The following is a 57,671-nucleotide window of genomic DNA, read 5'->3' as shown; positions in this document are numbered from 1 at the left end:
GTCGTCTGGTTAAACGCGGTGTTCTTGCGTTCTTCGCGAGCAAGCTCGCTCCTGCAGTGGAAGGTGGCGTTGGTGAGAAAGTTGACCATCTTCGCTTTCATTTGCTGGTCTTCGCGCAGTCCGATCATTGCCCTTGCTCCACCTTGCGTTTACCCACCCCATACCAATCCAGCTTGCGTGTCAGCACCATCACGGTGCCCAACAGGCCAAACAGCAACAGCGAGCCCATCAACAGCGCGTAATCCTCGGCACTGAGCAACCCGTACAGCAAGCCATACAACGCTGCCAGCCCGGCCGAAAACCCCAGGCCGTGGGCAACGCTGCGCAGCACATGGCACACGTAGAAGCCAATCAACAGCACACAGGCGCTGGCGGATATCAGGTAGGCCACGGCAAAGCCCAGATGCTCGGACAACGACAACAACAGCAGATAGAAGAACGCCAGGGCGACGCCCACCAAGGCGTACTGGATCGGGTGCACCGCCAGACTCTTGAGCACCTCGAAGAGGAAGAAGCCGGCAAAGGTCAGGGCGATAAACAACAGCGCATATTTAATCGCCCGGTCGCTCTTGAGGTACTGGTCTACCGGGTCGATGAAGTTCACGCCAAAGCTGCGGTTGCTGAAGTTTTCACAGCCTTGCCCGTCCAGGCAGTTCTGCAGGGCTTGTTCGAGGTTGGTGGAGAAGAATGTCGTCTGCCAATTGGCGCTGAAACCCTGGTCGGTGACTTCACGTTGAGCCGGCAGGAAGTTGCCGATAAAGCTCGGGTGTGGCCAGTTGGACGCCAGTGACACCTGGCTGGTCTTGCCCACGGGCACCACTTGCAGTTGCTCGGTGCCTTGCAGGCGCAGGTCGAAGGCGAACTCCACCACGGCGGGTTTCTTGCTGTCTTGCTCGGGCAGCGTCACATGCACACCCTCGCCCAGCCAATCGACTTGGGAACCCGGAGAGAACTCCAGCCGCTGCTCACCCAGTTCCAGCTTCAGTGCGTTTTCAATGCCGCGAATATCACTGATGCCCACCGCCAGAAACGCCGGTTCAAAGCGGTAGTCTGCAAAGTCTTCGGTGATCCCCAACTGCGCAGGCAACTCGAAACGCCCGCTGATACGGTTGTCGGCATGGAACAACCGCGCCTGGTAGATCCCCCGCGAGCGCAGTTCGGTTTGCACCTTGCCGTCGAGCTCAAAACGGTCCGGCAGGAAATACAGACGGCCGCGTTCTTCACGGGTTTCTTCGTAGCGTTTGTTGAGCTTCTCATTGAGCTTCCACTCACGCACGGTCTTGCGATACGGCACCACCATCACCGGCCCGGTGAGGCGCTGGGCAAAGCTTGAGCTTCTGGCAATGTCCATCAATACGCCGTCGCGCAGTTGCTGGCGGTCGCTGATGATGCCGTTGATCATCAGCAATGGAATCAGCAACAGCAGGATCAGCAGCGCAATCGCGCCCAGTTTGAAAAGCAGGTTGCGGTTCATGGGTCTCTCCCTGTTTTGATGGGGAGAGTCTGCCCAGCCGATATGGGGGATTTATGTGGGCAATGTGGAGACTGTGTGGAGATGCAGCACCGCTTGCACGCCGCCCGGTACGTTGCCGATCTGCAACGAGCCGCCGTGCAGCTTCATCACCTCCTCGACAAAGTTGAGCCCCAGGCCCGTACTTTTGCGCCCGCTGGCCGGGCGCGGCAGCGAGTAGAAGCGCTCGCTCAGGCGCGGCAAGGCGTAATCGGGAATCGCCTGCGCCTGGTTGAACAGGCTGACCTGCACCTCGTGATGCCGCACCTGGGCACTGAACCTCAGCGTGCCGCCGGGCGGGGTGAAATCCAGGGCATTGTCCAGCAGGTTGCCCAAGGCCTGGCGCAGCAGGAAGGGTTCGCCAAACACCTTCACATCAGCGGCGATGGCCTGTTCGACGTGCAAGCCGGCGCCTTCGATCCGTGCACATTGAGCCTTGAGCACATCCTCAACCAGCGCTGCCAAAGGAATGCTCGACTGCTCTTCCAGACCCTGGCGCTGCTCCACCTGGGCCAGGTTCAACAGGCGTTCGATCAACTGTTGCAGGCGCGCGCTTTCGCTGTCGATATTGCCGACAAAACGCTGCTGCTGCTCGCGGCTCATGTCGCCCTGCAACAGCTCCGCCGCCCCGCGAATCGCCGCCAACGGGCTTTTCAATTCATGGGTCAGCGTGTGCACGTAGCGCTCTACGTAAGCCTTGCCTTCCAGCTGCGTGCGCATGTGTTCCACGGCGGTGGATAACTGCTTGAGCTCGCCGCCGCGATAATGCGGCAACTCGGCGCGGCGGCCCTCGCTCACGGCTTCGGCATAGGCGGTAAGGCGTCTGAGGGACGCCGTCAGCCACCACGACAATAGCGCGCCCAGCAGCAGCCCCAGGGTGACCAGCCCGGCGCCGTACCACAGCAGGCGCCGCTCAGTGCGATCCACGTAGGGCTGCAACGAGCTGTTGGGCTTGGCTACCGTGACCACGCCGATAATCTGGCCGTTATCGCGAATCGGCGCCCCCACGTGCATCACCGATGAGGTGGCGTCGTCCACGTCACTGCGGGTGGAGCGCGCACCGTATTCGCCACGCAGGGTCAGGTACACGTCGTTCCATTTCGAATAGTCCTGGCCCACCGCTTCACCGCTGGAGTCGAGCAATACCCTGCCCTTGGCGTCGGTCACGTAGATGCGATGGTTGACCTGGTTTTTCGGCAACCCCCAGATCACCGCACCCGGTTGACGGTTGCCATAGGCCTTGAGCAGCGCTGGCCAATGACTCTGGCCAAGGGTGCCGTTCTTCACGTCCTCGCGCAGGATCTCGGCCAACAGGTTCGCGGTGTCCACCAGGGTTTCTTCGGTGGACTGGCGCACGCCGGGGCGGATTTCCTTCATCACGGTGTTGAGCACGAAGTAGCCGGTCAGGCCGATAAACAGCGCATACACCAGGAAAATCCGCAGCCCCAGGCGCATCAGCTGTGGCTCGGGCTGTAGCTATAGCCAAGGCCACGATGGGTCTGGATCGGCTCGGCGTCCGCCGCCACACTCCGAAGCTTGCTGCGCAGGCTTTTGATATGGCTGTCGATATTGCGCTCGTAACCGGCATCAAAGGGTACGCCCACCGCGTCCAGCAGTTGCTCGCGGCTGAACACACGCTCGGGTTGTTCCAGCAGGCTTTGCAGCAGGCGGAACTCATGGCGCGTGAGGCTCAAGGGTTGGCCGCGATAGAGAATCTGCATGCGCTCCAGATCTACCTGGAACAGCGTCGGCGCCACACCCGGGCCGACCCGCTTGAGAATCGCCCTGACCCTCGCCGCCACTTCCCGCGGGCTGAAAGGTTTGACCACGTAATCATCGGCGCCGATCTCCAGCCCCACCACGCGGTCGATCTCCGCATCCCGGGCACTGAGGAACATCACCGGCACTTCGCTGAAGCGGCGCAATTGCTTGCAGGTTTCAAAGCCGGTGATGTCCGGCAGGCCGATGTCGAGGATGACCAGGTCGGCCGGGGTCTGGCGCTGATGCTCCAGCGCCGCCTGGCCGAGCGTCAGCCAGGTGGTGGTGAAGCCTTCGCCTTGCAGGGCAAAGATCAGCGTGTCGGCTATCGCCGCTTCGTCTTCGACAATCAGGATGTGCGGCATGGGCTCAATCAGCAGTCCGGTTTGTCGGCAGTGTAACGACGCGCCGGGTTTACCGCAGCACCAAACTCACGCAGGGCCTTGGCGCCAATCAGCAGTGGGTAGTTGAAACTGCTGCGGTCAGTAAGGTTGACCTCGACGGTGCGCTTGACGTCGCCCAGGCACATTTCCAGGTCGATCACCGGGCGCTTGGCCACGCTGGCTTCGTCCTTGTCATCATCTTCGTCGGCGCGGCTCTTGATCTTGCTGATGCGCGACACCTTATGCTCATACACCTTGTTACTGGCGTCCTCACCGCCGAGGCGGAAGCGCACCCAGTCATCGCCGTCGCGCTGAAAGGTTTCGATGTCACGCGCCGACAGCGAGGCGGTCAGTGCGCCGGTGTCCATCTTGGCCTTGAAGGTCTGGCCGATCTCCGGCAACTGGATGTATTCGTAGCGACCGTAAAGGGTCGGCTCGGCCGCCATGACAGGCACAGCAACCAGGGCGAACGCGGCAAGGAGTAATTTCACGGCAGGATTTCCTCGAAAGAAGTGGGCGGAGTCTAGACCGCAAACACAGCACTTAGTTGGATGACCGAGCATATCGCGCACAGTGTGAAACATTCGTCGGGCATTTTGCGATTTGGCCTCTAGACTCACCTTGCTTATCATGGCCCGCCCACAGAATTCCAAGAGTTGCTTATGCGCCGCCTGCTCACCGGCTGTCTGGTTACACTGCTGCTGTTACTCAACACGCTGATCCTGATCGGCCCCTTGATGGTCTTCGCCCTGCTCAAGCTGGTGGCGCCAGGGCGCTCGCGTGACTATGCCTCATGGGCGGTGATGTGGATCGCCGAGACCTGGGCCGAGATCGACAAGCTGATCTTCGCCGCGTGCATCCCCACCCAATGGGATATTCGCGGTGGCGAGGACCTGCGCGGCGATACCTCTTACCTGGTGATCAGCAACCACCAATCCTGGGTCGACATTCCCGCACTGATCCAGGCATTGAACCGGCGCACACCGTTCTTCAAGTTCTTCCTGAAAAAAGAACTGATCTGGGTGCCCTTTCTCGGCCTGGCCTGGTGGGCGTTGGATTACCCCTTCATGAAGCGCTACACCAAGGCGTTCCTGGCCAAGCACCCGGAGCTGGCGGGGCAGGATTTGAAGATCACCAAGCAAGCGTGCGAGCTGTTCAAGCGCCAGCCGGTCACCGTGGTCAATTACCTGGAGGGCACGCGGTTCAACGAGGCCAAACGCACGCAACAGGCTTCACCGTATAACCGGTTGCTCAAGCCCAAGGCGGGCGGTGTGGCCTTTGTGCTGGCGGCGATGGGCGAACAGTTGGACGCGATCCTCGACGTGACCGTGGTGTACCCGCAGCAAAAGATTCCGGGGTTCTGGGACTTGATCAGCGGCGCGGTGCCGACGGTGATCGTGGATATCCGCACCCGCGAGCTGGACCCGGCGTTGTGGCAAGGGGATTACGAGAATGATCCGGCGTTTCGCCAGACCGTCCAGAACTGGGTCAACCAGCTCTGGATGGAAAAGGATGCGCGCATCGAACAACTGCGCGAGGAGCCTCTTTAGCTGCCGGTGCCCCACGCCTGAGCCAATTTGCCCAGCACGGAGTTGCTGGCACCCGCGCCGCCCAGGTATTGCAAAATCACCGGGGCAAACTGGCCGACCATGCCGCTGTCCATGCCCAGAGCGCTGAAGGCGGTGTTCAAGTCATTGGTGCTTTTCACATTGCCCAGCAGGCCGTCCAGGCCGCTGGTTTTGCTGCCGCCGGTTTGGCCGAGCATCCCGCTCAAGGCACCGAGGCTGCCCAACGCGTTATTACCCGACAGCTGCTCGAGGCCCGGCACACTGCTACTCAACTGCGAGAAGTCGTTGCCGCTGAGTTTGTTCTTGGCCAGACCCAGCATGGCACCCGTGCCGCCCACCGCTTGCTCGGGGGTGATGTTCAATTGCGAGGTCAGGGCCTTCAGCAGGCCGCCCGTTTCCGACGTAGGCGCGGCGGCAGCGGCCTTGTTGTTGCCACCCTGCATGCCGGAAATGGCGTTGGCTGCATCGCCAAGGCTGAAACCTGCGGCGAACACCGGGCCGGCGGCCACGGTCAACAGGCAGGACAGGGCAAAACCGCGTGAAATCTTCATCGAAACAACCTCTGGGTATAGGGGTAAACGCAGGCGTTGGACTGGGTAACCCGTCGGTTGTTCCGGAGCCCCTCAGGAACCCATCGAGGATAAGCGGGTCCATGAACTGACTACAAAATTTGTCGAGAAGAGACTTATGACTGCGATCCAACCCCCAGTGATTGAGCACAAGCCTGCGTTCTGGAGCCGCCCTCGCCTGTTCATCGGCGCCTGCGTGGTGGTGGTTGCCGGTATCGGCGGCGCGCTCTACACCCAGGACAGCGTCAAATCCGCGGCAACGTTGGTGACCACGACCCAGCAGCCAGCCGCACAGATCATGGCCCACAAGGATTACCTGGAAGTAGAACCGATTGCCTCCACGGCGCCAGCACCGGACCAAAGCCTTGAACTCTGGGCGATTCCCAAAGACGGCACACCGGTGTCCCTTGGCCTGTTGCCCGAGGATGGCAAAGGTATCATTGGCCTGAATCCGCGCCAGCAGGAAACCATCAAACAACCCGTGGAGTTGATGGTAAGTTCTGAAACCAAAGGTGGCTCAGTGAGTAAGCAGCCAACCGGCCCTACGGTGTATCAAGGGGCACTGGCAATTCGCTAATCCTCGGCTACGCAAACTCGGATCAAACTGTCGGAGCGGGCTTGCCCGCTCCAACGTCACCTGTAAATCGCCCACCACACGATCAGACATCTTGAATACTTATTCAAATTGATTATAGACCGCATAAAAAATGAATCTAAAAACCTGTCAACATTCACAGTAGCTCATATCAAATTAAATATTGATGATGGAGACTCCTTCAAGCACTGGAGCAAACAAGGACGAACCCTTCAACATTCAAAAAACAGCCTTCTCTGAGCCTCTTCTGCCTGTCAGGTTTTATATCGCTGGCTGCGTTACTTGGAACCACTTACGCGTCGGCGGAAAGCTGTCCAGATCTAAGTCAGGTCAATGGCTCCCTGGACAACGGAACCTACAAATACCAGTTTGGTAATTGGAAAGGCTCCAATCAGCCCGGCGCACCCGACGCAGATAAGTCTTACCTGAATGCAGGGCTACACTTTGACAGGGTCACACTGGCGCAACGGGTAATTTCAAGCACAGAGGGATCGGAGGATCCCAATGAAACAGAAAGTCCGGGCACAACTGTCGCCTACATCAGATGTGATTATGTTGGCGCGGGAGATGACGCTCGAATCCGACTGGTCAAACGTGTCGGCGAGCTACCTAAACCGGATGCTGGCACTTGGGAAAATGAAACCACCACTAATACAGCCGGCACGATCAACAAGTACTGCACCCATACAAGTTGCTCTTTTAAATAAATACGACTGCCAGACCTCTAAGCATGGGTTGTTGCGTGGAGAATTCAAAGCCGCTAAACGCGCGCTACCTCACTAAGAAAGTTCTAGCTTTCAAATAATGCAGCAGGGCGGCCGTTGGCCGCCCTTTTTATCTTGAACTCAAGCTGCACTAAACAAACTATGCGGATCAATCACAAACTTCTTCGGCACACCCGCATCGAACTCGCCATACCCGCGTGGCGCGTCATCCAGGCTGATCACCTGCACGCCGACGATCTCGGCAATGTTGATACGGTCCCACATGATCGCCTGCATCAGTTGGCGGTTGTATTTCATCACCGGCGTCTGCCCGGTGTGGAAGCTGTGGGATTTGGCCCAGCCCAGGCCAAAGCGAATGCTCAGGCTACCCATTTTCGCGGCGGCATCGACAGCACCTGGGTCCTCGGTCACATACAGGCCTGGGATACCGATCTTGCCCGCCACGCGCACCACGCCCATCAGCGAGTTGAGCACCGTGGCCGGGGCTTCGGCCTTGACGCCATCGTGGCCGTGGCCGCGTGCTTCAAAGCCCACGCAGTCAACGGCGCAGTCCACTTCGGGCTCGCCCAATAGCGCGGCTATTTGTTCGTGCAGGGGGGTGTCGGTGGACAGGTCGACCACTTCAAAACCCTGGGCCTTGGCGTGGGCCAGGCGGATTGAGTTGACGTCACCGATGATCACCACCGCTGCACCCAGCAAACGAGCGGAGGCGGCAGCGGCCAGGCCGACCGGGCCGGCGCCAGCGATGTACACGGTGCTGCCTGGGCCAACACCGGCCGTAACGGCGCCGTGATAGCCGGTGGGCAGGATGTCGGAGAGGCAGGTCAGGTCACGGATTTTCTCCATGGCCTTGTCGCGGTCCGGCAGTTTCAGCAGGTTGAAGTCGGCATACGGCACCAGCACGTACTCGGCCTGGCCGCCGGTCCAGTCGCCCATGTCCACGTAGCCGTAGGCACCACCGGCACGGGCCGGGTTGACGGTCAGGCAGACGCCGGTGTGTTGTTCCTTGCAGGAGCGGCAGCGACCGCACGCCACGTTGAAGGGCACAGACACCAGGTCACCGATTTTCAGGTTCTCGACGTCGCTGCCCTTCTCGATCACTTCACCGGTGATTTCATGCCCCAGCACCAGGCCGGTCTGGGCCGTGGTGCGGCCGCGCACCATGTGTTGGTCGGAGCCGCAGATGTTGGTGGAGACCACGCGCAGGATGACGCCGTGCTCAATCTTCCTGCCACGGGGGTCCTGCATTTTGGGATAGTCGATTTTCTGTACTTCGACCTTGCCGTTGCCGAGATACACGACACCACGATTACCAGACATGCTTTCACCTCGCTGTTGTTTTTATGGAACTGCGTTGCCCTTGGGGCAGCGCGTTAAGTGCTCGGGTACAGATGCTGTTTCTTGTGTTGCTTGTAAGGGCCTCATCGCAGGCAAGCCAGCTCCCACCGTGGATCGGGTTCACACATCCAGGAATGTGGGAGCTGGCTTGCCTGCGATAGCGATCTAGAGAACGACGGTGCGATTGGCATTCAAAAACACCCGCCGCTCGATGTGATACCCCACCGCCCGCGCCAATGTGAGCCCTTCGATATCGCGCCCCTTGGCAATCAAGTCTTCGGGATAGTGGCTGTGATCCACCACTTCCACGCCTTGGGCGATGATCGGCCCTTCATCCAGATCGTTGTTGATGTAATGCGCCGTGGCGCCCACCAGTTTCACGCCCTTGTTGTACGCCTGGTGATACGGCTTGGCGCCCTTGAAGCCCGGCAGCAACGAGTGATGAATATTGATGGCCTTGCCGTCCAGCTTGCGGCACAGCTCCGGTGACAGCACTTGCATGTAGCGCGCAAGGATCACCAATTCGGCGCCGGTGTCTTCAATCACCTGCCACACCTGACGCTCCTGGGACGGTTTGTCGTTGGGGTCCAGGGGGAAATGGTAGTAGGGAATCTGGTGCCAGTCGGCCAACGGCTTCAGATCAGGGTGGTTGGACACCACCGCGACCACATCCATCGACAACTGGCCGATGCGCTGGCGATACAGCAGGTCGTTGAGGCAGTGATCGGCCTTGGAGACCATGATCACCACTTTGGGCCGGTAGTTCGGCGCCGTCAGTTCGAAGATCATGCCAAACGCTTCGCCACGGCTCGCCAGGCCTGCGCGAAAGGCTTGCTCGTCGAAGCCATCGGGCTGGCGAAACTCCACACGAATGAAAAACCGGCCCGAAAGGCGGTCATCGAACGAATGGTGCTCGGTGACGTAGCAGCCCTGTTCGAACAGATAGCGGGTGACCGCGTCCACCGTGCCGAGCACGCTGGGGCAGTCGGCGGTCAAAATCCATGTATCAGGGGCGCGGCTCATTACGAATAACTCCTCAAACAACGCTATCGACTGTAGGAGCGAGCTTGCTCGCGAAGAACGCCAACGATGATGCGTGCATGCTGAATGAACGCGGCGTCTTTGAGTTTTTCGCGAGCAAGCTCGCTCCTACAGTGAAGGGGTGAGACAGCGTGAGCGCCATGTCAGGCTTGGACGCTCAGGCCGAATTCGGCCGAGGCATCCTGCAGCCACAACCACCAGTAATCCGAGAAGCTGCGACGGATCAGCAGCTCCCAGGTGTCGTCGCTGGTATGACGGATCACCAGTTGCGACTTGGCAAACACCGTACCCACGGCCTTGCCGACCGGGAAGTTGTTGGGGTGCACGTCGTAGCTGGTGGACTTCATCAGCACGTCGCGCACATTCGGGCCGCTCAGTTCAAGAATCTGCTGGCCGCCGCTGACGTTGACGATCTGGATATGCAGGTCGCCCAGGGCAGCGCGCAGATTTTGCTCGGCGGCAAACTCTTCACCGCTCGGCACGATCAACAGCCACTCATCCGGGCCGAGCCACTGCAGGCTGGTTTCACCGTTGACGACCACGCTCAAGGGGCCGGGCAGTTCGATGCCAACCGCCTTGTGTACGCCAGCGGCGAAGGCGGCGTCGTGGCCATCGCCACGGATAGTCAGGTGGCCGAGGAGTTTCTTTTCACGCACGGTCACGCCGGCGTTCTTGCGGCCCTTGCCCACCAGGCTGGCGAGGTCGGCATGGTGCAGCGACGACTCGGCCTTGGCACCGGTGGTGGGGCGTTGTTGGTAAACATTGGCTGCTGTCATAAAGCACCTGTTCTGAATTCTGTGGTGACTGTTCTGGCCTCATCGCGGGCAAGCCCGGTTCCCACAGGACAATACATTCCAAATGTGGGAGCCGGCTTGCCTGCGATGCAGGCGACTCGGTCGATCAGATGTTCTGGCGATCGCCTTTCGGGTCAAAGAACACCGATGAAACAATCTCGGCCTCGATCACGCTGCCATCCGCTTGCGGCGAGAACACTCGCTCGCCGATGCGCTTCAAGCCGCCCTTCACCACACCCATGGCAAACGAATAGCCCAGGGAGTTATGCGCATAACTTGAGGTAACGTGCCCCACCATCTTCATCGGGATCGTCTGCTTCGGATCGAACACCAACTGCGCGCCTTCCGGCAGCCACACATTCGGATCGATCGGCTTGAGCCCCACCAACTGCTTGCGCTCTTCGCGCACGCAGTCTTCACGGTTCATCCCGCGCCAGCCAATCCACGAGAACGGTTTGGTACGGCCAACGCACCAGCCCATGTTCAGGTCGTCCGGGGTCATCGAGCCGTCGGTGTCTTGCCCGACGATGATGAAGCCCTTCTCGGCGCGCAGGACGTGCATGGTCTCGGTGCCGTACGGGGTCAGGTTGTACTTTTTGCCGGCCTCGACGATTTTTTCCAGCACGCCCATGGCGTAGTCGGCTTGCACGTTGACTTCATACGACAGCTCACCGGTAAACGAGATACGGAACACCCGCGCCGGCACGCCGCCCACCAGGCCTTCTTTCCAGGTCATGAACGGGAAGCCGTCCTTGTCCAGGTCGATGTCGGTGACTTCACTGAGCAGCTTGCGGCTGTTGGGGCCCGACAAGGTCATGGTTGCCCAATGGTCGGTGACCGAGGTGAAGTACACCTTGAGGTCCGGCCATTCGGTCTGCTGGTAGATTTCCAGCCACTGCAACACGCGGGCAGCACCGCCAGTGGTGGTGGTCATCAGGAAGTGGTTGTCGGCCAGACAGGCAGTCACGCCGTCGTCGAAGACCATGCCATCTTCCTTGCACATCAGGCCGTAGCGCGCCTTGCCCACGTCGAGCTTGGTCCAGGCGTTGGTGTAGATGCGGTTGAGGAACTCGCGGGCATCCGGGCCCTGAATGTCGATCTTGCCGAGGGTGGAGGCGTCCAGCAGGCCGACGCTGTCACGCACCGCCAGGCATTCGCGTTTCACCGCGGCGTGCAGGTCTTCACCGTTACGCGGGAAATACCACGGGCGTTTCCACTGGCCGACGTCTTCAAACTCGGCGCCGTTCTTGACGTGCCAGGCTTGCAGCGCGGTGTAGCGTACCGGCTCGAAGATATGCCCACAGTGACGGCCCGCCACGGCGCCGAACGTGACCGGCGTGTAGTTGGGACGGAACATGGTGGTGCCCATCTGCGGGATGGTCACGTTCAGCGAACGGGCCGCGATGGCCAGGCCGTTGACGTTACCCAGCTTGCCCTGGTCGGTGCCGAAGCCCAGCGCGGTGTAGCGTTTGACGTGCTCCACCGACTCGAAACCTTCGCGGGTGGCCAGTTCGATGGCGGCGGCGGTCACGTCATTCTGCAGGTCGACAAATTGCTTGGGCGCCCGTGCAGTGGCTTTTTCGTGGGGCACCTGGAACAGCGCCAGGGTTGGTTCTTCCAGACGGCTCAAGGCTTTTGGCAGCGTGCCTTCAACCGGGGCAAAACCGGCTTCGCTGGCCGCACGCACGCCGCCTTCAAAGCCATCGGCGAGGGAATCGCCAAGGCCGTAGACACCGTTGATGCCGCCCACGCACACGCGTTTTTGCGGTGCTTCGCCCGGTACAAACCCGAGAATATCTTCACGCCAGGTCGGCTTGCCGCCCAGGTGCGAGGCCAGGTGCACCACCGGGCTGTAACCGCCGGAGCTGGCGACCAGGTCGCAGTCCAGCCACTCGCCGGGGCTGGTGACTTTATGCGCCTTGACGTCGATGGCTGCCACGCGAGCGCCGGTCACGTGCTTACTGCCACGGGCCTCGATCACGGCACTGCCGGTGAGGATGCGAATGCCTTTGGCGCGGGCTTCTTCCACCAGTGCACCGCGTGGGTTGTGACGCGCATCGGCCACCGCGACAACGGTGAGGCCCGCATCGAACCAGTCCAGCGCTACGCGGTAGGCATGGTCGTTGTTGGTCGACAGCACCAGCTTTTTACCCGGTGCCACGCCATAACGACGCACGTAGGTTGACACCGCACCTGCGAGCATATTGCCCGGCACATCGTTGTTGCCGTACACCAGCGGACGCTCGCACGCACCAGTAGCCAGCACCACCCGCTTGGCACGTACGCGGTGGATACGCTGACGCACCACGCCAATCGGCGCACGGTCACCCAGGTGGTCGGTCAGGCGTTCGTGAATGGTCAGGAAGTTATGGTCGTGGTAGCCGTTGACGGTGGCGCGGGGCAGCAGCACCACGTCCGGCAGGGCTTTCAATTCGGCAATGACGCCGGCGACCCATTCAGTGGCGGGCTTGCCGTCGAGGCTTTCACGGGAATCAAGCAGTGAGCCACCAAATTCCTCTTGCTCGTCGGCGATGATCACGCGGGCACCGCTGCGCGCCGCCGCCAGTGCCGCTGCCAAGCCGGATGGGCCTGCACCGACCACCAGCACGTCGCAATGACGGTTGAAGTTGTCGTAGGTGTCCGGATCGTTCTCGGTGGGCGAACGGCCAAGGCCCGCCGCCTTGCGGATGTACTTCTCGTAGGTCATCCAGAACGATTGCGGGTACATGAAGGTTTTGTAGTAGAAGCCCGGCGGCATCAGCTTGCCGCCGACCTTGCCGAGAATGCCCATCATGTCGTTGTTCACGCTCGGCCAGCCGTTGGTGCTGGTAGCAACCAAGCCCTGGTACAGCGCCTGTTGGGTGGCGCGCACGTTGGGGATCTGCGTGGCTTCGGTGGCGCCGATCTGCAGCACCGCGTTCGGCTCTTCGGCGCCTGCGGCAAAGATGCCCCGTGGGCGCGAGTACTTGAAGCTGCGGCCAATGATGTCGACGCCGTTGGCCAGCAGGGCTGCGGCCAGGGTGTCGCCTTCAAAGCCTTTGTAGCTCTGACCGTTGAACGTAAACGTCAGGACTTTATTACGGTCGATGCGGCCACCGTTGGACAGGCGATTGATCTGGCTCATACCTTCTCTCCAGAGGCCTTGGCGGTGAACTGAGGCTTCTCACCGATCTTGTAGGTTTCAAGAATTTCGTAGGTGACGGTGTCGCGGGTGGCGTTGAAATACTGGCGGCAACCGGCGGCATGGATCCACAGTTCGTGGTGCAGGCCGCGCGGGTTATCGCGAAAGAACATGTAGTCGCCCCACTGCTCGTCGGTGCAAGCATTCGGGTCTAGCGGGCGCGGGATGTGCGCTTGGCCGGACGCGTGGAATTCCTCTTCGGAGCGCAGTTCGCCACAGTGAGGACAGAAGATATGCAACATAGGGAATTTCTCCTGTTAGTGGGCGACGGCCGCAGCGCCGTGTTCGTCGATCAACGCACCGTTGTGGAAACGGTCGATGGAAAAAGGTGCGGCCAGTGGGTGCATTTCACCCTTGGCCAGGCTGGCGGCAAACACGTTGCCTGAGCCTGGGGTGGCCTTGAAGCCGCCCGTACCCCAACCGCAGTTGAAGAACATGTTCGGTACCGGGGTTTTGGAGATGATCGGGCAGGCATCCGGCGTGGTGTCGACGATGCCGCCCCACTGGCGGTTCATGCGCACCCGTGACAGCACCGGGAACATCTCGACGATGGCCTGGATGGTGTGCTCGATCACCGGGTACGAACCGCGCTGGCCGTAACCGTTGTAGCCGTCGATACCGGCGCCGATCACCAGGTCGCCCTTGTCGGACTGGCTGATGTAACCGTGCACCGCGTTGGACATGATCACGCTGTCGATAATCGGCTTGATCGGCTCCGACACCAACGCTTGCAGCGGGTGGGATTCGATCGGCAGGCGAAAGCCCGCCAGCGAGGCCATGTGCCCGGAGTTACCGGCAGTGACCACACCCACGCGCTTGGCGCCGATAAAGCCCTTGTTGGTTTCCACACCGATGCACACGCCGTTTTCCTTGCGGAACCCGATCACTTCGGTCTGCTGGATCAGGTCCACGCCCAAGGCGTCGGCAGCGCGAGCAAAGCCCCAGGCCACGGCATCGTGACGGGCCACGCCGCCGCGACGTTGCACGGTGGCGCCGAGCACGGGGTAACGGGTGTTCTTGGAGCAATCCAGATACGGGATTTCGTCGGCCACTTGCTGGGCATTCAGCAGCTCGCCGTCCACACCGTTGAGGCGGTTGGCGCTCACGCGGCGTTCGGAGTCACGGATGTCCTGCAGGGTGTGGCACAGGTTGTACACGCCACGCTGGGAGAACATCACGTTGTAGTTCAGGTCCTGGGACAAACCTTCCCAGAGTTTCATGGCGTGTTCGTACAGGTGCGCCGACTCGTCCCACAGGTAGTTGGAACGCACGATGGTGGTGTTGCGCGCGGTGTTACCGCCGCCCAGCCAGCCTTTCTCGACCACCGCCACGTTGGTGATGCCGTGTTCCTTGGCCAGGTAGTAAGCGGTCGCCAGACCATGCCCGCCGCCGCCGACGATGACCACGTCGTAGACCTTTTTAGGGGTCGGCGTGCGCCACATCTTCTGCCAGTTTTCGTGATGGCTGAGGGAGTGCTTGAAGAGGCCGAAGCCTGAGTAGCGTTGCATAGTCATTACTCCAAAACCGCGCTCAGCGATAAACCGGGAAATCAGCGCACAGGGCAGACACGTGCTTGGCCACGTTGGCCTCGACGTCGGCGTCGCCGAGGTTGTCGAGGATGTCGCAGATCCAGCCGGCCAGCTCGACGCACTGCGGCACTTTGAAGCCACGGGTGGTCACCGCCGGGGTGCCGATGCGCAGGCCCGAGGTTACGAACGGCGACTGCGGGTCATTCGGCACCGCGTTCTTGTTGACGGTGATGTGGGCGCGACCCAAGGCGGCGTCCGCCTCTTTGCCGGTGAGGCCCTGGCGGATCAGGCTGACCAGGAACAGGTGGTTGTCGGTGCCGCCGGAGACCACATCATAGCCACGCTTGATGAACACTTCGGCCATGGCCTGGGCGTTATCGATCACTTGCTGCTGGTAAGCCTTGAAGCCGGGCTCCAGCGCTTCCTTGAAGCACACGGCCTTGCCAGCGATCACGTGCATCAGCGGGCCGCCCTGGGCGCCGGGGAATACCGCAGCGTTGAGTTTCTTTTCGATTTCTTCGTTGGCCTTGGCCAGGATCAAACCGCCCCGTGGACCGCGCAGGGTCTTGTGGGTGGTGGTGGTGACCACGTCGGCGTAAGGCAGCGGGTTCGGGTACAGGCCAGCGGCGACCAGGCCGGCGACGTGGGCCATGTCGACGAACAGCAGCGCGCCGACCTTGTCGGCGATCTGACGAAAGCGCGGGAAATCCAGGGTCTTGGAGTAGGCCGAGAAACCTGCCACGACCATCTTCGGCTTGTGCTCGACCGCCAGGCGCTCGACTTCGTCGTAGTCGATCAGGCCGGTGTCGGTGTTGATGCCGTACTGCACCGCGTTATACAGCTTGCCCGAGGACGACACTTTGGCGCCGTGGGTCAGGTGACCGCCGTGGGCCAGGCTCATGCCCAGAATGGTGTCGCCGGCATTGATCAGCGCCAGGTACACGGCGCTGTTGGCGGAGGAACCGGAGTGCGGTTGCACGTTGGCGTAATCGGCACCGAACAGCTGCTTGGCGCGTTCGATGGCCAGGGCTTCGACCTTGTCCACATGTTCGCAGCCGCCGTAGTAGCGCTTGCCCGGGTAGCCTTCGGCGTATTTGTTGGTAAGGCCACTGCCTTGAGCTTCCATCACGCGCTTGCTGGTGTAGTTCTCCGACGCGATCAGCTCGATATGATCTTCCTGGCGCTGCTCCTCGGCATTCATCGCCGCCAGCAGTGCGTCGTCATATCCCTGGATCTGGTCTTGTTTGCTGAACATCGCGTCTCTCCCAGCCTTTCGTATTGTTGAGGCCCTCGCAGGGCCCTTTGATGCGATGGTAGGGCTGGCGCGTGCGGGCCAAATGCCTGCGCACGCCACGCAAAGGTGCGTTTACGACATGGCCGAACGAATGATATTGGCAGGCCTGACAATTTGAAGGAGTGAGCTTGCTCGCGAAAAACTCATGGGCGCAGTGTTTATTCAGTAAGCACGCGTAATCGTTGACGTTTTTCGCGAGCACGCTCGCTCCTACAGGAGGGTTAGGCGATGAGCTTGCGAAGGAGCAGCAGCAGGAGGAAGTGAAGCGGATAAAGGGCATAGGCCCAGCGGCGCATTGCTGGTGGCGCAGCGCTCCGGGCGTGCCGTAGTAAGATCAACCCAGCCAGCGGCGCACTCAGACATGCAGCCAACCCCAACAACGCCACAGGCGTGCCGCTATTGAGCAGAATCTGCCACTGATTGGCGGCGACACAGACTAAACCCGGCAGCCCGCTGAAATACCAGGGCCGGCGAAACACCAGCAATATCGCCAGCGGCAGCAATACACCAAAGAAACCGAACATCAACTGGTGTGAGAACACGGCCGCCATTGTGACGGCGATCAGCGCCAATCCTCGATCAACCAACGCCTTTTGCTGCCAACCTCGGGCAACCATTAAGCCCAGCGCCAAGGTCGGCAACACGTTCAAGGTATCGGCATCTTCGATGAACATCCGATACGGCACCTCGCTGATCACGCTGAACAGCAGCAACCAACCCAAGTAGCGCCAATGGCCGGTCACCGGGGCGTAACGGACGCGATGCAAATTGGCCGCAATCGCCAGGCAAAACCACGGAAACGCCAGGCGCCCCGGCACGTATAGCCCATCCAGGCTCAGTCCCACATAGCGCAGATGATCGAGCACCATACTCAACAGCGCCAGCCACTTGAGCAGATCCAAAGCGCCATCTCGGACAGGTCCGACAGGCAGGGTTTGAGTACCGTGCATAATTCCCCAACGACTTTGCATTTACAGTGCGTGCGCGCCCCCGGCAATCTTGGGTAAAGTGCGCACCAACATCGACCACAGGAACGGGCCATGACCGACAAGAGCCAACAATTCGCCAGTGACAACTATTCCGGCATCTGCCCGGAAGCGTGGGCCGCCATGGAACAAGCCAACCAGGGCCATCAACGCGCCTACGGCGATGATGAATGGACCCACCGCGCCGCCGACGGTTTCCGCAATCTGTTCGAGACCGACTGCGAGGTGTTCTTCGCCTTCAACGGCACGGCCGCCAACTCCCTGGCGCTGTCCTCGTTGTGCCAGAGCTACCATAGCGTGATTTGCTCGGAAACCGCCCACGTCGAGACCGACGAATGCGGCGCGCCGGAGTTTTTCTCCAACGGCTCCAAACTGCTCGTCGCCCGCACCGAAAACGGCAAGCTGACCCCGGAGTCGATCCGTGAGATCGCCCTCAAGCGCCAGGATATCCACTACCCCAAACCCCGCGTAGTCACCCTGACCCAGGCCACCGAAGTCGGCAGCGTGTACACCCCCGAAGAAATCCGCGCCATCAGCGCCACCTGCAAGGAGCTGGGCCTGAACCTGCACATGGACGGCGCACGCTTCGCCAATGCCTGTGCATTCCTGGGTTGCTCACCGGCCGACCTGACCTGGAAAGCCGGCGTGGACGTGCTGTGCTTTGGCGGTACCAAAAACGGCATGGCGGTGGGTGAAGCCATCCTGTTCTTCAATCACAAACTGGCTGAAGACTTTGACTACCGCTGCAAACAGGCCGGTCAGTTGGCGTCGAAAATGCGCTTTCTCTCGGCGCCATGGGTGGGCCTGCTGGAAAACGACGCCTGGCTCAAGCATGCACGCCACGCCAACCATTGCGCGCAATTGCTGAGCAGCCTGGTGGCGGATATTCCCGGCGTGGAATTGATGTTCCCGGTACAGGCCAACGGCGTATTCCTGCAGCTCTCGGAACCCGCGATTGCAGCGCTGACCGCCAAGGGCTGGCGCTTCTACACCTTCATCGGCAAAGGCGGTGCGCGCTTCATGTGTGCGTGGGATACCGAGGAAGAGCGTGTAAGGGAATTGGCTGCCGATATTCGGGAAGTCATGAACGCTTAACGTACGAATTCGGCCAGTCCGTACTGGCCGATCGCCGAGACTGTTTTTTGATATTTCTGACAGCAATACAGCTCGTTTTTATTGTCTAGCCTCTTGTTACCCGCAAGGAAAACGCAGCGATATCTGCCCCCTTTCGGGTTGCACCGCCAGCCGAATAATCGGCGGCAAAGGTAAATCAATGGAGAGCTTGATCATGGAATATCAAAGCAACGTGAACACCGTGCTGAACAATGGTACTACCACCACCACTGTTATCGACTGGGATGAGTTCAGGAAAAGCGCCAAAGTCGGCGACACCATCCGCGAGCCATCCAGGACGCTCAGGATCTACGACAAAGTCTATGAACTGACAGCATCTGGCCAACACTTTGTGGTGCAGGTCTACGCTCAGTAATCATTAACTGAGGACCGCGTCGGAGCCTCATGACCTCCGGCGCGGTACCGAAGCAGCCCTCAGCTCGCTCCTACAATGCCTTTGGCTGAAGCGCCACCCATTCATCAATGGGGCCACGGTTACCAACAAAGGTGCCGCCACCGAACCTTACCGCCAGTTTATTAACCGCGTTCAGGGCTGTCGTCACCGCGCCCTCTGCCCAACCGCCAGTGAAAGACACATCATCTCCAGCAATAATGAACCCATCCGGGTTCCCACTATGCACACCGTTCATGAACTGCGAAAACAACAGGCGCTGGTATTCGTACTGCCCCGGCAGATTCATCTTGAAAGCACAAAGAAAAAACGGCTGCTCTTCCCAGTTGATTTCCACAAAGGGATCGGTCATGCCGAACTCCGCTGCAAGGTCCAGTTGGTGGTGGGCATACACCGAGTCCAACAAGGTCGAACATAGTGCAGCATGGGAAGGCAACGGCGTCGTGCGATCCCCCATGAACTTGAGGCTGTCGTCGTTCCAGGTGTAAGACAAAAACATTCCGCTGCCCTTGTAGGCGCCTTGACTCGCCGCGTAATCCAACAGGTAAGTGCCACGGGTAATCCGGTCCGACAAGGTCACACTCATCTTGTACTGATGGTCCACCCCGATATCGGTCCAGAAAGGTCGCTTGGTCTGGGCGAATATTTTGGCCGACTGCATGTAGTGGGTGTACATCACCGCTTCCCATTCCTTGACGGACAGCAGGCTATTCATGGCGTTGAAATGATCGATGCCGCTCATATAGCGAAATTTGTCCAGAATCCGCTTCTGGGGTGTGTAGATCACGGCAGGGAAGGTGTATTGACGTTCGCCCCCCTGGTTATGATCAAAGATGTACACGTCGAACTCGCCGTCTTGGCGCCTTATGATCTGCCGCACCTCCTGCCCGAAAACCTGGGGAATGACTTGAGCGCTCAGGCTTGCGACGGTAGTGCCCGAAGGCCAGTGGGCCATGCTGTCGCCCATCGCATCCGGGCTGCGCGCCCATAACCGACAAGGCAGTTCGGTAGAGCCGTCGTACATCAACTTGTGGTTGGTATCCAGGCCGGTGTACAACACCCGTAACACCTCTAGAAAGCAGTTCGGATAGTCGGTATTCCACCCTCCCGTCCCAAACCCGATCTGGCCAAACAGATCGATGTCCTCCCGACTCCAACCGGCCTGTTCCACCATGGCGGCAAAAAAGCTGAGATTGTCCCAACCTGCATCCAGAATCGCATTCCACAACGTCTTGATCTTCGCCTGGTCAAGGCTGCCCTCGGACATTGCCGCTTCCATTTCAGTGAAATGGATCGGGGCCTGTTCCAGAAAAACCTCAAACAACTTACGCTCGATTTCCAGGTATTCATCGGGCAAATTCTTGCCTTCGTAATAGACCTGTTTGTGTTGATAGTCGACCACCGTACTGAGAGTTGCAGCCGAGCCTGGGTTGGGAAAATCCGCCGAGTTGGCGCTCATGCCGACCTTGTCGAAATAGTGCATCAGCGCCTTGCCAGAAACGGGAAAACGCATGGCCCCCATTTCGCAGATAACACTGTTGGCCGGGTCTTGTGGGTCGCCCACTACATAGGAATAGAGTCGCCCACCCATGCGATGACTGGCCTCCACGACCACGGGATGCAAACCCATGCGCAGGGCTTCATAAGCCGCGACAAGGCCGGCGACGCCAGCCCCCACGATCAAGACCTTGCTGCCGTGGGCACTGTTGGAAACCTGCGCCAACGCCGTCCCGTTGCTGGCAGCCTGATTGAGGAACCGGGCGTAGTGAAAAGGAAAATCGGGGATAAGCGCGGTGACATCATCGGTCAGTAAGCGCGCAGCGCCTTTACTACGAGAAGGGATAGCAGACATGTCGAGCATCCTTGGCTGGATAAAGGACGTCCACCTACTGCTCTATTACTAAGGGCGACAACGACGCGTTCGTTCATCAGCGTAGAAGATTGTAGGAATTGTCTCTATATCGCTTGGGAATAAGAAAGTCCGATATCAGCCAATCCTCACTTCTGCAAGGTTTTGCGCACTCAGTTCAGAGATTTCTGAAGTGATTATTTGCAAATACCGATTCAATCGTACATTTGCTTGTAAGACTCTTCATCGATCACTCAATAAAAACAGATCGTGAAACCTATGAACATGCCCTGCGACCAAGCGGCAGCTCCCCGTCCCGCGCTGAAAATAGAAACCCGTTCCATTGACTATGTGCCGCGCAATGAACGCCACGGCAAAGTCTGGCATCAAGCGCCGTTCTGGTTCACCGGTAACTTCGTACTCACTACCATGGTCACCGGGTTTACCGGCGCAGCCTTGGGGTTGAGCCTGGTCTACGCCATCCTGGCGATTGTCATCGGCGTGTGCCTTGGCACGTTCGCGATGGCCTTCCACGCCAACCAGGGGCCGCGCATGGGCTTGCCGCAGATGATTCAGTCGCGGGCGCAATTCGGCTTGCGCGGGGCAATCGTGCCCTTTATCGCGGTGGTCTTCGTGTACATCGGTTTTAACGTGTTCAACGTGATTCTCGCCACCGACGCCATTAATACCGTGCTGCCCGGCAATCGGACACCGTGGTATGCCTTGATGATCATCCTGGCCGTGGTGATCGCTGTGATCGGCCATGACCTGTTGCACACCGTGCAACGCTGGCTGACCTACGTGATGATCAGCGTGTTCGCGGTCCTGACGGTGGCTGCCGTGATGACCTTGCAGGCCGACACGGCGGTGGTCGACGCTCATTTTTCTTGGTCGGCGTTTCTGATTCAGCTTTCAGCCGCGGCGGGCTACCAGATCAGCTATGCCGTCTACGTCTCGGACTACTCGCGCTACCTGCCCTATAACACGCCGTCGCGCAGTGTCATTGGCTGGACGTACCTGGGCGCTGCCGGCTCGGCGCTGTGGCTGATGTCGCTGGGAGCCTTTCTCGCCTCGGCGCTGCCCTCACCCGATGCCATCGGCAGCGTGCAGGCCGTGGGCAATCAATTGCTTCCGGGATTTGGCACCTTTACCGTGCTGATCGCAGTACCCGCGCTGGTCGGCATCATGGCGGTCAACTGCTATGGCGCGATGCTCACCGGGATCAGTGCCATTGATGGGTTCATCTCGATAAAGCCTCGCCTGAAAAGTCGAATCATTGGCATCAGCCTAGTGGCCGCCGTGATTTTTGGAATCGCCCTGAGCATCCCGCAAAGCTATCTGCACAGCTTCAATAACTTCGTACTCCTGATGTTGTATTTCCTCGTGCCCTGGACGGCGGTGAACCTGGCGGATTTCTACGCAGTACGAAAAGGGCGCTACGCAATCAGCGATCTGTTTAACCCAGCCGGCATCTACCGCCGCTGGTCAAGTACAGGGCTCACCGCTTATTTCCTGGGCATCGCGGCGATGATCCCGTTCATGTCCCTGGGCTTTTACCAAGGGCCGGCGGCACTGTGGCTGGGCGGAGCTGACATTGCATTCGTGGTGGGCCTGGTCGTGTCGGCCACCACCTACTGCATCATGGCCCGCGGCATCGACCACGCCCGCGAGGCCCGTGCCATCAAGGCCAGTGAACGCCTGTTAGAGAGGAAATAGCCATGACATTGGCAACGGTTGCTTGCCATCAACTGGCGCCCCGTATTGGCGACCTTGATTACAACAGGGCGCTCAGTGAGAGCGCGATCCGTGACGCAAGCGCCCTCGCGGTGCAAGTCATCGTTCTGCCGGAACTGATGCAAAGCGGGTACGCCTTCGATAATCGCGAGGAGGCGTATGCGGCCTCCGAGGCCGATGACGGCCCAACGCTGAGCCTATGGCGTGCCCTGGCCAATGAACTGGATATCATCATCGTCGCCGGTTTCTGTGAGCGTCTGAGCGCTGGGCGAGTCGCCAATAGCGTTGCGCTGGTCCAACCCGCAGGCCGGCTGACGGTGTATCGCAAAGGCCACTTATGGAATCGGGAAAAGCTGATCTTCACGCCGGGCACCGAACCGCCTCCTGTCGTCGACACCCAAGTCGGGCGGATCGCCACAATGGTTTGCTACGACCTCGAACTGCCGGAGTGGGTCCGCCTTGCAGCCTTGGCCGGCGCCGACCTGCTATGCGCTCCGGTGAACTGGCCAGAGGGTCCGCGTCCGGCTGGCGAGCGGCCGGGAGAAATTGTCCGCCTCCAAGCCAACGCTGCCGTCAATCGCATGTTCATTGCCGCCTGCGACCGCTACGGCGAGGAGCGCGGCGTCAACTGGGTTGGCGGCTCAACCATCGTCGATGCCGACGGCTACCCATTGGCTGGCGCAGTCTCCCACCAACGCGAACAGCGGTTAGTCGCTCAGTTGCCACTGGCAGAGGCCAGGAACAAGTTTATCAGCGAGCATAACCACGTTCACCAAGACCGCCGACCGGGCTTGTACTGACCCTCAGAACTCAATCCGCACGTCACCCTTGGGCACACTGCAGCACGATAGGATGTAGCCTTCGGCTTCGTCCTCTTCGGTAATCCCGCCGTTGTGCTCCATCTCCACCTCGCCGCCCAGCTTCATCACCTTGCACGTACCGCAGATGCCCATGCCGCAGGCCTTGGGAATCAGCAGGCCGAGCTTGGCGGCCGCGGCGTGCACGGTCTCCCCCGGCGCCACGCGAATGCTCTTGCCGGACGCGATAAATTCCACTTGATGCAGGTCCGCCAGGTCGATCTCCGGCGCATCCGCCGCTTGCTCGGCCTGCTCCACCGCATCGGCACGGGCTTCCGGTGGTGTCGCGCCAAAGGATTCTTCGTGATAACGGGTCATGTCGAAACCGGCGACTTCCAGCAAACGCTTCACTGCGTTCATGTACGGCGTAGGGCCGCAGCAGAACACTTCGCGCTCCAGGAAGTCCGGCACCATCAGCTCCAGCATCTTGTGGTTCAGATAGCCGCGATACCCGGCCCAGGGCTCACCCAGGCCGTGTTTTTCGCAAATCAGGTGCAGGCTGAAGTTGTCGATCCGCGACGCCATGTGCTCCAGCTCGCGGTGATAGATGATGTCCTTGGGCGAGCGGGCGCTGTGGATAAAGGTCATGTCGACGTTGGCGTTGGTGTCGTAGAACCAGCGCGCCATGGACATCACCGGCGTAATCCCGACCCCACCGCTGAGGTACAGCACTTTCGGGCTTGGGAAGTCGATGGCATTGAACAGCCCGACCGGGCCGTGTACGGCCAACTCCTGGCCTTCGTGCAACGTATCGTGCAGCCAGTTGGAAACCCGGCCGCCGGGTACGCGCTTGATGGTCACCGAAAAGCTGTAAGGCACCGACGGTGAGCTGGAAATCGTGTACGAGCGCATGATCGGCTGGCCTTCGATTTCCAGCTCCAGGGTGACGAATTGCCCCGGCTTGAAAAAGAACAGGATCGGCTGATCGGCCATAAAGCAGAAGGTGCGCACATCCCAGGTTTCCTGGATGACTTTGACGCAGCGGACGATGTGCCGACCATTGGCCCAGGTCTGGGTGGTTACCGGATTCAGGAAATTATTGGACATGTTGTTCTCCACCGCCGACGTCGGCCTTATGGTGGCGATTCTGCGTAACGCGAGAACCACCCATTTACCTATCTGCGACATTCACATACTTACGGCGACCAGCCCCCAAAGACAGGGGCTTGCGCGTCGGGATCAGATTGGGCCATGTCGCCCATGGATAAGGTTCGACGTGACGCCGGGCCCACACTCGCTCCCAACAAAGACGCGTTCTTTACGCCTTGCACAGCACCAACCGTAGCCACTATTCGCCGGCCACACAGAATGGCCATGAGGACACACACGATGGACGTCACCGCAACCTTAAGCTTGGGCGATCCGCTGGAACCCGCACGCAAGGCCACCGCGCAAATGCTGCAAGAGCGCGAGCGCACTTTTTCGCTGCCGCAGCCGTTTTACTCTGATGAGCGGCTGTTCGATATCGATATGCAGGAGATCTTCCAGAAAGAGTGGTTGATCGCCGGCATGACCTGCGAAATCCCCACCAAGGGCAACTACCTCACCCTGCAAGTGGGCAAGAACCCGATCATCGTGATCCGGGGGGCCGACGGCGTGGTGCATGCGTTCCACAACGTCTGCCGCCACCGTGGTTCGCGCTTGTGCACCAGCGACAAGGGCAAGGTCGCCAAATTGGTGTGCCACTACCACCAGTGGACCTACGAGCTGGACGGCCGCCTGCTGTTCGCCGGCACCGAGATGGGCGCCGATTTCGACATGAAGCAGTACGGCCTCAAGCCGGTGAACGTGAAGACTGCTGGCGGCTACATCTTTATCAGCCTGGCCGAAAATCCACCGGCCATTGATGACTTCCTGTCGACGCTCAGCCATTACATGGAGCCCTACGACATGGAGAACACCAAGGTGGCGATCCAGACCACCTTGTTCGAAAAAGCCAACTGGAAGCTGGTGCTGGAAAACAACCGCGAGTGCTACCACTGCAACGCGTCACACCCCGAACTGCTGAAAACCCTGCTGGAGTGGGACGACGTTACCGACCCGCGCGCCGACCAGGCGTTCAAGGATCACGTGGCCGCTTCCGCTGCCGCCTGGGATGCCGAAAAGATCCCTTACGCCCACGCCAGCTTCGGCCTGCGTAACCGCATTGTGCGCATGCCGCTGCTCAAGGGCACTGTGTCGATGACCCTGGATGGCAAACAAGGCTGCGCCAAGCTCATGGGCCGCATCAAGAACCCGGATCTGGGCTCGATGCGCATCCTGCACCTGCCCCACTCCTGGAACCACTGCATGGGCGACCACATCATTGTGTTCACCGTGTGGCCGATCAGCGCCCAGGAAACCATGGTCACCACCAAGTGGATCGTGCACAAGGACGCCGTGGAAGGCGTGGACTACGACGTGGAGCGCATGCGCCAGGTGTGGGACGCCACCAACGACCAGGACCGCCGCCTGGCCGAAGAGAACCAGCGCGGGATCAACTCCACCGCCTACCAGCCAGGCCCTTACTCCAAGACCTATGAGTTTGGCGTGGTTAATTTTGTGGATTGGTACAGCGAGCGCATGTTGAGCAACCTGGGCGCTGCTCCGGCGCCGTACCTCAAAGGTGTGGCAGCACACGAATAAAAATGTGGGAGCGGGCTTGCTCGCGAATACGGTGTATCAGCTTGCACATGTAGTGGCTGACACACCGTATTCGCGAGCAAGCCCGCTCCCACACTGACCTCAGAGTGATCAAAATTTGATCACCCTTCTCGCAGAGCGCTAGCGCCCTGCCCTCCAGCCTTTCCCCAACAACTTATCCACAGAGCCACCCACAGCAATTGTGGGCAAGTGCGCCGCGCACGCAAATTAAATCAAGAAAATCCGTGACTTATTCAAACTTGCGGGTTTTATCTTGAGCAGCTCATTTATTGATCAATCCTCCAAGAGCCTTGATTAGCGTGGCTTGTAGCGGTAAGCGAACACCTTATCCACAGATGCACCAACAGACTTTGGGGGCAACTTTGTTCGGGTTGTGGAAAAGCCCTTGAAACCCTCATGAATCGGGGATATCCAGCCGTTTAAACGGCGAATATGTGAGACTTGATCAATTATTGACCAACCCCTCGAAAGCCACGTTTTATAAGGCTTGTAGCGGATAGCGAACATCTTATCCACAAAAGCGCCAACAGACTTTGGGGGCAAGTCGAGGCCTCAAGACGGTGAAAACCCGAGCAAAAACCGCAAGTTAGGTTGGTTGTTTTTCGTACAGAGGGCTGCAGAGCTTGATATGCCGGGCTTGTGGACACCCGCGAACAGGTTATCCACAGGCGGATCAACAGGCATTGTGGGTAAGCCCAAGATAAAGCAGGAAAATGTGGAAGCGGCTTGCCCGCGATTGCAATACGTCAACGGATGCATGGGTTGCTGACCTACCGCTATCGCAGGCAAGCCAGCTCCCACAAGGTTTGGTGGTGGTCAGGGTTCAGCGTACGACGCCCTCTTCTACCAGAAGCTTGAGAATCGCTTGCGCGCCCTCTTCAGCGCTCACGCCCTTGAGCACCTGCCCACCGCCGCCACTGGCCTTGGCCGTTGCGGCCTTCATACGGTCGGCACCACTCTTGGCCTTGATCACCTTGAGGCGCTTGGGCCGGGGCTTGGCCGGTTGCAGCAGTGCGCCTGTGAATAACTCATCCTGTTCAATCTCGACGTCATGGGCTGCCAACTCACCCCGTTGCGCCGGGCCGTAGGCGCTCTGGCGTGGTTTGGGCGCGGCGTTATCCACAGTGGCAAGAAACGGCAGGCGCACCTTCAAGCGCCGCCGCTGGCCGCGAGGCAACGCCTGCAGCACCAGGGCTACGCCGGCGTCGATGGACTCCACCTGCGCCAGCCCCACAATCAGCGGCCAGCCCAGTTGTTCGGCCAACAAGAACGGCAGCATCCCCGAACCTTCGCCGGTTTCTGCCTGGCTTCCGGTCAGTACCACTTGGGCGCCCGCGTCGCGCAGATACTCGCTGAGCACCGGCAACGCATCGGCGCCCGCTGGCTGTTCGAGTACCTGCAGTTGCGGCAGGCCCATGCCCAGGTAGCTGCGCAGGGTCGGTTCGCTGACATCACCCGCGTGCAGTACCTGCAACCTATCCCCAGCCAGTTGCAGCCCCAGCTCGACCGCGCGCGCGTCCTGCTCGGCGCGGCGTGGGCGCCCGGAGGTGGGGTGAGCGCCGATGGACACCAGGCTGAATACAGTGTTCGTCATGGTCATATCCTCAGGCTGCATCGCGCTTGGCGCCGTTGCGGTAGGTTTCGACCGCTGCGATCAAAGCGTTGAGTATCGCGGCGCTTTCGCCAATCACCGACAGGTCGGCACGCTTGATCATGTCGCAACCCGGGTCGAGGTTGATTGCCACCACCTTGTCGCAGGCACCAATGCCTTGCAGGTGCTGGATCGCCCCGGAAATCCCGACGGCTACGTACACCCGCGCAGTGACCCAGGTACCGCTGGCGCCGACCTGGCGATCACGCGCCATGAAGCCATCATCCACCGCCACCCGCGAGGCGCCTTCGGTGGCGCCCAGAGCCGCAGCGGTCTGGTGGAACAGCGCCCAGTCCTTCACACCGTTGCCACCGGAGAAAATGAACTCGGCCTCGGCCATCGGAATCGCTGCCGGGTCGACCGCCACCGCGCCGAGGTCTTCGATACGCGGCAAACTGCGCGCCAGGCCTGTGGATAACTCCACGGGCAAGACTTCGTGGCGGGTCTCGCTGACCGGATCGGCACATTCGGCGGCGGCGAGGATCAGACGGGGCAACGGTCGCGCCAGGTCTTCCTGGCCGGCACCGGCCCGGCCGATGCATTCATCGCCCTTGATCTGCCACACCCGCGTTGCCGGGCGCTCCTTGAGGCTGGCGGCAAAACGTCGCCCCAGTTCGCCACCACCGCTGCGGCTGTCTGGCAGCAGCCAGTGGCGCGGGCTGAATTGGTTATCCACAGCACGCAAACCCTGCACGCGTTGCTCCGGTGCATAACCTTCGAATTCATGCCCCTCCAGCACCAGCAGTCGGTCGACGCCGGCGGTGGCAAAGGCGCTTTCCTTGTGTTCACCGAACACCACCGCCAACACCGCGCCGTCACTGCCGGCCAGTTGGCGCGCCAGGCCAAGCAGGTCGCGGTCGTGGCTGCTCAGGCGGCCGCCGACCATGTCCGGCACCACGTTGATGTAGAACGCCGGGACCGGCACCTGATGCAGCGGCAATTGCACTTCCACCGCCGCGGTACGCTTGGCGGCGCCGCCCTGCTGGGCACCGCTGCGGTCGATGCGCTTGATGCCGTTGGGGCCGATAAAACCGACACCATGCACGTTTTTGCGAATGACGCCGTTGGGGCCCATCCAACTGTGTTGCACCGGCTGCATGGCCGCGTGCAACGGGTGCAGGCGGTTACGGGCGATCCATTCGGCCCGTGGGTCGCGGCGGATAATATCGCTCATCAGTGCACCTCCGCAGGTTCACGCTTGAGGGGGGCTTTGGCTGGCGCGGCGTCTTCAAGCAACGCGTCGGCGACCAGCTCGGCGATGTCTTTGATCAACGGGCGTGGTTCGACCACGCCTTCCAGCATCGCGGTGCATTGCGGGCAACCCACGGCCACCAGTTCGGCACCGGTTTCGCGGATGTCGTCCATGCGCATATCGGGAATGCGTTGCTTACCGGGAATGTCGGTGATCGGCGCGCCGCCGCCGCCACCGCAGCAGCGTGAACGGAAGCCCGAGCGTTGCATTTCCTTGACCTCGATACCCAACGCCCGCAGCACTTGGCGCGGCGCCTCGTACTCACCGTTGTAGCGGCCCAGGTAGCACGGGTCGTGGTAGGTCACGCTGTTGCCTTTGTGCTGGCCCAGGTTCAGCGCGCCCTCGCCAATCAGCTCGGCCATGAAGGTGCTGTGGTGCTGCACCCGGTAGTTGCCGTTGAAGGCACCGTATTCGTTTTTCAGCACATGGAAACTGTGCGGGTCGCAGGTGACGATGCGCTTGAAACTGTACTTGGCCAGGGTCTGGATATTGCGCGTGGCCAGCAGCTGGAATGTCGCTTCATCGCCGAGGCGGCGCGCCACGTCACCGCTGTCGCGTTCTTCCAGGCCAAGCACGGCGAAGTCGACCTTGGCGGCCTTGAGCACTTTTACGAAGGCGCGCAGGGTACGTTGGTTACGCATGTCGAAGGCGCCATCGCCGACCCAGAACAGCACATCGCAACTGCCATTGTCGCTGAGCAGCGGCAGGTTCAGGTCTGCCGCCCAGTTCAGGCGACCACCGGGGGCAAAGCCGCCAGGGTTGTCAGTAGCGATCAGGTTTTCCAGGACTTCGGCGCCCTTGTTCGGCGTAGCGCCTTTTTCCAGGGTGAGATGGCGGCGCATGTCGACGATGGCGTCCACGTGCTCGATCATCATCGGGCACTCTTCCACGCAGGCGCGGCAGGTGGTGCACGACCACAGGGTCTCGGCGTCCACCAGGCCGTTGACGATCGGCTGGTGCGGGTTGCCGCCGTGTTCGCCCACCGGTTTGCCGGGGTACGGGCTGCCGGCGAACTTGGCATCGGTGCCACCGGCCAGGCCGACCACCATGTCCTGGATGAGTTTTTTCGGGTTCAATGGCTGGCCGGCGGCAAACGCCGGGCACGCCGCTTCGCACTTGCCGCACTGCACGCAGGCGTCAAAGCCAAGCAGTTGGTTCCAGGTGAAGTCCTTGGGCTTTTCCACGCCCAGCGGTGCGGTTTTATCGCTCAGATCCAACGGTTTCAACCCGGTGGAGCGGCCACCGCCAAAGCGTTCGGCGCGGCGGTGCCAGGCCAGGTGCAGGGCACCTGCGAAGGCGTGTTTCATCGGCCCGCCCCAGGTCATGCCGAAGAACATTTCGGACACACCCCACAACACGCCCACGCTCAGCAATGCCGCGAGCAACCAGCCGCCGAAGTCAGCGGGCAGAATCCCGGCCACCGGCAAGGTCACCAGGAAGAAGCTCACCGAGAAGGCCATCAGGCTTTTCGGCAGGCGCATCCACGGGCCTTTGGACAGGCGCGCAGGCGGATTGCGGCGGCGCAGGTACATGAAGATCGCGCCGACAAACATCAATGTCGACGCCAGCAGCAGTGCATAGCCAAGAATGCGGCTCTGCAGGCCGAAGCCGTGCACCACAATCGCCAGCAGCGCCGACAGCACAAAGCCCAGCGCCGTCGCAACGTGGGTGTTGGCGATGTATTTGTCACGGGCGACCACGTGGTGCAGGTCGACCATGTAGCGCTTGGGCATGGCCAGCAGGCCACCGAGCAGGTCAACTTTGGATGCGCGGCCACGGCGCCACATGTTCACCCGGCGCAGGGCGCCGAGGACGGCGAGGCCCAGGGCGGCAAAGAGCAGGATGGGAAGAAGGGTATTCAGCATGGTGAAGCTCCCGAAGACCACACAGGTCTACTGTGAAACTGGCCCTGAATGTGGGAGCGGGCTTGCTCGCGAAGACGGCGTGTCAGTCGATGCATCCAGTGCCTGATACACCGCCTTCGCGAGCAAGCCCGCTCCCACATTTGACCGAGTTCACCTCGTCAGAAATCCTTGCACAAGCGCAGGGCGTCATAGATGGCGGCGTGGGTATTGCGCTGGGCCACACAGTCACCAATGCGGAACAGCAAGTACCCCTCGCCCGCTTCGCTCAAGCAGGGCTGCGGCTTGATCGCAAACAAGGCTTCAACGTCGATCTGGCCCTTGTTGCGCGAACCTTCCTTGAGCCCGTAGTAAATGGCCTCGTCCGGACGCACGCCGTTCTCCACCACCACCTGGTCGACCACCCGCTCCTCTTTGGCGCCGGTGTATTCGTTCTCCAGCACGGCCACCAGCTTGTCGCCCTCGCGGTAGACCTTTTCCAGCATCATGTCGCCGGTCATGATCACTTCCTTGGGGTACATGCTGCGGTAGTACGTGGGGAACGACGTACCGCCGATCGCCACGCCCGGCTTGATGTCGTCGGTGACGATTTCCACCTGGCTGCCTTTGTCGGCCAAGAAGTCGGCCACCGACATGCCGGTGAATTCACAGATGGTGTCGTACACCAGCACGTTCTTGCCCGGCGCCACCTTGCCGTCGAGCACGTCCCAACTGCTCACCACCAAGCCTTCGGCGGCGCCCCAGTGTTCGTTCTGCTCGATGAACGGATGACCGCCCACCGCCAGCACCACCACGTCCGGACGCACGTCCAGGATGGTCTCGGCATCGGCTGCAACACCCAGGCGCAGGTCGACTTTCAAGCGCGCCAGTTCCAGTTGATACCAACGGGTGATACCGGCGATCTGGTCACGCTGCGGCGCTTTCGACGCGGTGGTGATTTGCCCGCCGATAAACTCTTTTTTCTCGAACAGCGTCACGTCGTGGCCACGTTCAGCCGCCACGCGCGCAGCTTCCATCCCGGCCGGGCCGGCACCCACCACAACCACCTTGCGCTTGGGCCCGGTGGACTTCTCGATGATGTGCGGCACGCCCATGTATTCACGGGAGGTCGCGGCGTTCTGGATGCACAGCACATCCAGGCCCTGGTACTGGCGGTCGATGCAGTAGTTGGCGCCTACGCACTGCTTGATCTGGTCGATCTGGCCCATCTTGATCTTGGCGATCAGGTGCGGGTCGGCGATGTGCGCACGGGTCATGCCGACCATGTCCACATAGCCGCCTTCCAGAATGCGCGTGGCCTGGTTCGGGTCCTTGATGTTCTGCGCGTGCAGCACCGGCACCTTGACCACTTCCTTGATGCCGGCCGCCAGGTGCAGGAACGGCTCCGGCGGGTAGCTCATGTTCGGGATGACGTTGGCCAGGGTGTTGTGGGTGTCGCAACCCGAGCCCACCACACCGATGAAATCGAGCATGCCAGTGTCGTCGTAGTACTTGGCGATCTGCTTCATGTCCTCGTGGGACAAGCCGTCCGGGTGGAACTCGTCGCCGCACAGGCGCATGCCCACGCAGAAGTCGTCACCCACTTCGGCACGTACGGCCTTCAACACTTCCAGGCCGAACTTCATGCGGCCCTCGAAAGTGCCGCCCCATTCGTCGGTACGCTTGTTGACCCGCGGGCTCCAGAACTGGTCGATCATGTGCTGGTGCACCGCCGACAATTCCACCCCGTCCAGGCCCCCGGCCTTGGCCCGGCGTGCAGCCTGGGCGTAGTTGCCGATCACACGCCAGATCTCTTCCGGCTCGATGGTCTTGCAGGTGGCACGGTGCACCGGCTCGCGCACGCCGGACGGCGACATCAGGGTCGGCCAGTTGAAGCCGTCCCAACGCGAGCGACGGCCCATGTGGGTAATCTGGATCATGATCTTGGCGCCATGCTTGTGCATGGCATCGGCCAAATTCTGGAAGTGCGGGATGATGCGGTCGGTGGACAAGTTTACCGACGCCCACCACTCCTGCGGGCTGTCGATGGCCACCACCGAGGAGCCGCCGCAGATCGCCAGGCCAATACCGCCCTTGGCTTTCTCTTCGTAGTACTTCACATAGCGGTCGGTGGTCATGCCGCCGTCGGTGGCATACACCTCGGCATGCGCAGTGCTGAGCACCCGGTTGCGGATGGTCAGTTTGCCGATCTGGATCGGCTGGAACATTGCTTCGAAAGCCATGGCACGGTCCTCGGCTTACAACGGTTTGACGGTGAACAAACCATCATCGTGGCCCTCTTCGGAGCCTCCGTAGACTTGTTCGGCGACAGTGCGGATCTTGCTGCCACGCGCTTGCAGGATCTGGTCCATGGCGCCGGCAAACCAGCCGGTGAACATGTAGTCCACCTTGCGACCGACCTTGCCGTACACATAGACGAACGCCGAGTGTTCCAGCTTGACGCTGGCGGTGCCTTTGTCCAGGTCGATGTCCTGGATCTTGAACAGGCCCCAACCGCGTTGCGACAGGCGCTTCATGTAGTGTTCGAACACCGCAACGCCTTCCAGGCCGTGGCATTCAGCTTCTTTTTCACACCAGTGCCAAGCGGACTTGTAGCCAGCCTTGTAGAGGATCTCGGCGTAGGCGTCAGCGCCCAGCACTTCTTCGATGCCCATATGGTTGTTGACGAAGAAATGGCGTGGCACGTACAGCATCGGCAGGGCGTCGGAGGTCCAGACACCGGTTTCGCTGTCGACTTCGATAGGCAATTGCGGGGCGATCTTGGCCATGGAAACTTAACTCCAGAAAATTCGTTTTGATGCCCGCCGCGCGGATGGCGGCGGGTGAAGGATTAAGCGAGCAGTGGCTTATTCGCCCCAGACGTCCTTGAGTACGTTGACCCAGTTCTCGCCCATGATCTTGCGCACCACGCGCTCGCTGTGGCCGCGCTTGAGCAGGGTCTCGGTGAGGTTGGGGAACTCGCCCACGGTGCGGATGCCCAGCGGGTTGATGATCTTGCCGAAGCTGGTCAGGCGGCGGGCGTAACCCTTGTCATGGGTGAGCATTTCGAAGAAATCCTGGCCATGGCCCTGGGTGAAGTCGGTGCCGATGCCGATCGCGTCTTCGCCGACGATGTTCATGGTGTATTCGATGGCTTCGGCGTAGTCGTCGATGGTCGAGTCGATGCCCTTGGCAAGGAACGGCGCAAACATGGTCACGCCGACAAAACCGCCATGGTCGGCGATGAACTTCAGCTCTTCATCGGACTTGTTGCGCGGGTGCTCTTTAAGCCCGGACGGCAGGCAGTGGGAGTAGCACACCGGCTTTTTCGATTCGAGGATGACCTCTTCGCTGGTCTTGGAGCCGACGTGGGACAGGTCGCACATGATGCCGACGCGGTTCATCTCGCCGACGATCTCACGCCCGAAACCCGAGAGGCCGCCATCGCGCTCATAGCAACCGGTGCCCACCAGGTTCTGGGTGTTGTAGCACATCTGCACCACGCCCACGCCGAGCTGCTTGAAGATCTCGACATAGCCGAGCTGGTCCTCAAAGGCATGGGCATTCTGGAAGCCGAAGATGATGCCGGTCTTGCCCTGCTCCTTGGCGCGGCGGATGTCGGCGGTGGTTTTCACCGGGATCACCAGGTCGCTGTTTTCGCGGATCAGGGTCTGGCTGGCAACGATGTTGTTGATCGTGGCCTGGAAGCCTTCCCACACCGACACCGTGCAATTGGCGGCGGTGAGGCCACCTTTGCGCATGTCTTCGAACAGGTCGCGGTTCCACTTGGCAATAATCAGACCGTCGATAACGATGCTGTCGGCGTGCAACTCGGCTGGGCTCATCAGGCGTCCCCTTATTGGCGATTCATGCGCCGAATCGTCTGCCGGCGCTTTGGGGCCAGCATATGCCCAGGCACCGACGGAGCCGGGTGCAAAAACGACAGGGGAATTGCCGAAAGCGTCAATCCGCGACAAAGGCTGCGAAGACAGGCCCCACGGTCGGCTGTTCTTTGTCTTACGCTTGAGCCAGAATTCCTCATCACCTGATATGAGACGGCGCAATGAAATCGATTTTCCTGGCTTTGGCACTCATCGCAACCACCGCCCACGCGGCCGAAGACCCCGACAGCACGCCGTGCGACGGTATCGAGAACGACCAGCAAACCCTGGAATGCGCCACCTACAACAAAACCACCGCCGAGCAATTGCTCAAGGATAACTATCAGGGGTTGCTGGAGCGCATGGGTTCGACCTACGGCAGCGACAAGACCAAACTGGCGGACATTACCGCCCGCCTGAAGGATGCCCAGCAAAAATGGGAAAAACTGCGCGACGCCGATTGTGCAGTGGACACCTTCCCGGCGGTAACCGGCACCAAGGCCTATGCCATTGCGCACAACGACTGCCTGGCGCGGATGAGTGATGAGCGGTCGGAGTTTTTGGAGTCGATTGGCCAGCAATAAGCGACAATCGCGCCACTTTCTCTTTTGATCAAGGCTACTCATGACTCTCTGCGGCATCGAAATCAAAGGCAGCGAAGCCATCATCGCCGTCGCCTCCCTGGACAACCAGGCGCTGACCCACGTCGCCCTGGCCACCAAGAAAATCGCCCTCGACGATGACGACGAAGCGGCCAACGTCAAAGCCTTTGCCGCCCAGGCAAAAGCATTCGTCCAGGCCAACGGCATCACGCGCATTGCCATTAAGAAGCGCAGCAAAAAAGGCGAGTTCGCCGGTGGCCCGACGACGTTCAAGATTGAAGGGGTGTTTCAGTTGCTGGATGGGGTGGAGGTGACGCTGCTGTCGCCGCAGACCATCAATGCACAGAACAAGAAGCACACCTTTGATCTGCCCGCGACGCTCAACAAGTATCAGCACGAGGCCTATAAAACAGCCTGCTCAGGCCTGATGAAGAAATAACTGCGCGTCAGCTTTTGACGCAGTGCTCCAGGCCGTGCCCGCCGCCTTCGTATTCTGGGCCGTAGTAATACTTGACGAAGGACACCTTGCCTTCCGGGGTGGGTGTTACTTGGGCGACACCCACACCAAAGTCTTTCAAGGCAGGGTCGGTATGGGCGAAGTAGATACCCAGGGTATCGGCAGTCCCGGCGGCCATGCCTTCATAGCGGGACTTGTCTTCCAGGGTCAGAGTGAAGGTGTAGGCCGCATATTTGCCAGTGCTTTGCTTGGCGTCGAGTTTCATGTCGACAACGCCTTTGAAGTTGCCGATATGTTTGTCCTGGCCAGTGCATTCATAACGGCCGCTGTAATCGGCGCCGGTGAACGGCGCTGGCGCCTGGGCGGCCCACACTGGGGTGGACGCGAGTGCGATCAGAGTGATTAGTTTTTTCAGCATGCCAACCTCTTATGGTTACGTAAGGAACCCTTTGAACGTTAGCAGTCCGTTTCCAGTAATCGCCCGCAACCTTGCAAAACAAGAATATTCCCACACCACCACATACGTTTCCTGACACCACACTACATTACCAATGTGGGAGCTGGCTTGCCTGCGATGGCGGCGGGTCAGCACTGCATAGGCCAACTGATACATCGCAATCGCAGGCAAGCCAGCTCCCACCTTGAATCTGCACCAACGCTTAAACCACCTCCCGTCGCCGGTCCTCCCTAGGGCATTTGGCGAACCTGGCTCGATAACTTCGCGTGAAATACGACGGTGACTCAAACCCGCACGCAATACTCACTTCCAGCACGCTCATGTCGCTCTGGCGCAGCAGTTTGCGGGCTTTTTCCAGGCGCAGGCCAAGGTAGAAGTTACTGGGGGTGTCGTTGAGGTGCAGGCGAAACAGCCGCTCCAGTTGGCGTCGGGTGACCTTGATTGTTTCGGCCAGGGCCAAGGTGCTCAGGGGCGGTTCGGTGTGCTGTTCCATTTCGCCGATCACGTGCACCAGCTTCTTGTTATTGATGCCGTAGCGCGTGGCGATCTGCATGCGCTGGTGGTCTTTGCGTGGGCGGATGCGGCTTAGTACGAATTGCTCGGAAACCTGGATAGCCAGCTCCGGGCCGTGGGCCTGGGCGATGAGGTCGAGCATCAGGTCGATGGAGGCAGTGCCGCCGGCGCAGGTGATGCGGCGCCGGTCGATTTCGAACAGTTCCTGGGTCACGCTCAGGTGCGGATAGGCTTCCTTGAAGGCGTCGATGGCTTCCCAGTGCAAGGTCAAGCGGTGGCCGTCGAGCAGGCCCGCCTCGGCCAGCACGCAGGCGCCGGTGTCGATGGCGCCGAGGGTCACACCCTCATGGTCGAGGCGGCGCAGCCAATGCTCCAGGGCGGGCGTGGCGAACTGCAGGGGTTCGAAGCCGGCCACCACCAGTAAAGTCGCGCCTTTTTTCAGCGGCTCAAGCGCGGCGTCGACGTTGACCGACATACCGTTGCTCGCCAGCACCGCGCCGCCATCGGCACTCAAGATGTGCCAGCGGTACAGCTCGCCGCGAAAGCGGTTGGCCACCCGCAACGGTTCCAGTGCGGAGATAAAACCGAGGGCAGAGAAACCCGGCATCAGCAAAAAATAGACATCCTGGGACATGGTGGCGCTCTCGTCGGACGGGCAGCGTGGTCACTGTGATACGCCAGTTCAACCGGCCATTCAAGAGCACAGGTCGCTGCAGTGCAAGAGCGAGTCGCCGCCGTGCGCTTTGCGGGGCGCCAAGCTGCGTAACGTGATCCCACGGCGCACCAAGACGCCGGCACCCACAATAACGACCTGCCGAGGGCTCCACCCATGAACCGACTGATCAGCCGCTGCGTACTTGCACTCAGCGCCAGCGCTATTTTGAGCACCCCTGTCATGGCAGCGGATGCCCCTGCTTGCCAGAACGTGCGCATGGGCGTGGTGAACTGGACTGACGTCATCGCCACCAGCGCCATGGCCCAGGTGCTGCTCGATGGCCTCGGCTACAAGACCAAACAAACCAGCGCCTCTCAGCAAATCATCTTTGCCGGCATCCGCGACCAGCGCCTGGACCTGTTTCTGGGTTACTGGAACCCGCTGATGACCCAGACCATCACGCCGTTCGTCGACGCCAAGCAAGTCAAAGTCCTCGACAAAGCCAGCCTGGAAGACGCCCGCGCCACCCTCGCAGTGCCGACTTACCTGGCCGACAAGGGCCTGAAAACCTTTGCCGACATCGCCAGGTTCGAGAAAGAGCTGGGCGGCAAGATTTATGGCATCGAGCCGGGCTCGGGCGCCAATACCCAGATCAAGGCGATGATCGCCAAGAACCAGTTCGGCCTGGGCAAGTTCCAGTTGGTGGAGTCCAGCGAAGCCGGCATGTTGGCGGCCGTGGACCGTGCCGTGCGCCGCAAGGAAGCGGTGGTGTTCTTTGGGTGGGCGCCGCACCCGATGAACGTCAATGTGGCGATGACTTACCTCACCGGCAGCGAAGACGCCCTGGGCCCGAACGAAGGCATGGCCACCGTATGGACCGTGACCGCGCCGGCCTACGCCGACCAGTGCCCCAATGTGCATAAGTTGCTGACCAACCTGACGTTCACCGCCGCCGACGAGAGCCGGATGATGCAGCCGCTGCTGGATCACAAGGACGCCTTGGAATCCGCACGGCAGTGGCTCAAGGATCACCCTCAAGACCGGCAGCGCTGGCTCGATGGCGTCACCACTTTCGACGGCAAACCCGCCGCGACCAACCTGCAACTGACCAGCAAATAACGTTTTGCGAACCACCGTTTCGCGGCCACTTGCGACCGCGAACGGCACCACCACGCCTGTAAGGAACCGCCTCATGAACCACGACGTCATCATCACCTGCGCACTCACCGGTGCTGGCGACACGACCGCCCGAAGCCCACACGTGCCGGTCACGCCCAAACAAATCGCCGCCGCCGCGGTAGAGGCCGCCAAAGCCGGCGCCACCGTGGTGCATTGCCATGTACGCGACCCGCAAACCGGCAAATTCAGCCGCGATGTAGCCCTGTACCGTGAAGTGATGGAGCGCATCCGCGAGGCCGACATCGACATCATCGTCAACCTCACCGCCGGCATGGGCGGCGACCTGGAGATCGGTGGCGGCGAGAATCCCATGGAGTTCGGGCCTAATACCGACCTGGTCGGCCCGCTGACCCGCCTGGCCCACGTCGAAGAACTGCTGCCGGAAATCTGCACCTTGGACTGCGGCACGCTGAACTTCGGCGATGGCGACACCATTTACGTGTCCACCCCGGCGCAACTGCGTGCTGGCGCCAAACGTATCCAGGAACTGGGCGTAAAGGCCGAGCTGGAGATTTTCGACACCGGCCACCTGTGGTTTGCCAAGCAGATGATCAAGGAAGGGCTGCTCGATAACCCGCTGTTCCAACTGTGCCTGGGCATTCCCTGGGGCGCACCGGCCGACACCACCACCATGAAAGCCATGGTCGACAACCTCCCCGCCGACGCGGTGTGGGCGGGCTTCGGCATTGGTCGCATGCAAATGCCGATGGCCGCGCAGGCGGTGCTGCTGGGCGGCAACGTACGGGTGGGCCTTGAGGACAACCTGTGGCTGGACAAGGGCGTGCTCGCCACCAATGGCCAGTTGGTGGAACGCGCCAGTGAAATTCTCAGCCGGTTAGGCGCACGGGTCCTGACCCCGGCCGAAGGCCGCATCAAGATGGGCCTGACCCAACGCGGCTAACACAGACACCACACAACCCTGTGGGAGCGGGCTTGCTCGCGAATGCGGTGTACCAGTTGGTGCATTCGGTACTGACCCACCCCGTTCGCGGGCAAGCCCGCTCCCACAGGGGATTACCGAACTTTTTAGGAATATGCCATGCGCTTTATCACCGACATCAAAACCTTCGCCGCGTTGGGCAGCGGCGTCATCGGCAGCGGCTGGGTGTCCCGTGCCCTTGCCCATGGCCTGGATGTAGTCGCCTGGGACCCCGCGCCCGGTGCCGAGGCAGCCCTGCGCAAACGCGTCGCCAACGCCTGGACTGCCCTTGAACAACAGGGCCTGGCGCCCGGTGCCTCCCAAGACCGCCTGCGCTTTGTCACCACCATCGAAGACTGCGTAAAAGACGCGGACTTCATCCAGGAAAGCGCCCCGGAACGCCTGGAACTGAAGCTGCAATTGCACAGCCAGATCAGCGCCTCGGCCAAGCCCAATGCCTTGATAGGTTCGAGCACCTCCGGGCTGTTGCCCAGCGAATTCTATGAGGGCTCCACCCACCCGGAACGCTGCGTGGTCGGCCACCCCTTCAACCCGGTCTACCTGTTGCCACTGGTAGAAGTGGTGGGCGGCAAAAACACCGCGCCAGAGGCGATCCAGGCAGCGATCAAGGTGTATGAATCCCTCGGCATGCGCCCGCTGCATGTACGCAAGGAAGTGCCGGGGTTTATTGCCGACCGCCTGCTGGAAGCGCTGTGGAGAGAGGCGCTGCACCTGGTCAATGACGGCGTGGCGACCACCGGCGAAATCGACGATGCCATTCGCTTTGGTGCCGGGCTACGCTGGTCGTTCATGGGTACTTTCCTCACTTACACCCTGGCGGGCGGCGATGCGGGCATGCGCCACTTCATGGCGCAGTTCGGCCCAGCGTTGCAGTTGCCGTGGACTTATCTACCAGCGCCTGAACTGACTGAAAAATTGATTGATGATGTGGTCGACGGCACCGCCGATCAGTTAGGTAACCACAGCATTTCGGCGCTGGAGCGCTATCGTGATGACTGCCTGCTGGCGGTGCTGGAAGCCGTAAAAACAACCAAGGCCAAGCACGGCATGAACTTCGCCGAATAACCCTGTAGGAGCGAGCTTGCTCGCGAAGATCGCCAACGATAACGCGGGGCATCAGGTACCCCACGGCGATCTTGAGTTTTTCGCGAGCAAGCTCGCTCCTACACATTGGAATTCATACCATGCCCGCACTGACCACCTACACCACGAAAATCCTGCCGGACTGGGTCGACTACAACGGCCATCTGCGTGACGCGTTCTACCTGCTGATCTTCAGCTACGCCACCGATGCGCTGATGGACACCCTGGGGCTGGACAGCGAAAACCGCGAAACCAGCGGCCACTCGCTGTTCACCCTGGAGTTGCACCTGAACTACCTGCATGAGGTAAAACTCGGCGCCGAGGTTGAGGTGCATACCCAACTGATCGCCCACGACGCCAAGCGCCTGCACCTCTATCACAGCCTGCACCTTGTGGGCGAAGGGCGCGAGTTGGCCGGTAACGAGCAGATGCTGCTGCATGTCGACCTGGCCGGGCCGCAGTCGGCGCCGTTTGCCGGCGCCACCCTGGAAAAACTCACTGCCCTGAGCCAGGAACACGCCGACCTGCCCCGGCCTGCCCTGCTCGGCCGGGTGATCGGGCTGCCCGCGCAAAAAAAAGCCCCGATCCAGCCGTGACGGGATCGGGGCAGAGTGCTTTGTGTGAGCCGTGCATTCGAGGGTGACCAAACCGTCAAGCTGCGTGCCTGGGTTCAGTGTGCCTGTTACGGGTCAGATCAAGTGACCCGAAAACGACCTGTTCATAGCCATACGAGCCATCGCTGGATTCTGCCCTTGCCGCCAGTCCTGGGGCCTACCAGAATCCAAGTCAATTCCCGCTCCCTACACCAGGATGACCGTCATGATGCACGCGGATTTGATTGACCAGGATGACCTGCTGGGCCAACTGCGCTCACTGGGTTTTGAAGTGTCCAGCGGCGCTACCGCCGAGCAGGCTTGCGAATGTGCGGTGCGCGGGTTGAGCGAAGCGCGGGCCAAGGCGCTCAAGGGCATGGTTGAAAAGATGTACAGCGGCAGTGCGACGATTTTGCCGGCGGTGAGGCAGGCGATCGACAAGCAATTGTTGCCTGCGCTGATGCAGTTCAAACAAAGCTCTGGCGCCTGAAATACATCCTCTGTAGGAGCGAGCTTGCTCGCGAAAATCGCCAATGATAACGCGGGGCGTCAGATACCCCACGGCGATCTTGAGTTTTTCGCGAGCAAGCTCGCTCCTACAATAAGGCAGCCTGGTATCAGAGCCTTACGCTGGCAAACGTCGACTCATTGCGCGCCTGGCTCAACGCCGACATCGGCCCCGACAACGGTGACAACACCAGTGCCGGCGGAATCGGCATCATCGCCACTTGCTGGGTGGTGTTGGAGCCTACGCGCTCATCCCGAGGCGGAATGCCGAAGTACTCGCGGTAGCACTTGGAAAAGTGCGGCGTAGACACAAACCCGCACACCGAGGCGACTTCGATGATCGACATTGGCGTCTGCTTGAGCAGTTGCCGTGCGCGAATCAGGCGCAGCTTGAGGTAGTAGCGTGACGGCGAGCAGTGCAGGTATTTCTGGAACAGCCGCTCCAACTGCCGGCGCGACACGGCGACATACACCGCCAGTTCGTCCAGGTCGATCGGCTCTTCGAGGTTGGCTTCCATCAGCGCGACGATTTCCTGCAGTTTCGGCTGGTTGGTGCCGAGCATATGCTTGAGCGGCACACGCTGGTGATCCTGTTCGTTGCGGATGCGTTCGTACACGAACATCTCGGAGATGGCGGCGGACAATTCACGGCCGTGGTCGCGGCTGATCAGGTGCAGCATCATGTCCAGGGGCGCGGTGCCGCCGGAGCTGGTGAAGCGGTTGCGGTCGAGGGTGAACAGGCGCGTGCTCATGGCCACCCGCGGGAAGGCTTCCTGCATCGACGCCAGGCATTCCCAGTGCACGCTGCAATCAAAGCCGTCGAGCAAGCCGGCGCAGGCCAGGGCCCAGCTGCCGGTGCACACCGCGCCGAGGCGACGAGACTGGCGTGCCTGGCTTTGCAGCCACGACACATGCTCACGGGTGACGGTGCGCTGGATACCCACGCCGCCGCACACGATGACCGTGTCCAGGACGGGGGCTTTGTGCATGGAGGCATCGGGGGTGATTTGCAGGCCATCGCTGGCCCACACCTGGTTGCCGTCGACACTCAGCGTTGTCCAGCGATACAGCTCGCGGCCGGACAGCTGGTTGGCCATGCGCAGTGGCTCCACGGCTGACGCCAGGGAAATCAGCGTGAAATTGTCCAGCAGCAAAAAGCCGATGGATTGAGGCGCACGGTTCTGGGGTTGGGCCCCGGAGTTGGTCGACGTCATCGCAGTATCTCCTCACATCACACAAAGCAGGTGGTGGCCTCAGGCGAGGCTCTTGTTATTGCGCTCGTCCTGAAAAGGAGAGGCTTTGCAATTGATAGAGCAAATGCCATGCCTAAAATTGAATGGCTATTCAAGAACTCCTGAAAACGACCTGTTGATGCGTCTATACAAGCCCGTGCGTGAAGTGCGGGATATGACGCCTAACGGGCGGGGTTCAAGGGGTGTGAGCAGATCGGTAGCACTTGTGGGAAGGCGCTTTGCGGGCGTAGGAGAAGTCTGTCACCCAAAGCACATCAGGCGTGTGATCGTGTAGGAATCGTTCGGAAGCTACTTATCTATTTGCGACGCGCTAAAAGGTGGCGATTTTGGCTTAGGGTGTTCACTTTGTGAGCAGCGCTGGCTGAGCTACCGCATTCGCGAGCAAGCCCGCTCCCACATTTGACCGAGTACATCCTGACGAAATGCGGTCGAGTGTGGGAGCGGGCTTGCTCGCGAATGCAGGCAACTCGGTCTCAGCACTCGACCGCACTCACCGCCAACCCACCCCGCGATGTCTCTTTGTACTTGTCATGCATATCGGCCCCGGTATCACGCATGGTGCGGATCACCCGGTCCAACGAGATGAAGTGCTGGCCATCGCCACGCAACGCCATTTGCGCCGCGTTGATCGCCTTCACCGCCGCGATCGCATTGCGCTCGATACACGGCACTTGCACCAAACCGCCCACCGGGTCGCAGGTCAGGCCAAGGTTATGTTCCAAACCGATTTCGGCGGCGTTGCACAGTTGCTCCGGCGTGGCGCCGAGGATCTCCGCCAATCCGGCCGCAGCCATGGCGCACGCAGAACCGACCTCACCCTGGCAACCGACTTCGGCCCCCGAGATCGAGGCGTTCTTTTTACACAGGATGCCCACCGCCGCCGCGCCGAGCAGGTAGTCGACCACGTTGGCTTCGGTGACTTCTTCACTGAACTTCATAAAGTAGTGCAACACCGCCGGGATGATCCCCGCCGCGCCATTGGTAGGCGCCGTGACCATGCGCCCACCGGCGGCGTTTTCTTCGTTGACCGCCAGAGCGAACAGGTTGACCCATTCCATGGCGCTCAAGGTCGAGCCGATCACATTGGGCTTGTTCAGCTCCTGCAAGCTGCGGTGCAACTTGGCGGCGCGACGGCGCACGTTCAAGCCGCCAGGCAGGATGCCTTCGTGCTTGAGGCCCTGCTCCACGCAATCTTGCATGGCGCGCCAGAGCTTCATCAGGCCGCTGCGGATTTCTTCTTCGCTGCGCCAGGTTTTTTCATTCGCCAGCATCAGTTCGGCAACGCGCAGGTTGTGGGTCTTGCACAGCTGCAACAGCTCCACGGCACTGGAAAAGTCATAGGGCAGCTCGGTACGGTCCATGTCCGCCACACCGCTTTGGGCCTGGGCTTCATCCACGACGAAACCGCCGCCCACCGAGTAATAGGTGTCGCGGTGCAACTCGCCGTTTTCGCCAAACACCACCAGGGTCATGGCGTTGGGATGAAACGGCAGGTTCTCATCGAGCAGGCGCATGTCCCGGGCCCACACAAACGGCACTGGCAACCGCCCGTCGAGCAGCAACGTGTCGGTTTCGCGCAAGGTGTGAATGCGGGCGCCGATTTGCGTGGGGTCGATTGCGTCCGGCCATTCGCCCATCAGGCCCATGATGGTGGCGGTGTCGCTGCCATGACCGATGCCGGTGGCCGACAACGAGCCGTACAGTTGCACTTCGACACGCTGCACCTGTTCCAGCCACCCACGCTCACGCAACCCTTGAACGAATAACGCCGCGGCGCGCATGGGCCCCACGGTGTGCGAACTCGAAGGCCCGATGCCGATCTTGAACAGGTCGAAAACGCTGATAGCCATTAACGTGAAACTCCTCGATAAGCACGGGCCGGGCTTGAACGAGGTGCTACGCTCAGATCGCCCAGATGGCGGCATCATCAAGCTTTTATTCGTCATCACGGCGTCTCACACCGACGCACTCATGCTCACCAGCGGCGCTCGCGTGCGAACGCCAGTTTTGGCCGTTTTTTGCGGTGCAGAAGGGTAAAAACAGCAGTTTTACCTTTGGAAAAACCTGTAAGCGACGTCATCGGTACTGGATGCGACCCTCCCTGTACTGGATACGACGCCCCCTGTAGGCGTCAGATTTTCACTGGTACATGATCAGTCTCGACTCGTTTGCAAGGCACCGCGCCAGAGCTGTTGTCTCACGCTCCAACCGCAACACTTATAAAGCGCGGCGAATGCCGCCAGAAAAGACACAGGAGTCTACCCACATGAAAGGTTCACCCTCGTTGTTGTTGGCCGCCATGCTGAGTCTGCCAGTCGTGGCACACGCCGCAGAACCGGAACAGTGCAAGACCGTCAACTTCTCCGATGTCGGCTGGACCGACATCACCGTCACCACCGCGACCACCAGCGAGATCCTCAAGGGCCTGGGCTACAAGCCGCGCACCACGATGATTTCGGTACCGGTGACTTACAAGTCCCTGGCCGACGGCAAGAACATGGACATTTTCCTCGGCAACTGGATGCCGACCATGGAAAACGACATCAAGCAGTACCGTGATGCCGGCACCGTGGAAACCGTGCGCGCCAACCTGGAGAACGCCAAGTACACCCTGGCAGTCCCACAAGCGCTGTACGACAAGGGCCTGAAGGACTTCGCCGACATCGCCAAATTCAAGGATGAGCTGGGCGGCAAGATCTACGGCATCGAGCCGGGCAACGATGGCAACCGCACCATCCAGACACTGATCGACAAAGATGCCTTCGGCCTGAAAACCGCCGGTTTCAAGGTGGTCGAATCCAGCGAAGCCGGCATGCTCTCCCAGGTTGAACGCGCCTCCAAGCGCAACCAGGCCATCGTGTTCCTCGGCTGGGAACCGCACCCGATGAACACTCGCTTCAAGATGAAGTACCTGACCGGTGGTGACGACTCGTTCGGCCCCAACTACGGCCAGGCCACCATCTACACCAACACCCGCAAAGGCTACACCCAGGAGTGCAGCAACGTTGGTCAGTTGCTGAAGAACCTGGTGTTCACCCTCGACATGGAAAGCACCCTGATGGGGAACGTCCTGGACGACAAGATGAAGGCCGATGCTGCCGCCAAGGCCTGGCTGCAAAAGAACCCGCAAGTGCTCGACACCTGGCTCGCCGGTGTCACCACCGTTGATGGCAAACCAGGGCTCGATGCCGTTAAAGCTTACCTCGCCAAATAGCACCCGCTGACCCCAGGCCGGTGCGCTGGCCTGGGATGTTTTCCCCTTCGCATGTGGACATTCACTACCATGCTGACTGAACAGAAAATCCCACTAGGCCAGTACATCGCTGCCTTCGTCGACTGGTTGACCCAACACGGGGCCAACTACTTCGACGCAATCGCATCGACCCTGGAAACGATGATCCACGGCGTGACGTTTGCGCTGACCTGGTTCAATCCACTGGCATTGATCGGTCTGATTGCGCTGCTGGCTCACTTTATCCAACGTAAATGGGGACTGACTGTTTTTGTCATCGCCTCCTTCCTGCTGATCCTCAACCTGGGGTACTGGCAGGAAACCATGGAAACCCTCGCGCAGGTGCTGTTCGCCACCCTGGTCTGCGTGGTCATCGGTGTGCCGCTGGGCATTGTTGCCGCGCATAAGCCGATGTTCTACACCATGATGCGGCCGGTACTCGATCTGATGCAGACCGTGCCGACCTTCGTCTACCTCATCCCTACCCTGACCCTCTTCGGGCTGGGTGTGGTGCCTGGGCTGATTTCCACGGTGGTGTTCGCGATTGCCGCGCCGATCCGCCTGACCTACCTGGGTATCCGTGATGTCCCGCAAGAGCTGATGGACGCCGGCAAAGCCTTTGGCTGCTCGCGCCGCCAGTTGCTCTCGCGCATTGAACTGCCCCACGCCATGCCGAGCATCGCCGCCGGCATTACCCAGTGCATCATGCTGTCGCTGTCGATGGTGGTGATCGCGGCCCTGGTGGGCGCTGATGGCCTCGGCAAGCCGGTGGTCAACGCACTCAACACCGCAGACATTGCCTTGGGCTTTGAAGCGGGCCTGGCCATTGTGTTGCTCGCCATCATGCTCGACCGTATCTGCAAACAACCCGACGCTAAAGTAGGGGGTGATGCATGAGCATTATCCGATTCGACAATGTCGACGTGATCTTTTCCAAAGACCCACGCGAAGCGCTCAAGCTGCTGGACCAGGGCATGAGCCGTAACGAAATCCTGAAGAAGACCGGGCAGATTGTCGGCGTTGAAAAGGCCAGCCTGGACATCGAGAAAGGCGAGATCTGTGTGCTGATGGGCCTCTCGGGCTCAGGCAAGTCCAGCTTGCTGCGCTGCATCAACGGCCTCAATACCGTCAGCCGTGGCCAGCTGTTTGTGGAGCATGAAGGTCGCCAGATCGACATCGCCTCCTGCACCCCTGCCGAACTGAAAATGATGCGCACCAAACGCATCGCCATGGTGTTCCAGAAGTTCGCCCTGATGCCCTGGCTGACGGTGCGCGAGAACATCAGCTTCGGCCTGGAGATGCAGGGCCGCCCAGAGAAAGAACGACGCACGCTGGTGGACGAAAAGCTCGAACTGGTGGGCCTGAGCCAATGGCGCAACAAGAAGCCCGACGAGTTGTCCGGCGGCATGCAGCAGCGCGTCGGCCTGGCCCGCGCCCTGGCGATGGACGCCGATATCCTGCTGATGGACGAACCCTTCTCGGCCCTCGACCCGTTGATCCGTCAAGGCTTGCAAGATGAACTGCTGGAGCTGCAACGCAAGTTGAGCAAGACCATCGTGTTCGTCAGCCACGACCTGGACGAAGCACTCAAACTCGGTAGCCGTATCGCGATCATGAAAGACGGCAAGATCATCCAGTACAGCGTGCCGGAAGAGATTGTGCTGAACCCGGCGGATGACTATGTGCGCACCTTCGTCGCCCATACCAACCCGCTGAACGTGCTGTGCGGGCGCAGCCTGATGCGCACCCTGGATAACTGCACGCGCGTGAATGGTTCAGTGTGCCTTGATCCGGGTGGCGACTCCTGGCTGGACTTGGCCGAAGGCAACACCATCCAGGGCGCACGCCAGAATGGCGTGACGATGAACCTGCAAAACTGGGCGCCAGGGCAGGCCGTGGAAGGCTTGGGCCGCGTACCGACGCTGGTGGACTCGAACATCGGCATGCGCGATGCGTTGCAGATTCGCTACCAGACAGGCAACAAGCTGGTGCTGCACGACAACAACAAGGTGGTGGGGATTTTGGGAGACAGTGAGCTCTACCATGCCCTGCTGGGCAAGAACCTGGGCTAAGCCGCACCGCAGAGCAAATGTGGGAGCGGGCTTGCTCGCGAATGCGGTGTGTCAGTGAGTACATCTATTACTGATCCACCGCATTCGCGAGCAAGCCCGCTCCCACATTTTGATCTGCTTTCACATTAGCTAAGCGGCGCCAGTTAAGGCGCCGCCCGCTCAACTATCAGCTATAGACCCGGCCAAGGAGCTGCCGATGGCTTTCAAACTGATCGAGCACATCCCGGGAGATCTGCTCCTGGGTGAAGCCCATCAGGTCATACTCCTGAGGCCCGTTGTGCAGGTACACCTCGGCACGGTAGTAACGGGTGCGCTCTTCTTCAGGCAGGTCAGCCGGCGCTGCCGAGTAGCCATCCAGGCTCACTTCGTAGACAAACGGGTTGCCTTCGTCCATCTCGATCCGCACGCCGATGCAGCGCTTGGATTTGCCCAGCAAGGTCTGCACTTCCAGGCCCTGATCACGCAACGCACTCGCGGCTTCTTCCAACGCCGGCGTTACGTGCTTGTCCATAAAGCGCTGCACGGTGGCCTGGCTCGGTTGCAGGTCCAGGGCAGTCAAACGCTCGCTGAAACCACGACGCCCGCGTTCAGCCAATTGCGCCTGCTCCTGTTCGATGGCCACGTCTTGGCGCATGGCCTTGTGCAAACCGAACATAAAGAACACCAGCACCACCGAGAACGGCAGCCCCGCCAACACCACCATGGTTTGCATGGCTTCGAAGTTACCGGCAAACAGCAGGCCGATGGTCACCAGGGTGATCACCGCCGACCAGAAGATACGCAACCAGTGCGGCGCGTCTTCATCCACGTTGCCGCCTTTGCAGGAAAGGTTGGCCATCATCACCGCGCCGGAATCCGCAGGCGTCAGGAACAGCACGAAGCCCACGAAGATCGACACGCCGATCACCACTTTCGACGCCGGGTAATGCTCAAGCAGTTGGTAGATGGCCATGGACGGTTGCTCCAGCGCCGTCTTGCCCAACTCCACCGCCCCATGGTTCAACACCAAATCCAAAGCCGAGTTGCCGAATATCGACAGCCACGCCAGGGTAAAGCCCAGCGGGATCAGCAATACGCCAGCCACCAGTTCACGCACGGTACGCCCACGGGAAATACGTGCGATGAACATGCCTACAAATGGCGCCCAGGAAATCCACCAGGCCCAGTAAAACAGGGTCCACAGGCCCATCCAGCGTTCGGTCTTGGCACCGTCGCCTTCGTACACATACAGGTCGAAGGTTTTGAGCACGATACCGTTGAGGTAATCACCGGTGTTCTGCACCAGGCCATTGAGCAGGTGCAAGGTAGGGCCGAACAGCAACACAAAGATCAGCAAACCGCTGAACAGCACGATGTTGAGGTTGGAGAGGCGGCGAATACCGTTTTCCACACCCGACACGGCGGCAATGGTCGCCACGGTGCTCATCACGATGATCACGATCAGCAAATTGGTATTGCTGTGCTCCATGCCGAACAGGTTTTCCAGCCCCGACGACACTTGCATCGAGCCGATCCCCAGGTTGGTCACAAGGCCCAGCAGGGTCACGAACATGCCGAAACCGTCTACCGCATGGCCGGCCGCGCCCTTCACCCAACGCTCGCCCACCAGCGGGTACAGCGCCGAACGCAAGGCCAGCGGCTGGTTGTGACGATAAGCAAAGTACGCCACGGCCAGGCCCACCAGCGCATAGATCGCCCAGCCGTGCAGGCCCCAGTGCAGGAAGGTCAGTTGCAGCGCCTGGCGTGCCGCGCCATTGCTGGCGGCAGCGCCTTCGGGCGGGTTGAAGTAGTGGTCCAACGGCTCGGACGCACCGAAATACAACAGCGAGATGCCGATACCCGACGAGAACAACATGCCGGCCCAGGCGCCGTAGCTGAAGTCTGGGGTATCGTCCTTCGCACCCAGCTTAAGTTTCCCATAGGACGAAAACGCCAGGCCGACCACAAACACCAGGTAGGCGGCGATGACCACCATGTAGTACCAGCCAAAGCTTTTCGACAGCCAGGCCTGTGCTACGCCGAGCAGGCGCCCGGCCTCCTGCGGGGCGACGATCAGAATGGCGGTCAACAATAAAATCAGCGCGGTGGAGGTGTAGAACACCCAACCGTTGACCCGGACCTTTTCCGGTGGGGTCTTTATAAGAGAGGCAGAACTCATGGCGCAGATGCTCCAGGCAGTGCGAAAGAGAAACACAAGGCAACGGTTATCCCGGGACATCGATTTTTCGGCAGTCGACGGACGGGTGTTATAAAGACACCCCGAAAATTCTTGAGCCCGCCAAGGCGGTGATCAGGCTCTGAAGTGGCCTGTTTCAAGGGTTTTTGCAGGTGTCGAAGGTTGCAGCTCGCAGGTAGGAAACATCTGTAGGCAGCGACCATTTGTCGCAGATCTTATTCTTTGTTGATTGAACGTTCAATCAAAACAAAATAGACTGGCCCTCAAGCCGACGGACGTGGATCGCCCATCGGCAGGCCTAAGGAGAGGTGCTACATGCCCAAGGTCGGTATGCAACCCATACGCCGCCAGCAGTTGATCGAAGCCACATTGACGGCCATCGATCGGGTCGGGATGGGAGATGCCAGCATTGCGTTGATCGCCCGTCTGGCCGGCGTCTCGAACGGCATCATCAGCCACTACTTTCAGGACAAGAACGGCCTGATCGCAGCGACGATGCGCTACCTGATGAATGCGCTGATCGAGAACGTGCAAGAACGCAGGCGTGCCTTGAAGGATGACAGCCCACGGGCGCACCTTCAGGTGATCATCGAAGGCAACTTCGACGCCAGCCAGGTCAACGGCCCGGCAATGAAAACCTGGCTGGCCTTCTGGGCCACCAGCATGCACCACCCGTCATTGCACAGGTTGCAGCGGATCAACGATCAACGTCTGTATTCCAACCTGTGCTGCCAGTTCCGCCGAGTGCTGCCGCTGCCGCACGCACGCAAAGCAGCCCGAGGTCTGGCGGCTCTGATCGACGGTTTGTGGTTGCGCGGCGCCCTGTCGGGAGACGCTTTCGACACGGCGCAGGCGCAACGGATCGCTTACGAATACATGGATTTCCAATTGGCCAAGCAGGTGAGTTAGAGCACACATAACCGCTCAACCCCTGAACTGCTGCCGCTCAGTGTTGCCACACCCTTATGGCCCACTGTTCGGCGGTTAACGCCAACCACTTATGCACTTGCGAGGACTTTATGGCCCGTTTCGACCTGCAAAAACTCTCCATTGACGGCGGCTACAGCGACGCTGGCAGCGATGCCACCTTCGAAGCCATCAACCCGGCTAACGGTGAAGTTCTCGCCCAAGTGCAACGCGCCACCTTCGATGACGTTGAACGTGCCGTGGTCAGCGCTGAAAAAGGCCAGAAAATCTGGGCCGCCATGACCGCCATGGAGCGTTCGCGCATCCTGCGTCGTGCCGTGGACATCCTGCGCGAGCGCAACGATGAGCTGGCCGCCCTGGAAACCCTGGACACCGGTAAAGCCTTCTCGGAAACCAAGTACGTCGACATCGTCACCGGTGCTGACGTGCTGGAATACTACGCTGGCCTGGTGCCCGCCATCGAAGGCGAGCAGATCCCCCTGCGCGACACCTCGTTTGTCTACACCCGCCGCGAGCCGCTGGGCGTGGTTGCCGGTATCGGCGCGTGGAACTACCCGATCCAGATCGCCCTGTGGAAATCCGCACCAGCCCTGGCTGCCGGTAACGCGATGATCTTCAAGCCAAGCGAAGTCACCTCGCTGACCACCCTGAAACTGGCCGAGATCTACACCGAGGCTGGCGTTCCAGCGGGCGTGTTCAACGTACTGACCGGCAGCGGCCGTGAAGTCGGCACCTGGCTGACCGAGCACCCGCGCATCGAAAAAGTCTCCTTCACCGGCGGCACCGACACCGGCAAGAAAGTCATGGCCAGCGCGTCGAGCTCCTCGCTCAAAGACGTGACCATGGAACTGGGCGGCAAGTCCCCGCTGATCATTTTCGACGACGCCGACCTCGACCGCGCCGCCGACACCGCCATGATGTCCAACTTCTACAGCTCCGGTCAGGTCTGCACCAACGGCACCCGTGTGTTCGTGCCCAAGCACCTGCAAGCCGCGTTCGAAGCCAAGATCGTTGAGCGTGTTGCGCGTATTCGCATCGGCAACCCGGAAGACGAAAACACCAACTTCGGCCCGCTGGTCAGCTTCGCCCACATGGAAAGCGTGCTGGGCTACATCGCCAAAGGTAAAGAACAAGGCGCCCGCCTGTTGTGCGGCGGCGATCGCCTGACTGACGGCGACTTCGCCAAAGGCGCCTTCGTGGCCCCGACCGTGTTCACCGACTGCACCGACGACATGGTGATCGTGCGTGAAGAAATCTTTGGCCCGGTGATGAGCATCCTCACCTATGAAACCGAAGAAGAAGTGATCCGTCGCGCCAACGACACCGACTTCGGCCTGGCCGCTGGCCTGGTCACCCGCGACCTGAACCGCGCCCACCGCGTGATTCATCAACTGGAAGCCGGTATCTGCTGGATCAACGCCTGGGGCGAGTCCGACGCGAAAATGCCGGTCGGTGGCTACAAGCAGTCGGGTGTGGGCCGTGAGAACGGCATCAGCTCGCTGAACAACTTCACCCGCATCAAATCGGTACAGGTTGAATTGGGCGATTACGCCTCGGTGTTCTAACACCCGAGCCTTGTATTGCCCGTGAGGCCATCGCGGCGGTGCGACGACTCGACAAGCCCGGCGCCCACATTTGCTCTGTGTGAACCCGATCAAATGTGGGAGCTGGCTTGCCTGCGATCGAGTGCGAAGCACTCGCCAGACCTGACCATACTTCAAAGAGGGTACATTCATGTCCCAAGAATACGATTACATTATTGTGGGTGCCGGCTCAGCCGGTAACACCCTGGCGACCCGTCTGACCGAAGACGAAGGCGTCACCGTCCTGTTGCTGGAAGCCGGTGGCCCGGACTACCGCCTCGACTTCCGTACCCAGATGCCAGCCGCCCTGGCCTTCCCGCTGCAGGGCCGCCGCTACAACTGGGCCTACGAAACCGATCCAGAGCCCCACATGGACGGCCGCCGGATGGAATGCGGTCGCGGCAAGGGCCTGGGTGGCTCTTCCCTGATCAACGGCATGTGCTACATCCGTGGCAACGCCATGGACTACGACAACTGGTCGAAGCTGCCGGGCCTGGAAGACTGGACCTACCTGGACTGCCTGCCGTATTTCCGCAAAGCCGAAACCCGCGACATCGGCCCCAACGATTGGCACGGTGGCGACGGCCCGGTCAGCGTGACCACGCCGAAAGCGGGCAACAACCCGCTGTTCCACGCCATGGTTGAAGCGGGCGTACAGGCCGGTTACCCACGTACCGAAGACTTGAACGGCTACCAGCAAGAAGGCTTCGGCCCGATGGACCGTACCGTCACGCCGAACGGCCGTCGCGCCAGCACCGCACGCGGTTACCTGGACACGGCTAAAAAGCGTTCGACCCTGACCATCGTCACCCATGCCCTCACCGACAAAGTACTGTTCGAAGGCAAGCGTGCAGTGGGCGTGCGTTACCTGATCGGCGCGGCCGAAGAGCGCGTTGAAGCCCGTGCGCGTAAAGAAGTATTGGTGTGCAGCGGCGCAATCGCTTCGCCGCAACTGCTGCAACGCTCCGGCGTCGGCCCGGCCAAACTGCTGGAAAGCCTCGACATCCCGGTGGTCCACGACCTGCCGGGCGTGGGTGAAAACCTGCAGGACCACCTTGAGCTGTACCTGCAATACGCCTGCACCCAGCCCGTGTCGCTGTACCCTTCGCTGCTCTGGTACAACCAGCCGGCGATTGGAGCCGAATGGCTGTTCAACGGCACCGGCATCGGCGCCAGCAACCAGTTCGAAGCGGGCGGGTTTATCCGTACCCGTGAAGAATTCGAGTGGCCGAACATCCAGTACCACTTCCTGCCGGTAGCCATTAACTACAACGGCAGCAACGGTGTGAAAGAGCACGGTTTCCAGGCGCACATGGGCTCCATGCGTTCGCCAAGCCGTGGCCGTATCCAGCTGAAGTCGAAGAACCCACGGGACTACCCGAGCATCCTCTTCAACTACATGGCCACCGAGCAGGACTGGCAGGAGTTCCGCGATGGCATCCGCCTGACCCGTGAAATCATGCAGCAGCCGGCACTGGACCCATACCGTGGCCGCGAAATCAGCCCGGGCATCGACGTGCAAACCGATGAGCAGTTGGACAAGTTCATCCGCGAGCACGCCGAGACCGCGTTCCACCCGTCCTGCTCGTGCAAGATGGGCACCGACGAGATGGCCGTAGTCGATGGTGAAGGCCGCGTGCATGGCATGCAGGGCCTGCGTGTGGTCGATGCCTCGATCATGCCGATCATCACCACCGGCAACCTGAACGCGCCGACGATCATGATCGCCGAGAAAATCGCCGACAAGATCCGTGGCCGCCAGCCGCTGCCGCGCAGCACCGCCGACTACTACGTGGCAGGCGATGCGCCGGTGCGTGGCAAGCCGTTGCGTGAGATTGCGCAGTAACTGATACACCGCGGTGCCTGCATCGCAGGCAAGCCAGCTCCCACAGTTGAATGGGTTCACAACTCAAAATGTGGGAGCGGGCTTGCCCGCGATGAGGCCCGACCAGACACAACAAAACCTCCCTTGATCAGCTCCCCGCCCAGGCCTACTCTGTTGGCCTGCCCGCGCCGAGCCGCCCACAAGGAAGGCCCCATGTTCGAACACCACGCCACGCTCAAGAAACACTTCGGTGCCCTGCGCACCACCGCCGAATTTTTCTCCCTGCGCTACGTTCGCGAATCCGGCCAGTACCTGTCGGTGCGCAAGAACGTCGCCGAGCCGCCTCACCTGGGCCATGACGAAGGCGCCATGCTTACCGTGCGCCTCAACGGCGTGGAAGCCTACGCCGCGACCAACGATATTTCCCTTGCCGGCCTGCAAGCCGCCCTTGAGCGTGCTGAACAGCAAGCCCGGTTGATCAAGCCCCACGCCCTGCTCGACCTGCACCAGCAACCAGTGTCCAGCGACGTCGCCGACTACCTGTCGCCCGACCTCGACCAGCCCTGCCCGTCCCTGAGCGACTGCTACCAATTGCTCGGCGATGAGTCCGCCGCCGTGCCCAAGGATGAGCGCCTGGTGAGTTGGGAAGTCAGCCTGGGCACCACGCGGGTCGAACAGATCTACCTCAACAGCGCCGGCGCGCAATTGCGTCAGGCCCAGCGTTTCGTGTTCCCCGGCTTGAGCGTCACCGCCTTCGACGGCAACGACAGCCAGACCCGCACCTTGGGCGGCACCAACTTCGGCCAGCAAGGCAGTGCCGGCGTGATCCAGCGCTTCGGCCTGGTGGGCGCCGCCCGCAAAGTGGCCGACGAAGCCCTGCAATTGCTGCTCGCACCGAATACGCCCCACGGCCCGCGTGACCTGCTGCTGATGCCCGACCAGATGATCCTGCAGATCCACGAATCCATCGGCCACCCGCTGGAGCTGGACCGCATCCTCGGTGACGAGCGCAATTACGCCGGCACCAGTTTTGTGAAGGCCAGCGACTTCGGCCACCTGCAATATGGCTCACCGTTGCTCAACGTCACCTTCGACCCGAACATCCCCGAACAGCTTGCCAGCTACGGCCATGACGACGACGGCACGCCTGCCAGCAAGCAATTTCTGATTCGCGAGGGCCTGCTGCTCAAGCCCTTGGGCGGGGCCTTGTCGCAGTTTCGCGCCAACCTGCCAGGCGTTGCCAACAGCCGCGCCTGCGGCTGGAACCGTGCGCCCATCGACCGCATGGCCAACCTGAATATCGAGCCCGGCGATAAAAGCCTCGCGCAATTGGTGGGCGGCATCGAGAACGGCATCCTGATGTCGACCAACCGTTCGTGGTCCATCGACGATGCGCGCAACAAGTTCCAGTTCGGCTGCGAGTGGGGCCAGTTGATCGAAAACGGCGAACTCAAGGGCGTGGTGAAGAACCCCAACTACCGGGCGATTTCCGCGCAGTTCTGGCGCAAGCTCAGCGCGGTGGGCGATGCCAGCACCTTCAAGGTGTTGGGCACGCCGAACTGCGGCAAGGGCGAACCCAACCAGGTGATCCGCGTCGGCCATGCGTCGCCGGCCTGTGTATTCAGCAATGTCGATGTATTTGGGGGAGATGCCTGATGAACCACTTCAAGGCACTGGTGGACTGGCTCCAGCAAGCCATCACCGACAAGGAACACTTTCAACTCGGCTACGCGGATGAAGCGTCCGAGTTCGTGCGCTTCAACCACGCACAGGTGCGCCAGGCCGGCCAGGTACAGCAGGCCAGCCTGAACCTCAAATTGATCAACGATGGGCGCCACGCCGACCTGGGTATCACCCTGTCGGGCGAAGCGGAGCTGGATCGCCAACGCCTGGCAAATGGCCTGCAACAACTGCGCGAAACCTTGCCGCTGTTACCGCCTGACCCGTACCTGCTGTTGAACCCCGACGCCTGGCACAACCATAACGAACAGCTGCGCCCGCTGCCGGAACTGGCCCAGGTGCTGGACGATATCAGCCAAGCCGCCGACGGCGTGGACCTGGTCGGTTTCTACGCCGCAGGCCCCATCAGCCGTGGTTTCGCCAGCTCAACGGGCGCGTTCGGCTGGCACCGGGCTAACAGCTTCAATTTCGACTTCAGCCTGTTCCACGCCAATGGCGAAGCGGTCAAAGCCAGCTACGCCGGGCATACCTGGAACAGCGCCGAATTCGCCGCCCGTTTCCAACAGGCCCGGGAGCAACTGGCGTTTCTCGATCGCCCGCTGCACAACCTGGCGCCCGGCCAATACCGCGCCTACCTGGCGCCGGCAGCGCTGGAAGAAATCATCAGCATCATCACCTGGGGTGGTTTTTCGGCCCAGGCCATCGCCAGCAAAGGCAGTTCGTTGCAACGCCTGTACGCGGGTGATCAGTCACTGAGCCCGCTGGTGACGGTGGATGAGCAGATCAGCGGCTCCCTGAGCCAGGCGTTTTCCACTGAAGGCTACCCGCGCGAGGATGTCACCCTGATCAACGCAGGCCAGGCCGAGGGCCAGTTGATCAACTCGCGCAGCGCCGCCGAATACGGCTTGAACACCAACGGCGCCAGCAGCGACGAGTCGCCCAGCGCCTTGCAAATGGCGCCCGGCAACCTGGCCCAGGCCGATATTCTCAAGCAGTTGGGCACCGGTCTGTATATCAGCAACCTCTGGTACCTGAACTACTCCGACCTGCCGGCAGCGCGCCTGACCGGCATGACGCGCTTTGCGACCTTCTGGGTGGAAAACGGCGAGATCCAGGCGCCGGTCAGCACCATGCGCTTTGATGACAGTGTCTATCAGTTGCTCGGTTCGCAATTGGAAGCGCTGACTGCTGACCGGGAGCTGCTGTTGTCGGCCAGTACCTATGACCAGCGCAACACCGCTTCCAACCTGTTGCCAGGCGCTTTGGTAAAACGCCTGACGCTGACCTTATAAACCGTAGGAGCGAGCTTGCTCGCGAAGAACTTACAGACACCGCCGGCTGGCTATCAGCACTGCGTTATCGTTGACGTTTTTCGCGAGCAAGCTCGCTCCTACAGAGCAATAACCTGCACTGCAAAGAAACGTCTATCCCGC

The 57,671-nt window shown here is 60.6% G+C and carries 50 protein-coding genes (1 of these 50 running past the window's edge); 23 read left to right on the top strand and 27 right to left on the bottom strand.

Annotated features, from left to right (window positions below):
* The 5 genes in view from MF6394_RS35030 to rloA2 are tightly spaced (at most 51 nt apart) and all read right to left on the bottom strand, a layout consistent with a single transcriptional unit that may run on beyond the window.
* Window positions 1-128, bottom strand: partial view of a hypothetical protein gene (locus MF6394_RS35030; protein ID WP_161952166.1) — the 5' portion only. It extends 55 nt beyond the left edge of the window; only the first 128 of its 183 coding nucleotides appear in the window; the start codon lies at window positions 126-128; its stop codon lies beyond the left edge, outside the window.
* Window positions 125-1,474, bottom strand: coding sequence for a cell envelope integrity protein CreD (gene creD / locus MF6394_RS16960; RefSeq protein WP_078467110.1), 1,350 nt, complete (start codon window positions 1,472-1,474; stop codon window positions 125-127). Before creD ends, MF6394_RS35030 begins: the two co-directional genes overlap by 4 nt.
* Window positions 1,475-1,525: 51 nt before the next feature.
* Entirely contained in the window at window positions 1,526-2,965 is a 1,440-nt protein-coding gene (gene creC / locus MF6394_RS16955; RefSeq protein ID WP_078467109.1) for a two-component system sensor histidine kinase CreC, read from the bottom strand.
* Window positions 2,965-3,633 (bottom strand): two-component system response regulator CreB, encoded by a 669-nt coding sequence (gene creB, locus MF6394_RS16950; protein ID WP_003194839.1) that lies wholly within the window; start codon window positions 3,631-3,633, stop codon window positions 2,965-2,967. Before creB ends, creC begins: the two co-directional genes overlap by 1 nt.
* Window positions 3,634-3,641: 8 nt before the next feature.
* Window positions 3,642-4,142, bottom strand: coding sequence for a retropepsin-like aspartic peptidase RloA2 (rloA2, locus tag MF6394_RS16945; protein ID WP_057710283.1), 501 nt, complete (start codon window positions 4,140-4,142; stop codon window positions 3,642-3,644).
* A 171-nt stretch (window positions 4,143-4,313) separates the two neighbouring features.
* On the opposite strand from rloA2, the gene MF6394_RS16940 reads away from it, so the two are divergent.
* A complete protein-coding gene (locus tag MF6394_RS16940) occupies window positions 4,314-5,201 on the top strand; it encodes an acyltransferase (RefSeq protein ID WP_044271786.1) in 888 nt (295 codons plus the stop codon).
* Here the strand turns inward: MF6394_RS16940 and MF6394_RS16935 are convergent.
* A complete protein-coding gene (locus MF6394_RS16935) occupies window positions 5,198-5,770 on the bottom strand; it encodes a DUF2780 domain-containing protein (RefSeq protein WP_047711945.1) in 573 nt (190 codons plus the stop codon). The genes MF6394_RS16940 and MF6394_RS16935 overlap by 4 nt on opposite strands.
* A 136-nt stretch (window positions 5,771-5,906) precedes the next feature.
* Here MF6394_RS16935 and MF6394_RS16930 point away from each other — a divergent pair, with 136 nt between their 5' ends.
* Window positions 5,907-6,365 (top strand): anti-sigma factor domain-containing protein, encoded by a 459-nt coding sequence (locus MF6394_RS16930; protein WP_044271796.1) that lies wholly within the window; start codon window positions 5,907-5,909, stop codon window positions 6,363-6,365.
* Window positions 6,366-6,887: 522 nt separating this feature from the next.
* Window positions 6,888-7,166: a hypothetical protein gene (locus MF6394_RS33865; RefSeq protein ID WP_153046017.1), complete on the top strand. Its 279-nt coding sequence runs from the start codon at window positions 6,888-6,890 to the stop codon at window positions 7,164-7,166.
* Between the two features lie 62 nt (window positions 7,167-7,228).
* On the opposite strand, the gene fdhA is transcribed toward MF6394_RS33865, so the two are convergent.
* The 8 genes from fdhA to MF6394_RS16890 form a co-directional block, all read right to left on the bottom strand.
* Window positions 7,229-8,428, bottom strand: a complete 1,200-nt coding sequence (gene fdhA, locus MF6394_RS16925) for a formaldehyde dehydrogenase, glutathione-independent (RefSeq protein ID WP_003194849.1) — start codon at window positions 8,426-8,428, stop codon at window positions 7,229-7,231.
* Window positions 8,429-8,611: 183 nt separating this feature from the next.
* Window positions 8,612-9,469, bottom strand: coding sequence for a formyltetrahydrofolate deformylase (purU, locus tag MF6394_RS16920; protein ID WP_044271799.1), 858 nt, complete (start codon window positions 9,467-9,469; stop codon window positions 8,612-8,614).
* A gap of 161 nt (window positions 9,470-9,630) precedes the next feature.
* Window positions 9,631-10,263: a sarcosine oxidase subunit gamma gene (locus tag MF6394_RS16915; RefSeq protein ID WP_047711947.1), complete on the bottom strand. Its 633-nt coding sequence runs from the start codon at window positions 10,261-10,263 to the stop codon at window positions 9,631-9,633.
* Window positions 10,264-10,387: 124 nt separating this feature from the next.
* Window positions 10,388-13,405 carry a sarcosine oxidase subunit alpha gene (locus MF6394_RS16910; protein WP_044271807.1) on the bottom strand — a complete coding sequence of 1,006 codons (3,018 nt, stop codon included), beginning with the start codon at window positions 13,403-13,405 and terminating at the stop codon, window positions 10,388-10,390.
* Window positions 13,402-13,704, bottom strand: coding sequence for a sarcosine oxidase subunit delta (locus MF6394_RS16905; RefSeq protein ID WP_003194855.1), 303 nt, complete (start codon window positions 13,702-13,704; stop codon window positions 13,402-13,404). Before MF6394_RS16905 ends, MF6394_RS16910 begins: the two co-directional genes overlap by 4 nt.
* A gap of 15 nt (window positions 13,705-13,719) precedes the next feature.
* Entirely contained in the window at window positions 13,720-14,970 is a 1,251-nt protein-coding gene (locus tag MF6394_RS16900; RefSeq protein ID WP_003176546.1) for a sarcosine oxidase subunit beta, read from the bottom strand.
* A gap of 22 nt (window positions 14,971-14,992) precedes the next feature.
* The gene (gene glyA, locus MF6394_RS16895) at window positions 14,993-16,246 is read right to left on the bottom strand and encodes a serine hydroxymethyltransferase (RefSeq protein ID WP_003194857.1); all 1,254 of its coding nucleotides are present in this window, start codon (window positions 16,244-16,246) and stop codon (window positions 14,993-14,995) included.
* Between the two features lie 260 nt (window positions 16,247-16,506).
* Window positions 16,507-17,235, bottom strand: coding sequence for a TraX family protein (locus MF6394_RS16890; RefSeq protein WP_069557094.1), 729 nt, complete (start codon window positions 17,233-17,235; stop codon window positions 16,507-16,509).
* A 90-nt stretch (window positions 17,236-17,325) separates the two neighbouring features.
* Between MF6394_RS16890 and MF6394_RS16885 the strand changes: the two genes are divergently transcribed.
* Both MF6394_RS16885 and MF6394_RS16880 read left to right on the top strand, forming a co-directional pair.
* On the top strand, window positions 17,326-18,366 hold the full coding sequence (locus tag MF6394_RS16885) for a threonine aldolase family protein (RefSeq protein ID WP_003194862.1): 1,041 nt from the start codon (window positions 17,326-17,328) through the stop codon (window positions 18,364-18,366).
* A 193-nt stretch (window positions 18,367-18,559) separates the two neighbouring features.
* Entirely contained in the window at window positions 18,560-18,760 is a 201-nt protein-coding gene (locus tag MF6394_RS16880) for a hypothetical protein (RefSeq protein WP_044271814.1), read from the top strand.
* A gap of 70 nt (window positions 18,761-18,830) precedes the next feature.
* Here MF6394_RS16880 and MF6394_RS16875 read toward each other — a convergent pair whose 3' ends face one another.
* On the bottom strand, window positions 18,831-20,648 hold the full coding sequence (locus MF6394_RS16875; RefSeq protein WP_078467108.1) for a flavin monoamine oxidase family protein: 1,818 nt from the start codon (window positions 20,646-20,648) through the stop codon (window positions 18,831-18,833).
* Between the two features lie 282 nt (window positions 20,649-20,930).
* Here MF6394_RS16875 and MF6394_RS16870 point away from each other — a divergent pair, with 282 nt between their 5' ends.
* Both MF6394_RS16870 and MF6394_RS16865 read left to right on the top strand, forming a co-directional pair.
* Window positions 20,931-22,361 carry a purine-cytosine permease family protein gene (locus MF6394_RS16870; RefSeq protein ID WP_047712264.1) on the top strand — a complete coding sequence of 477 codons (1,431 nt, stop codon included), beginning with the start codon at window positions 20,931-20,933 and terminating at the stop codon, window positions 22,359-22,361.
* A gap of 2 nt (window positions 22,362-22,363) precedes the next feature.
* Entirely contained in the window at window positions 22,364-23,179 is an 816-nt protein-coding gene (locus tag MF6394_RS16865) for a nitrilase-related carbon-nitrogen hydrolase (protein ID WP_044271821.1), read from the top strand.
* A gap of 3 nt (window positions 23,180-23,182) precedes the next feature.
* On the opposite strand, the gene gbcB is transcribed toward MF6394_RS16865, so the two are convergent.
* Complete coding sequence (gbcB, locus tag MF6394_RS16860; RefSeq protein ID WP_014720237.1) at window positions 23,183-24,283, bottom strand: glycine-betaine demethylase subunit GbcB; 1,101 nt, start codon at window positions 24,281-24,283, stop codon at window positions 23,183-23,185.
* Between the two features lie 282 nt (window positions 24,284-24,565).
* On the opposite strand from gbcB, the gene gbcA reads away from it, so the two are divergent.
* A complete protein-coding gene (gbcA, locus tag MF6394_RS16850) occupies window positions 24,566-25,861 on the top strand; it encodes a glycine-betaine demethylase subunit GbcA (RefSeq protein ID WP_032894948.1) in 1,296 nt (431 codons plus the stop codon).
* Window positions 25,862-26,702: 841 nt separating this feature from the next.
* Here the strand turns inward: gbcA and etfB are convergent.
* The 6 genes from etfB to MF6394_RS16820 all read right to left on the bottom strand — a co-directional run bounded on the left by etfB (window position 26,703) and on the right by MF6394_RS16820 (window position 34,468).
* On the bottom strand, window positions 26,703-27,479 hold the full coding sequence (gene etfB / locus MF6394_RS16845; protein WP_171905458.1) for an electron transfer flavoprotein subunit beta: 777 nt from the start codon (window positions 27,477-27,479) through the stop codon (window positions 26,703-26,705).
* Window positions 27,480-27,483: 4 nt separating this feature from the next.
* Window positions 27,484-28,704, bottom strand: a complete 1,221-nt coding sequence (etfA, locus tag MF6394_RS16840; protein ID WP_078467107.1) for an electron transfer flavoprotein subunit alpha — start codon at window positions 28,702-28,704, stop codon at window positions 27,484-27,486.
* Window positions 28,704-30,647, bottom strand: a complete 1,944-nt coding sequence (gene dgcB, locus MF6394_RS16835) for a dimethylglycine demethylation protein DgcB (RefSeq protein WP_044271824.1) — start codon at window positions 30,645-30,647, stop codon at window positions 28,704-28,706. The genes etfA and dgcB overlap by 1 nt, the downstream gene beginning before the upstream one ends.
* 158 nt (window positions 30,648-30,805) lie before the next feature.
* Window positions 30,806-32,866 (bottom strand): dimethylglycine demethylation protein DgcA, encoded by a 2,061-nt coding sequence (dgcA, locus tag MF6394_RS16830; RefSeq protein WP_032894946.1) that lies wholly within the window; start codon window positions 32,864-32,866, stop codon window positions 30,806-30,808.
* 15 nt (window positions 32,867-32,881) lie between these two features.
* On the bottom strand, window positions 32,882-33,412 hold the full coding sequence (locus MF6394_RS16825) for a DUF5943 domain-containing protein (protein ID WP_008033249.1): 531 nt from the start codon (window positions 33,410-33,412) through the stop codon (window positions 32,882-32,884).
* A gap of 78 nt (window positions 33,413-33,490) precedes the next feature.
* The gene (locus MF6394_RS16820) at window positions 33,491-34,468 is read right to left on the bottom strand and encodes a dipeptidase (RefSeq protein ID WP_014720245.1); all 978 of its coding nucleotides are present in this window, start codon (window positions 34,466-34,468) and stop codon (window positions 33,491-33,493) included.
* 218 nt (window positions 34,469-34,686) lie between these two features.
* Here MF6394_RS16820 and MF6394_RS16810 point away from each other — a divergent pair, with 218 nt between their 5' ends.
* Together MF6394_RS16810 and MF6394_RS16805 are read left to right on the top strand one after the other, a co-directional pair.
* Complete coding sequence (locus MF6394_RS16810) at window positions 34,687-35,088, top strand: lysozyme inhibitor LprI family protein (RefSeq protein WP_078467106.1); 402 nt, start codon at window positions 34,687-34,689, stop codon at window positions 35,086-35,088.
* A 40-nt stretch (window positions 35,089-35,128) separates the two neighbouring features.
* Complete coding sequence (locus MF6394_RS16805) at window positions 35,129-35,545, top strand: DUF3010 family protein (RefSeq protein WP_069557089.1); 417 nt, start codon at window positions 35,129-35,131, stop codon at window positions 35,543-35,545.
* A gap of 7 nt (window positions 35,546-35,552) precedes the next feature.
* On the opposite strand, the gene MF6394_RS16800 is transcribed toward MF6394_RS16805, so the two are convergent.
* Both MF6394_RS16800 and MF6394_RS16795 read right to left on the bottom strand, forming a co-directional pair.
* Complete coding sequence (locus MF6394_RS16800) at window positions 35,553-35,981, bottom strand: hypothetical protein (RefSeq protein WP_047711954.1); 429 nt, start codon at window positions 35,979-35,981, stop codon at window positions 35,553-35,555.
* A 241-nt stretch (window positions 35,982-36,222) separates the two neighbouring features.
* Window positions 36,223-37,167 (bottom strand): GlxA family transcriptional regulator, encoded by a 945-nt coding sequence (locus MF6394_RS16795; protein WP_078467105.1) that lies wholly within the window; start codon window positions 37,165-37,167, stop codon window positions 36,223-36,225.
* Window positions 37,168-37,362: 195 nt separating this feature from the next.
* Here MF6394_RS16795 and choX point away from each other — a divergent pair, with 195 nt between their 5' ends.
* The 5 genes from choX (at window position 37,363) to MF6394_RS16770 (ending at window position 41,473) form a co-directional block, all read left to right on the top strand.
* Complete coding sequence (gene choX / locus MF6394_RS16790; protein WP_078467104.1) at window positions 37,363-38,307, top strand: choline ABC transporter substrate-binding protein; 945 nt, start codon at window positions 37,363-37,365, stop codon at window positions 38,305-38,307.
* 73 nt (window positions 38,308-38,380) lie between these two features.
* Window positions 38,381-39,268: a 3-keto-5-aminohexanoate cleavage protein gene (locus MF6394_RS16785; protein WP_044271833.1), complete on the top strand. Its 888-nt coding sequence runs from the start codon at window positions 38,381-38,383 to the stop codon at window positions 39,266-39,268.
* Window positions 39,269-39,406: 138 nt separating this feature from the next.
* Window positions 39,407-40,372, top strand: a complete 966-nt coding sequence (locus MF6394_RS16780; protein ID WP_047711957.1) for an L-carnitine dehydrogenase — start codon at window positions 39,407-39,409, stop codon at window positions 40,370-40,372.
* A 119-nt stretch (window positions 40,373-40,491) separates the two neighbouring features.
* Window positions 40,492-40,986, top strand: coding sequence for a thioesterase family protein (locus MF6394_RS16775; protein WP_047711958.1), 495 nt, complete (start codon window positions 40,492-40,494; stop codon window positions 40,984-40,986).
* Window positions 40,987-41,209: 223 nt separating this feature from the next.
* On the top strand, window positions 41,210-41,473 hold the full coding sequence (locus tag MF6394_RS16770; RefSeq protein WP_032894934.1) for a hypothetical protein: 264 nt from the start codon (window positions 41,210-41,212) through the stop codon (window positions 41,471-41,473).
* A 127-nt stretch (window positions 41,474-41,600) separates the two neighbouring features.
* Here MF6394_RS16770 and MF6394_RS16765 read toward each other — a convergent pair whose 3' ends face one another.
* Window positions 41,601-42,704, bottom strand: a complete 1,104-nt coding sequence (locus MF6394_RS16765) for a GlxA family transcriptional regulator (RefSeq protein ID WP_003194907.1) — start codon at window positions 42,702-42,704, stop codon at window positions 41,601-41,603.
* Between the two features lie 512 nt (window positions 42,705-43,216).
* Window positions 43,217-44,593 carry an L-serine ammonia-lyase gene (locus MF6394_RS16760; RefSeq protein ID WP_014720257.1) on the bottom strand — a complete coding sequence of 459 codons (1,377 nt, stop codon included), beginning with the start codon at window positions 44,591-44,593 and terminating at the stop codon, window positions 43,217-43,219.
* A gap of 416 nt (window positions 44,594-45,009) precedes the next feature.
* On the opposite strand from MF6394_RS16760, the gene MF6394_RS16755 reads away from it, so the two are divergent.
* The 3 genes from MF6394_RS16755 (at window position 45,010) to choV (ending at window position 48,047) form a co-directional block, all read left to right on the top strand.
* Complete coding sequence (locus MF6394_RS16755; RefSeq protein WP_044271836.1) at window positions 45,010-45,957, top strand: choline ABC transporter substrate-binding protein; 948 nt, start codon at window positions 45,010-45,012, stop codon at window positions 45,955-45,957.
* A 69-nt stretch (window positions 45,958-46,026) separates the two neighbouring features.
* Window positions 46,027-46,872, top strand: a complete 846-nt coding sequence (choW, locus tag MF6394_RS16750) for a choline ABC transporter permease subunit (protein WP_003194913.1) — start codon at window positions 46,027-46,029, stop codon at window positions 46,870-46,872.
* On the top strand, window positions 46,869-48,047 hold the full coding sequence (gene choV, locus MF6394_RS16745) for a choline ABC transporter ATP-binding protein (protein ID WP_032894931.1): 1,179 nt from the start codon (window positions 46,869-46,871) through the stop codon (window positions 48,045-48,047). The genes choW and choV overlap by 4 nt, the downstream gene beginning before the upstream one ends.
* 166 nt (window positions 48,048-48,213) lie before the next feature.
* Here choV and MF6394_RS16740 read toward each other — a convergent pair whose 3' ends face one another.
* Window positions 48,214-50,148, bottom strand: coding sequence for a BCCT family transporter (locus MF6394_RS16740; RefSeq protein ID WP_238597300.1), 1,935 nt, complete (start codon window positions 50,146-50,148; stop codon window positions 48,214-48,216).
* Window positions 50,149-50,538: 390 nt separating this feature from the next.
* On the opposite strand from MF6394_RS16740, the gene betI reads away from it, so the two are divergent.
* From betI to MF6394_RS16715, 5 genes are all read left to right on the top strand, one after another.
* Window positions 50,539-51,132, top strand: coding sequence for a transcriptional regulator BetI (gene betI / locus MF6394_RS16735; RefSeq protein WP_044271839.1), 594 nt, complete (start codon window positions 50,539-50,541; stop codon window positions 51,130-51,132).
* Window positions 51,133-51,242: 110 nt separating this feature from the next.
* Window positions 51,243-52,715 (top strand): betaine-aldehyde dehydrogenase, encoded by a 1,473-nt coding sequence (betB, locus tag MF6394_RS16730; RefSeq protein WP_078467102.1) that lies wholly within the window; start codon window positions 51,243-51,245, stop codon window positions 52,713-52,715.
* A gap of 169 nt (window positions 52,716-52,884) precedes the next feature.
* Window positions 52,885-54,579: a choline dehydrogenase gene (betA, locus tag MF6394_RS16725; RefSeq protein ID WP_069557084.1), complete on the top strand. Its 1,695-nt coding sequence runs from the start codon at window positions 52,885-52,887 to the stop codon at window positions 54,577-54,579.
* A gap of 192 nt (window positions 54,580-54,771) precedes the next feature.
* Window positions 54,772-56,214: a TldD/PmbA family protein gene (locus MF6394_RS16720; protein WP_078467101.1), complete on the top strand. Its 1,443-nt coding sequence runs from the start codon at window positions 54,772-54,774 to the stop codon at window positions 56,212-56,214.
* A complete protein-coding gene (locus MF6394_RS16715) occupies window positions 56,214-57,530 on the top strand; it encodes a TldD/PmbA family protein (RefSeq protein WP_078467100.1) in 1,317 nt (438 codons plus the stop codon). The genes MF6394_RS16720 and MF6394_RS16715 overlap by 1 nt, the downstream gene beginning before the upstream one ends.
* Window positions 57,531-57,671: the final 141 nt, after the last annotated feature.

This window comes from Pseudomonas sp. MF6394 (assembly GCF_002018845.1).
GTDB classification, from domain to species: Bacteria; Pseudomonadota; Gammaproteobacteria; order Pseudomonadales; family Pseudomonadaceae; genus Aquipseudomonas; species Aquipseudomonas lactis.
This window is presented reverse-complemented; position numbering and strand designations above follow the sequence as displayed.

Bases quoted from the DNA above. Each gene is read 5' to 3' on its own strand.
- creD (WP_078467110.1), bottom strand. From the start codon at position 1,474: ATGAACCGCAACCTGCTTTTCAAACTGGGCGCGATTGCGCTGCTGATC.
- creC (WP_078467109.1), bottom strand. From the start codon at position 2,965: ATGCGCCTGGGGCTGCGGATTTTCCTGGTGTATGCGCTGTTTATCGGC.
- creB (WP_003194839.1), bottom strand. From the start codon at position 3,633: ATGCCGCACATCCTGATTGTCGAAGACGAAGCGGCGATAGCCGACACG.
- MF6394_RS16940 (WP_044271786.1), top strand. From the start codon at position 4,314: ATGCGCCGCCTGCTCACCGGCTGTCTGGTTACACTGCTGCTGTTACTC.
- MF6394_RS16935 (WP_047711945.1), bottom strand. From the start codon at position 5,770: ATGAAGATTTCACGCGGTTTTGCCCTGTCCTGCCTGTTGACCGTGGCC.
- MF6394_RS16930 (WP_044271796.1), top strand. From the start codon at position 5,907: ATGACTGCGATCCAACCCCCAGTGATTGAGCACAAGCCTGCGTTCTGG.
- MF6394_RS33865 (WP_153046017.1), top strand. From the start codon at position 6,888: ATGAAACAGAAAGTCCGGGCACAACTGTCGCCTACATCAGATGTGATT.
- fdhA (WP_003194849.1), bottom strand. From the start codon at position 8,428: ATGTCTGGTAATCGTGGTGTCGTGTATCTCGGCAACGGCAAGGTCGAA.
- purU (WP_044271799.1), bottom strand. From the start codon at position 9,469: ATGAGCCGCGCCCCTGATACATGGATTTTGACCGCCGACTGCCCCAGC.
- MF6394_RS16915 (WP_047711947.1), bottom strand. From the start codon at position 10,263: ATGACAGCAGCCAATGTTTACCAACAACGCCCCACCACCGGTGCCAAG.
- MF6394_RS16910 (WP_044271807.1), bottom strand. From the start codon at position 13,405: ATGAGCCAGATCAATCGCCTGTCCAACGGTGGCCGCATCGACCGTAAT.
- MF6394_RS16905 (WP_003194855.1), bottom strand. From the start codon at position 13,704: ATGTTGCATATCTTCTGTCCTCACTGTGGCGAACTGCGCTCCGAAGAG.
- MF6394_RS16900 (WP_003176546.1), bottom strand. From the start codon at position 14,970: ATGCAACGCTACTCAGGCTTCGGCCTCTTCAAGCACTCCCTCAGCCAT.
- glyA (WP_003194857.1), bottom strand. From the start codon at position 16,246: ATGTTCAGCAAACAAGACCAGATCCAGGGATATGACGACGCACTGCTG.
- MF6394_RS16890 (WP_069557094.1), bottom strand. From the start codon at position 17,235: ATGCACGGTACTCAAACCCTGCCTGTCGGACCTGTCCGAGATGGCGCT.
- MF6394_RS16885 (WP_003194862.1), top strand. From the start codon at position 17,326: ATGACCGACAAGAGCCAACAATTCGCCAGTGACAACTATTCCGGCATC.
- MF6394_RS16880 (WP_044271814.1), top strand. From the start codon at position 18,560: ATGGAATATCAAAGCAACGTGAACACCGTGCTGAACAATGGTACTACC.
- MF6394_RS16875 (WP_078467108.1), bottom strand. From the start codon at position 20,648: ATGTCTGCTATCCCTTCTCGTAGTAAAGGCGCTGCGCGCTTACTGACC.
- MF6394_RS16870 (WP_047712264.1), top strand. From the start codon at position 20,931: ATGCCCTGCGACCAAGCGGCAGCTCCCCGTCCCGCGCTGAAAATAGAA.
- MF6394_RS16865 (WP_044271821.1), top strand. From the start codon at position 22,364: ATGACATTGGCAACGGTTGCTTGCCATCAACTGGCGCCCCGTATTGGC.
- gbcB (WP_014720237.1), bottom strand. From the start codon at position 24,283: ATGTCCAATAATTTCCTGAATCCGGTAACCACCCAGACCTGGGCCAAT.
- gbcA (WP_032894948.1), top strand. From the start codon at position 24,566: ATGGACGTCACCGCAACCTTAAGCTTGGGCGATCCGCTGGAACCCGCA.
- etfB (WP_171905458.1), bottom strand. From the start codon at position 27,479: ATGACCATGACGAACACTGTATTCAGCCTGGTGTCCATCGGCGCTCAC.
- etfA (WP_078467107.1), bottom strand. From the start codon at position 28,704: ATGAGCGATATTATCCGCCGCGACCCACGGGCCGAATGGATCGCCCGT.
- dgcB (WP_044271824.1), bottom strand. From the start codon at position 30,647: ATGCTGAATACCCTTCTTCCCATCCTGCTCTTTGCCGCCCTGGGCCTC.
- dgcA (WP_032894946.1), bottom strand. From the start codon at position 32,866: ATGGCTTTCGAAGCAATGTTCCAGCCGATCCAGATCGGCAAACTGACC.
- MF6394_RS16825 (WP_008033249.1), bottom strand. From the start codon at position 33,412: ATGGCCAAGATCGCCCCGCAATTGCCTATCGAAGTCGACAGCGAAACC.
- MF6394_RS16820 (WP_014720245.1), bottom strand. From the start codon at position 34,468: ATGAGCCCAGCCGAGTTGCACGCCGACAGCATCGTTATCGACGGTCTG.
- MF6394_RS16810 (WP_078467106.1), top strand. From the start codon at position 34,687: ATGAAATCGATTTTCCTGGCTTTGGCACTCATCGCAACCACCGCCCAC.
- MF6394_RS16805 (WP_069557089.1), top strand. From the start codon at position 35,129: ATGACTCTCTGCGGCATCGAAATCAAAGGCAGCGAAGCCATCATCGCC.
- MF6394_RS16800 (WP_047711954.1), bottom strand. From the start codon at position 35,981: ATGCTGAAAAAACTAATCACTCTGATCGCACTCGCGTCCACCCCAGTG.
- MF6394_RS16795 (WP_078467105.1), bottom strand. From the start codon at position 37,167: ATGTCCCAGGATGTCTATTTTTTGCTGATGCCGGGTTTCTCTGCCCTC.
- choX (WP_078467104.1), top strand. From the start codon at position 37,363: ATGAACCGACTGATCAGCCGCTGCGTACTTGCACTCAGCGCCAGCGCT.
- MF6394_RS16785 (WP_044271833.1), top strand. From the start codon at position 38,381: ATGAACCACGACGTCATCATCACCTGCGCACTCACCGGTGCTGGCGAC.
- MF6394_RS16780 (WP_047711957.1), top strand. From the start codon at position 39,407: ATGCGCTTTATCACCGACATCAAAACCTTCGCCGCGTTGGGCAGCGGC.
- MF6394_RS16775 (WP_047711958.1), top strand. From the start codon at position 40,492: ATGCCCGCACTGACCACCTACACCACGAAAATCCTGCCGGACTGGGTC.
- MF6394_RS16770 (WP_032894934.1), top strand. From the start codon at position 41,210: ATGATGCACGCGGATTTGATTGACCAGGATGACCTGCTGGGCCAACTG.
- MF6394_RS16765 (WP_003194907.1), bottom strand. From the start codon at position 42,704: ATGACGTCGACCAACTCCGGGGCCCAACCCCAGAACCGTGCGCCTCAA.
- MF6394_RS16760 (WP_014720257.1), bottom strand. From the start codon at position 44,593: ATGGCTATCAGCGTTTTCGACCTGTTCAAGATCGGCATCGGGCCTTCG.
- MF6394_RS16755 (WP_044271836.1), top strand. From the start codon at position 45,010: ATGAAAGGTTCACCCTCGTTGTTGTTGGCCGCCATGCTGAGTCTGCCA.
- choW (WP_003194913.1), top strand. From the start codon at position 46,027: ATGCTGACTGAACAGAAAATCCCACTAGGCCAGTACATCGCTGCCTTC.
- choV (WP_032894931.1), top strand. From the start codon at position 46,869: ATGAGCATTATCCGATTCGACAATGTCGACGTGATCTTTTCCAAAGAC.
- betI (WP_044271839.1), top strand. From the start codon at position 50,539: ATGCCCAAGGTCGGTATGCAACCCATACGCCGCCAGCAGTTGATCGAA.
- betB (WP_078467102.1), top strand. From the start codon at position 51,243: ATGGCCCGTTTCGACCTGCAAAAACTCTCCATTGACGGCGGCTACAGC.
- betA (WP_069557084.1), top strand. From the start codon at position 52,885: ATGTCCCAAGAATACGATTACATTATTGTGGGTGCCGGCTCAGCCGGT.
- MF6394_RS16720 (WP_078467101.1), top strand. From the start codon at position 54,772: ATGTTCGAACACCACGCCACGCTCAAGAAACACTTCGGTGCCCTGCGC.
- MF6394_RS16715 (WP_078467100.1), top strand. From the start codon at position 56,214: ATGAACCACTTCAAGGCACTGGTGGACTGGCTCCAGCAAGCCATCACC.